Raw genomic sequence first — 57,671 nt, forward strand, 5'->3', positions numbered from 1 at the left:
AATTTTTATGACTGCCGATGTGGAAGTAAGAGCCATTAGAAGATATAAAGAGCTAAAAGAGAAAGGAGAAAATATATCTCTGGATGATATACGTGAAAATGTAAAGAAAAGAGACTATATCGATGAAAATCGAGATGAAAGTCCCTTACGAAAAGCCAAAGATGCAATTATCCTTAACAATAGCAATCTGACTCCTGCAGAACAGCTTGATTGGATTGTAGAAAGAATGAACGAGGTAAAATAATGAAGATTGAAATTGATCCAAATGCTGGGTTTTGTTTTGGCGTAGTAAATGCAATTAACAAAGCCGAAGAAACATTAAAAAAAGAAGATCAGCTATACTGCATTGGCGATATTGTTCATAATAGCACCGAAGTTGATCGGCTACAAAATTTGGGTTTACAAACAATCGATCACAACGAATATAAAGGTTTAAAAAATAAAAAAGTTCTGTTTCGTGCTCATGGAGAACCACCAGAATCATATAAATTGGCAAAAAGTAATAAAATTGAAATTATTGATGCCACTTGTCCTGTTGTTTTAAACCTCCAAAAAAGAATTAAAAAAGCTTACAAGGAAATAAAAAAATCGAAAGGTCAGATTGTTATCTATGGTAAAAAAGGCCATGCCGAAGTAAACGGATTAGTAGGACAAACCGAAGGCAATGCTATTGTTATAGAAACGCTTAAAGATTTAAAATCGGTAAAACCAAATTTGCCAGTTATTTTGTTTTCGCAAACCACCAAAACAATAGAAGGTTTTAAGTTGGTAGCCGAACAATTAAAAAAATCTGTAAAAGCAAGCTTTAAAGTTCACGATACAATATGCAGAAAGGTAGCCAACAGAGTACCTTTAATTAAAGAGTTTGCAGAAAAACACGATATTATTGTATTTGTAAGCGGGAAAAAAAGCTCGAATGGTAAGCTACTATACGACGTTTGTAAAAGTGCAAACGCAAATAGTTATTTTATTACCGATGTAAACGAACTAAAATCAGATTGGTTCGATCGGGGAAAATCAGTAGGTGTTAGTGGAGCAACCTCTACTCCTGGCTGGTTAATGAACAATGTTGTAGAAAAAATCAAACTTGAAAATATAAAAATTATTAGCATGTCAAGAATAAAAAAAATAGGGGTGCTTACATCAGGAGGTGATGCTCCGGGGATGAATGCAGCAATTCGTGCAGTTGTTCGTACAGCCATTTTCAACGAACTTGAAGTGGTTGGTATTAAGCAAGGTTACGAAGGCTTAATCAAAGGTGATTTTAAAGCAATGAAATCGCACGATGTAAGTAATATCATAGGAAAAGGAGGAACGATTCTATGTTCGGCAAGGAGTCAGGAATTTAGAGAAGTTGAAGGAAGACAAAAAGCACACGATCAAATGATTGCTAACAATATCGATGCATTAGTTGTAATCGGTGGAGATGGTACTTTCTCTGGTGCTCGTATATTTACACAAGAACACGATATTCCTGTAGTAGGAATACCAGGAACAATCGACAATGATTTGTATGGAACTGATTACACAATTGGTTACGATACTGCAATTAATACGGTAACTGAAGCTGTTGATAAAATTCGCGATACCGCAAGTGCTCACAACCGTTTATTTTTTATCGAAGTAATGGGTCGTGATGCCGGTTTTATTGCACTACGTAGTGGTATTGCAACTGGTGCCGAAGCAATTCTAATACCTGAAAAGGAAACACATACCGCAGAACTGCAATCTTACCTCGAAAAAGGGTATAAAGAACACAAATCGAGCGGAATTGTAATTGTTGCCGAAGGTGACAAATCAGGTGGAGCCTATACAATTGCTAAGAAAATTGAAAAACAACACCCTGAGTATGATATTCGCGTATCGGTACTTGGACACATGCAACGTGGTGGAGCTCCTTCTGCTTTCGACCGCGTAACAGCATCTACTTTAGGTGTTGCTGCTGTTGATGCTTTACTCGACGATCAAAAAAGTATTATGGTTGGAACAGTTAATGGTGAAGTAACACACGTACCATTTAACAAAACCATAAAAAATAAAAAGAAAGTAAACGATACATTCCTTAAGATAAACGAAATACTTTCTATCTAAATTTTACATTAGCGAAAGCTTTTGTTCAAGATATTCACTCTGATTGAGATTCCTGCTTTGGGATTTCAATCAGATCTGATAACTTTGAGGAAAATTCCTTACAATGAACAAAACTACCAATTTCGCGGATGTTATATTACCGCTTCCTTTGGCCGGACTCTTCACTTATTCTATTCCCGATGAGTTTAAAAAAGAAATAGTCATAGGAAAAAGAGTGGTTGTTCCTTTGGGAAATAAAAAACTGTACACCGGAATTGTTCGTAAATTACACAACAATAAACCGGAAAACTATACAGTAAAAGACATTCTCTCTTGTCTCGACGAAAATCCTATTATTAATAGCTTTCAATTTAAATTGTGGGACTGGATTTCACAATATTATCAGGCAGTATTAGGAGATGTTTATAAAGCAGCTATTCCTTCTGGATTAAAGCTTGAAAGTCAAACCAAGATAAGTCTGAACGAAAACTTTGTAGCCAAAACGGTTTTAAACAAAACCGAAGAACAAATTATAAACGTACTTGCTCATTCAAAAGATGTAAGCATCTCAAGTTTAAATCAAGCCACAAAAATAAAGAACACATTACCTCAGGTGAAAATTTTACTTGAAAAAGGTGCTGTTTATATCGAAGAACAGATTTTATCGGGATACAAAGAAAAAAAACAGGAATTTGTGTCTTTATTTTCTGATTTTTCAGAAAATGAAATGGGAGAAATCCTTAACAGTTTAAAAAGAGCAAAGAAACAACAGGAACTACTACACTCCTACTTAAATCTTTCGAAACATTATTTCGAAACAAATCCTCATAAAGTCAGTGTCCTCGATTTGTTAAAATCGGCAAACTGTTCCCGCTCAATTCTAAAAAGCCTGATTGAAAAAAATATTCTGAACATCTATTTTGAAAAAACCGATCGAATAGATCTGTCTAAAGTAGAAACTTCGGAATTTAAAAAATTAAACCAACATCAGGAAAAAGCCATTGAGAACATAAGAATTCTCTTTGAACAAAAAAATTGCGTACTACTGCATGGAGTAACCTCAAGTGGTAAAACTGAAATATATATTCACTTAATTAAAGAGCAGTTAAACAACAATAAGCAAGTTCTTTACCTACTTCCCGAAATTGCATTAACCACACAAATTATTACGCGTTTAAAATCTGTTTTTGGTAATAAAGTTGGAGTCTATCATTCTAAATTTAACGATTCAGAACGAGTAGAAATCTACAATAATATTCTAAAAAACGATCCTGAAAAATCCTATCAGGTAATATTGGGGGTTCGCTCCTCGATATTTCTGCCATTTAATAATTTAGGACTTATTATTGTAGATGAAGAGCACGAAAATACATACAAACAATTCGATCCGGCACCACGTTATCATGCACGCGATGCCGCCTTGTATCTGGCAAACTTACACAAAGCCAAAACTTTACTTGGCACAGCAACACCTGCCATCGAAACCTATTTTAATGCTCAAAATGGAAAATACGGGCTGGTAGAATTATTCCATAGGCATCAGGAAATTGAAATGCCACAAATAATTATATCCGATATAAAAGAGGCACGTCGAAAAAAAAGGATGAAATCAATTTTCTCTCCGGAACTTATATCGATGATGGAAAATAGCCTGGAAAATAAGGAACAAATTATACTCTTTCAAAACCGCAGAGGTTATGCTCCTTATCTGGAATGTAAATCCTGCGGATGGGTACCTAATTGTCCCAATTGCTCGGTAAGTCTTACTTATCATCGTCACAACAATCTACTTACCTGCCATTATTGCGGACACAGTTCTAATCCGCCGGTAAACTGCGAACACTGTGGCTCTAAAGACATTGAAGACCGAGGATTTGGAACCGAAAAAATAGAAGAAGAATTACTAAATCTATTTCCAACTGCTAAAGTTGGAAGAATGGATCTGGATACAACCAGAAAAAAGCAGGCTTACGAAAAATTAATCTACAAATTCGAAAATCATGAACTGGATATTCTAGTGGGAACACAAATGGTATCAAAAGGATTAGATTTCGATAATGTTGGATTAGTAGGTATTCTTAATGCCGATTCGATGATGAATTATCCTGATTTTAGAGCTTACGAACGTAGCTTCCAAATGATGGCACAAGTATCAGGTCGTGCCGGGCGAAAGAAAAAAAGAGGGAAAGTGCTCATTCAAACCTATTCGCCAGATCATCCAATAATTCGAAGCGTTGTAAGGAACGATTATTCAGGCATGTACGCTTCGCAATTATCCGAACGTCAGGAATATATTTATCCACCTTTCTACCGTTTAATTAATATCAGTATGAAGCATAAAAAACAACAGCTGGTAAACGAGGCAGCTAATTATTTTGCCAAATCTTTAAAAAAAATATTTGGCATTCGTGTTTTTGGACCGCAAGCACCTTTAATTAACCGAATTCAGAACAATTACATTGTAAATATCCTGCTTAAAATAGAGAAAAAAAGCTCGCCTTCGAAAGCAAAATGGATACTAAACCAACAGGCTAATTTTCTGAAAGAAATAGACCGGTTTAAAGCCATTCAAATTAATTTTGATGTTGATCCGATGTAAAAAAACACAAATGCAATTGTTAAAAATGCCTAAGGAAAGCCTTAAAAATTCATGAAAAGGCGAATTTGTTTATCTTTGTTGGCATAATTCAAAAATCGATTGATAGTGAACAAAATTGAATTAGAAAAAACATTTGAGAGTTTCTCGGATTTTAACGTGCTTATTATTGGCGACGTAATGGTTGATGCCTATGTTTGGGGCAAGGTAGAACGTATATCGCCCGAAGCTCCGGTGCCAATTCTTTCTTGTGTTAAAAGAGAAAACCGATTAGGAGGAGCAGCTAATGTTGCTTTAAATATAAAATCGATGGGTGCGAACCCTATTCTATGTTCGGTGATCGGAGACGACGAAAAAGGAAAAGATTTCCTACAGCTACTAAGCAAAATTCAGGAAGAACAATACGGTATTGTAAGTAGCAAACACCGACGAACAACGGTAAAAACAAGGTTTATAAGTGATAACCAGCATTTAATACGTATCGATGAAGAAGATACTCATGAACTAGCTGATAAAATTGAATTACAATTTATCGATCACATAAAAAGTTTGCTTAACAAGAACACGATTCACGCCGTTGTTTTCGAAGACTACGATAAAGGAGTAATCACGCAAAGCCTGATATCAGAAATAACAAATCTGACCAACAAAAAGAAAATTCCAATTTTAGTTGATCCTAAAAAACGACATTACAAAGATTACAAAAATGTTAGTTTGTTTAAGCCTAATTTTAAAGAGTTTGTTGAAGGCTCTAATCTTGATTTAGAAAAAGGTGATCTGGAAGGACTCTTTACCGAGGCAAAAAAATTCCAAAACGAAATGGGTATTAACAAACTGTTAATAACTTTATCGGAACTGGGTGTTTTTATAAGTAACGAAAAAACATACGAACACATACCTGCTGTTGTAAGAGAAATTGCGGATGTATCGGGAGCTGGCGACACTGTAATTAGCGTAGCAACACTTTGTTTGGCAGCAGGAATGCAAGCGAGAGAAATTGCAGCCATATCGAATTTAGCAGGTGGAATTGTATGTGAAATACCGGTGGTAGTTCCAATTGATAAAAAACAATTGTTAAACGAAAGTATAAAACTGTTTACCAGCAACTAAATAGCTTTAGGTTTATTTATCGATTATGAAAACCTTTGGTATATAGGCCCTTCTATTTTAAAGGGAATGTTATGGTATAAGTGTTAATATGTTGATAAATTGGTGCTATTTGTTACTATTTTAGAATGGCACAAAATTAAAAATGTCGCTTAAAATTGTATCTTTGGAACAACATCAAATAATTTAATTTAATCCTTGTAACACGAATTGTTTATGGCTAAAATTATTTCTCTGGCAAACCAAAAAGGAGGAGTTGGAAAAACCACTACTGCTATCAACTTGGCTTCAAGTCTTGCTGTTTTGGAAAAAAAGGTTTTGATCATTGATGCAGATCCACAGGCTAATTCTACTTCAGGAATCGGTTTTGATGTTCGCTCAATTGATAAAAGTATTTATGAGTGTATTGTAGACGGAATAGAACCTAAAGAAGCAATTCTTAATAGTGATATTGAAGGATTTGATATTATCCCATCCCATATTGATTTGGTAGGTGCGGAGATTGAAATGCTTAACCTTGCCAATAGAGAGAAAATTCTTTTACATGTACTTGAAAAATTAAGCCCCGATTACGATTATATTTTAATAGATTGTTCTCCTTCTCTTGGATTGATAACTGTGAATGCCCTTACGGCTGCCAATTCAGTGATTATTCCGGTTCAGTGCGAATATTTTGCATTGGAAGGATTAGGAAAACTCTTAAATACAATTAAAATTATTCAAAACCGTTTAAATCCTGAATTGGAAATTGAAGGATTCTTATTAACCATGTACGATAGTCGATTAAGATTATCAAATCAGGTGGTTAGCGAGGTAAGAAAACATTTTCAGGATATGGTATTTGAAACCATTATCCAGCGAAACACAAAACTTGGAGAAGCACCAAGTTACGGAAAACCTGCAATCCTTTATGATGCAGACTCGGTTGGAGCAATAAACTACCTGAATTTAGCTCGTGAATTACTACGTAATAATGAATCGAGCAAATCAGACAATAAAGAAGAATCAATAGCGAATAATAAATAATTCTGGAAAAGTAACATGGCAAAAAAAAGCGCATTAGGAAGAGGATTAGGAGCACTAATTGATGATGTTGAAGAAGTTCAGGCAAGAACTCCTGAAAGAAATTTAAGTAACGAAATAGAAATTTCAAAGATTGAGGCCAACCCCTATCAACCTAGAACAAAGTTTGCACAGGAGTCTTTAAATGAGCTTGCTCAATCCATAAAAGAATTAGGAATTGTTCAACCTCTTACTGTTCGAAAAATCAACAACAATTCCTATCAGCTAATTGCCGGAGAAAGACGTTTTAGAGCTGCTAAAATTGCAGGTTTAAGCAAAGTTCCCGTTTATATTCGCCTGGCAGAAGACGATAAGATGTTAGAACTCGCATTGGTAGAAAATATCCAACGTGAAGATCTTGATTCTATAGAAGTTGCCATTAGTTATCAAAGATTAATTGATGAGTGCAAACTTACTCAGGAAAGTTTATCGGACCGAGTAGGAAAAAAACGCTCCACCATATCCAACTATTTACGACTATTAAGATTACCCGTTGAAATCCAAAAAGGAATTCGCGAGAAAAAACTACTAATGGGACATGCAAGAGCATTGGTTAATGTTGATGACCCAAAATCGCAGCTTAATATTTTTCAATTAACCGTTGAAAATGATTACTCGGTAAGAAAAGTGGAAGAATTGGTTCGCTCTATTAATACAGGAAAAAAAGAGGACGAAAAGAAAAGCTCTAAAGTGAATCTTCCAAAAGAATATGAATCCTTAAAAGATCACTTATCAAAGCATTTTGAAACAAAAATCGATTTAAAACGAACAAATAATGGGAAAGGAAAAATTATTATTCCTTTTAAATCGGATGATGATCTTGAGCGAATTTTAGCAATTATGGATCAAATGAATTCGTAAAATAGTTGAACAATTAAATAGTATAAAATTGAATAAATTACGCCCGCTTTTATTTATTGGGGTAGTATTATTCCTAATGTTTACAGGAAACTATAACGTTTTAGCACAAAGCATTACGGGAGATACCATACAACAAGTTGAGTCGAATGTAAAAGTTCATTCTCCACATAAAGCAACCATGTATTCGGTTATATTACCCGGATTAGGACAAGCCTACAACAAAAAATACTGGAAAATCCCAATTCTATATGCTGGAATTGGCGCAACCATTTATGCAATAAATTGGAATACCAAGAACTTTAAAAAATACAAATCTGGATACCTCGATTATTCAAATTACTACGATTATAAATATCAATCGGAAGATTTGGAAACCCCAATAGAAGAACCTACTTCTAAAAGTTACGAAGGTCTTTATACCGAAGGCTACGATTTTGAAAATTCCAGTTCGAGTTTCGACAGTTGGTTCAAAACTCAACTTCAGAATAAAAAAGACTCCTACAAACACGATCGAGATCTTAGCTATATCATTTTGGCCGGAGTTTACGTACTAAATATTGTTGATGCTGCAATAGATGCGCATTTTACTAATTTTAGCGTAAACGATGATTTAAGCATTAGAGTAGAACCTGCTGTTAGTTATTCAGCATTTTCGGGCAATTCGCTTGGTTTCAGATGTCAAATTACATTTTAACGAGAGAGAGATAAGATGAGAAGAAAGACTTTTTTTATTCCCTGCATTTTATTGGGAACTGCATTTGCTTGCAGCACAATTAAGCCAGTATCAGAACAAAATAAACCAGAACAGGAAGTAGTCACAAACAATGTTTTATCAGAAATCGATACACTTGCAAGTACTGCCGAAACAACTGCACCTGCAAGCGCAACTGATACACTGGCATTTTTAAAACTTCATCAGGTTGATGTTAGATACAATTTAAACGATAGTATTAACACTACATTTTCGAACAATTTAGACAGCTTATTGCACCTTTGGTACGTTAAGCATTCGAATAAAACAAATCAGTATACTAAGAATGAAGCGACTTATGTTTCCGAAAAACTTTCCGATTCGATCTATATCGATCGTTTAAGTCAAATTCCTTCATTAATAGATTTATCGTACAATAAAATTGTAAAAAACTATATTGAACTTTACTCTAAAAAAAGAAGATCGCAAGTTGAGTATATGATGGGAATGTCGGAATATTATTTTCCTATTTTCGAAGAGATTCTGGATAAGGAAGGTCTTCCGCAAGAATTAAAATACTTACCTATTATTGAATCGGCACTAAATCCTAAAGCTCTTTCAAGAGCAGGAGCAAGCGGTTTGTGGCAATTTATGTATGGTACCGGAAAAATGTACAAACTAGATGTTAACTCCTTTGTGGATGAAAGAAGAGATCCTGTAAAAGCAAGTTACGCCGCAGTAAAATATCTAAAGGATATGTACAAAGTGTATGGCAACTGGCATTTGGTTATTGCTGCTTATAATTGCGGCCCCGGAAACGTAAACAAAGCAATTCGTCGCAGTGGAGGCAAAAGAAATTATTGGGACATTTATTATCGCTTGCCTAGAGAAACAAGAGGATATGTTCCAGCTTTTATTGCTGCTATTTATACTTTTAATTTTCACAAGGAACACAATTTATTCCCTAAACCATCGAGTTTACCAGTTGCCTGCGATACTTTAATGATTGATGAAACATTACATTTCGATCAAATTTCGAAGGTGATCAACATTCCAAAAGAACAACTCAGGGAACTTAATCCTCAATACAGAGCAGATATTATTCCAGGTGGTAAAAAAGCGTATGCTTTAAAAATTCCAATGGAATACACTTCTAACTTTATTAATATGCAAGATTCTATTTTTGCATATAAAAAAGAATACTATTTTAGTCAGAGAGATAAGGTTGTTAACCCACGAGACAGGTATCAGAAATTTGCTCATGTAACTCCTAAAGGAAAAGCCAAGGTATTTTACAAAGTTAAACCGGGTGATGCCGTAGGATTAATTGCATCATGGTTCCATGTTAGAACATCCGATTTAAGATACTGGAATAATATTAGAAGAAATTTAATTAAAGTGGGACAGAATTTAGTTGTTTACGTACCTAAATCAAAAGGAAGTTACTACAAAAGTTTTAATAGCATGACGTATACTCAAAAGCAGGCTACACGAGGTAAAACAGTTCCTTCTGCGTCTGCAAAAACAAAAAGTTCTGTTAAAAACACAACAAGATACAACGGATCGTATGTTTATTATACAGTGCGCCGAGGTGATAATTTCTGGACAATTGCAAAAAAATTCCCTGGTATCTCTAATTACGATATCATGAAAATAAATAATATTTCGAATGCCAAAAGTCTAAAAGTTGGCCAGAAATTGAAAATAAAACCGAAAAGTTAATAGTAACCTAATTAGATACAAAGAGTGAAGAAAATTCTTCACTCTTTTTTTATACTTTTTATTAATAATTGTTTAATTATTATTAACTCCTAAAACAGCGTGCTATTTAAAAACCTTTTAAATTAAATCGCTCAAATAAAACACAACCCATTTATTATCTGAATATTAAAATCCGATTACTGTTCGTTACATTTGATAATATGTAAATATTTTTGATTAGTACGTTTAATATAATTAAATTGCTTACGATAAATAAAAATCAACAATGTTGATTTTATTTGTTCCCCGATTCATTGATATGCTAATTAGCTTCCGGTATAACCTTCCCCGGTTTACCGGAAGCCGGGAAACATTTCTTTCCTATTTTACTCTTAACTCTATTTACTTTATAAAACCTGAGCGCATTCTTTTAGTTCTACGTATACTTCTTCGTTTAAAGCGAATTAAACCATAAGCAATTAATACCAACAGAGGAATTAAAAAATTGAAATACTTTATAAAAAATACTTTAGTATCCGACAAACCATTTAAGGGACGAGAACTTATTCCTTTAGTTCTAAGACTCATTAATCCTGAATCATCAGAAAGCCAATCTACTGCATTAGCAAAGAAATTAATATTATCTTTCTGAATAGATATTTTATTTTGTCCAATTCCATTTACGATAAAATCACCATCTCCTATCACACAAATTCTACCTTCCGCTGTGCCTTTACCCATAGGTCCTTTTAAAGTAGCAGCCAATGTTAAATCAGGATAAAGAAAGTCTTTTGTTCTCCAGCTTCTGCCAATATTAAAACTAATTGGCGCTCGCAATTTACCTGAAATTTTAGAGGTATATGCTAATGGTTTGTATTGTAAGGTCGTATCGCCAACAAAATTTATAGGACTTGCAAACTGTAATATTAGAGTTTCGATACCATCGGTTATACTGTGATTTTCAAAGTGTGAAACAACAGGAAGAAATGGAAAATTAACTTGCTGAGGAATGGAAAAATAACCTTGTTGTTTAACAGTTACCGTACCACATTGTTTATCTACAACAAAAGAATCTTCTACATATAAGCCTTTTTTTTCAAGCCACTTTTCAAGTCCTGTAGAAACACTAACACCTATTCCATCGTTAAGCATACCTCTTACCCGCTCCATGGCTATCATTAAACTACCACCTTTTGCCAAATAATTATCAAGACGTCCTAACTGGGTGCTCGAAATTGATGCCAAAGGAGCTATTAACATCAAGGATTTATATTGACTTAAATCAGGTTCGGATAAAAGGTGAATGGGTTTAATATCGTACAAAACAGACAACTCACTAATCACCTGTTCTATGGCCTCTAACTCGGGTTCTCCATGACCGGTTATGTAACCAATTTGGGCTTTATCTTTTATGGTAAGACGTTTAATAAGTGTAGATAAAGTATATTCCATGGCAATTCCCGGCTTAATTAAAGGAATAACCTCAGACTTATCTCCCACCTGAATTACCATTCCCAAAAATACACGCTGTACTTTTAGCTGATCTTTTTGCCTTATTTCGAGAGGAACTGCATGTATACCAGCTTCTGCAGCTTCCTGCTCTAACTCCTGATTCTTATTTGGATTAATGTATTCAAAATCGATTTTTTTACTGCTATAATGATTATACTCGGTAAGTAAATTTTTAAGATCCTGAACAGTTCTGTTTACGTCAGGAGGCAAATCATCCGAAATATATAAAGTAATAATAATCGGCTTTTTTACTTCACTTAGTATTCTTTTGGTAGACCTATCGAGCGTATACCTCTTATCTTCTGTAAAATCGGCTCTCAAAAAGAACATAGAAGACAACGAATTGAGGATAATAATAAATCCTGCTAAAATAAGAATACTGTATATTATATTTCTCTTTTTGATCATAGCAACAAACTATTAAACCTTTAGGTTTCGATTAGACAATATCTGCTTTGAACAATACAAACAAAAAAATACTATTGATAAAAAGTAGATTAAGTCTTTTGTATCTACTACCCCTCGGGTAATTGACTCGAAATGTGTTGATAAACTAATATAACTAAATAGGTTACCCATAAAACCAACAAAATTGGCTGCCAAAACATCAAAAATAATATGAAAAAATATACCTATCGATAAGGCAGATAATGAAGCGACAATAGGATTAGAAAATAAACAACTTGTTAACAAACCAATACTAATATATACCATACTCATTAGTAATAATCCCATATATCCGAGTAAAATTGCAGAATGATCGACCGGACCAATTGACCAAAGCGTAAAATAATAAATTACTGTAGGTGCCAATGCAATGATTATTAACAATAGAGTTGACAAAAACTTGCCAAGAATTAACTGCCAATCGCTAACAGGTTTAGTAAGTAGAAGCTCTAATGTTCCGGCTTTAAGTTCTCCGGCAATTGAACGCATGGTTAAGGCCGGAATAAAAATAAAAAGACTCCAGTAAGCAACTGTAAAAAATGTATTAAGATTTGCCTGTCCTAAGAAAAAAACGTCGGCACCATAAATCCAGGTAAAAAAACCGCTAAACCCTAAAAATATTACGATTAATACATAAGCTGTTAGTGAATCAAAAAAGGCATTCAATTCTCGTGTGGCAATGTGTAAAATTTGCTTCATAAGTATTTAATGAAGAGTTAATTCTCGGAAAATATCTTCCAATTTTGTTTCTGTTGGTGTTAATTCCGAAATGTAATAATTATTCTGAACACAAACATCGAATATTGCTTTTACCGAAGAGGCTTCGGGCAACGATTGAATTTCGAACAACTGTTTGTGAATATCGATAAAATCGACCGAGTCGATGCTTTCAATATTCAGTAAACTTTCGAATATTTCGTTCACATCTCCACCTTGAATTCCCAGCTTTAGAATTTCATTTCCCGCAGCCTGTTTTCTTAAAGTTTCGGCCGTACCATCAACAACAATTCGTCCATTATTAATTATTAAAATACGATCGCAGGTAGCCTCAACCTCGGCTAGTATATGTGAACTTAAAATTACCGTTTTTTCTTTTCCAATTCGTTTTATTAATTCTCTAATTTCAACGATTTGGTTAGGATCTAAACCCGTAGTTGGTTCATCTAAAATTAGTATTTCGGGATCGTGAATTAAAGCCTGAGCTAATCCAACTCTTTGCTGATATCCTTTCGATAATTCGCTAATTAATTTATGTTTTTCACCTTCTAATCCACATGTTCTAACCATATCGAGAATTCGCTCGGGAATTAAATATTTAGGAATATCATGAATTTTAGCAATAAACTCAAGAAAATCAATAATATTCATATCCTCATACAAAGGATTATTCTCGGGCAAATAACCAATATTCTTTTTAATTATTTCGGGATGTTCGTGAATAGAATATCCTCCAATCTTAATATCTCCTTCTTCAGGTCTTATGTAACAGGATATGGCTTTCATTGTGGTTGTTTTTCCAGCACCATTTGGTCCCAAAAAGCCTAAAACTTCACCCGCTTTTACACGAAAAGATACATTATCAACAGCCTTTTGTGGTCCGTATCTTTTAGTTAAATGCTCAACAACAATATCCATAATAAATAAGAATCTTTGGTTTCTAACAAATTTAAAAAAATCGATGCCCATTTAGCCGAACTGCCCTGTATTTAACAATTATTAACACAAAAAAGAGTTCTTTTAGTTTGTAGTCTACCCTTAAAAAAAGTGTATTTTTGACAAATGATAAAAGCAGTTATATTCGATATGGATGGTTTGTTAATTAATTCGGAACCATTTTGGCAGGAAAGCGAAGCTAAAGTTTTTAATTCGCTGGGAATTGAAACCAACAAAGCCATGTTCGAAAAGTTTATGGGGAAAAGAATAGATGAAGTAGTAGATGTAATGTGGGACATTCAGCAATGGCAGGAAAAATCGAAAGAACAAGTTGTTTCTGATATTGTTGATAATGTAATTAATTTGGTAAACAAAAAAGGCGAAGCTTTAAGTGGAGTTCGGGAAACATTGAATGCCTTTAAACAATCGACACTAAAAATTGGGCTCGCTTCCTCTTCTAAAATGCGCATTATAGAATCAGTTCTAGACAAATTAAATATCAGAGAATATTTCGAAGTAGTTCACTCTGCAGAATTTGAAGAATATGGAAAACCTCATCCTCAAACCTTTATTTCAACTGCAAAAATGCTCGATACTAAACCCAGCGAATGTTTGGTTTTTGAAGATTCTCTAAACGGAGTTATTTCGGCTTTAGCTGCTAATATGACTTGTATTGCAGTTCCGGAAAAAAATGCATCGAATCTAAGTAAGTTTATAATTGCCAACAAAACCTTAAACAGTTTAAAGGAGTTTAAAATTAGCGATTTGCAGTATTTATTAGAGGATTAAGTAATGTAATAAAATGATTCAATTCTAAATTTCCGGATACTATTTTATATTGGGCCTGATTGTAAAAAGGCAATCTGCTATTCAAATGTTTTTGAATGTACTGTAACAGTTCATCTGGCGTAAAATTCTTTACCAATGGGCGCTCTGTTTTCGAACTGGTAATTCTTTCTCGCAACAATTCGGGGCTTCCTTCAATATATAAAGTAATTCCCAGCTTATTCATTATTTCCATATTGTTAGCAAAACAAGGCGCACCACCACCTGTTGCCACAATAGTATTTTCGGTATCGGCAATGGAGTGTAAAGCTTCTTGTTCAAGTCTGCGAAACCCACTTTCCTTATACTTCGAAAATATCTGAGGAATACTAGCATTCTCCCGTTCCTCGATAAGTGTATCCAGATCGACAAAACGATAATTAAAATGTTCTGCGATCATTTTTCCCCATCTGGATTTGCCACATCCCATATATCCCACTAAAAATATTCGCATAACTTTTATAATTCAGAAACAGATACTCAAAGTACCTGTTTCAATTCATTTTTTTAATTATTATCAGACTGATTCTTAGAATCATCTGCTGGTGCTTCGGATTCGTTTGTCGCAGTAATTTCATTCTCACGTGCAATAGGCTCAAGCTCTTTAACTTTGTCTATTTCGTAAATACTTAAACGCTTACCTCTTGCCTTAAACGATTTTACACCAATAAATTCGGCACCTTCGATAGTTTCATTAGGTCGGTCGGCATTCTTACCTCCATATAAAATCTCGAATCTTGGGTATTTTTCCTCTGTTAAAATTAGCAATTTATTATCTGGATTGTCGCCAATAAAACTTACAGGCTTGCCATTACCCTCCATGGTGAATCGTTTCAGATAATAATATTCCTGATCAGCATCGTAAAATACAGCTGTCCAAACTTTTTCGGCCTGATATTTCTCAATAATACTAATATTATTTGAGTAATGATTACTTAAATCGAAACCAGTAAAGTGGAAAGATGCGGGTCTACTTACTACTAAAATTCTATCGTCACCTAAAAACTCCCCAATAAAATCACCTCGCTGATCGGTATTTAATCTTAACACATCAGGATCGAACCAAATTTTTCTTCCTCCCAATGTCGAAACACCTTCATGCTTTAATGTAATTTTTTGCACATCATTACGAGATAAAATATTTCCCATCGAAGCGCGTCCTTTTACCGCTAATTCGGCAAAATCAAATTCGAAATTTAATTTCTTTAATCGAGGTTTAGGTTTTAGAACCACTCTTATTACCTCTGCCTCACCATTAGGATTTGCAGTAAAATATAAAATTCTTGATCCTGAAGTTCCCTTGGTTAAATTGTATTCCTTATCGCGGGTTATGCTTGTAACCGAGAAACGCTTAACATAGCAAATTCCGCCTTTTCCATCGCGATAAGCAACATTGTAAATGGTACGTTTATCGTTCTTACGAAATACAGCTACATGCAGAATATTTTTCCCAATAAATGATTTATCAGATACTTTACTTACAAAATAAGTTCCATCTTTTCTAATCACAATAATATCATCGATATCGGAGCAATCACAAACATATTCATCCTTTTTAAGACCAGTTCCCATGAAACCTTCTTCGCGGTTAATGTATAGTTTTTGGTTTGCCACAACTACTTTTGTAGCCACAATACTTTCAAAACTTCGAATTTCGGTTTTTCTTTCTCTGCCTTTACCATATTTTTTCTTAATGGCCTGAAAATAACGAATTGTAAATGGTATAATATTGGCGATATGAACATTTATTTCAGCAATTTCGTCTTCTATTGACTGGATATAATCTTTTGCTTTATCAATGTCAAATTTCGAAATTCTCTTAATTTTAATTTCCGTTAATCGTACGATATCATCCCGAGTAACAGCACGCATTAAATGTTCAATGTGTGGTTTTAAACCCTCATCAATGGTCTCTATAATTCCTTCCCAGGTCTCACACTCTTCAATGTCTCGATATATTCTTTTTTCGATAAAAATTCTTTCGAGCGATGCATAATGCCAGGCTTCTTCTAATTCACGTTTGCGAATTTCAAGCTCCAGCTTTAATAAAGCCACAGTATTGTCTGCCGATCTTCTTAAAATTTCTGCAACTCCAATAAATTTGGGTACATCATCTTCGATAATACAAGCATTCGGAGAAATAGAAATTTCACAATCGGTAAAAGCATAAAGAGCATCTATTGTTTTATCGGATGAAATACCACTTGCCAGATGAATCAAAATCTCAACATCGGCAGCTGTATTATCATCTATCTTTTTAATTTTAATTTTTCCTTTATCGTTGGCCTTAATTATTGAATCGATAACCGAGGTTGTTGTTTTACCATAAGGAATTTGCGTTACTTTTAAAGTTTTATTATCAACCTTATCAATTTTTGCACGCACCTTAACTGCTCCACCTCTTAATCCGTCATTGTAGCGACTCACTTCAATCATTCCTGCGGTAGGAAAATCTGGATACAATTCAAACTCCTCACCTTTTAAATAAGCAATACAAGCCTGAATAAGTTCATTAAAATTATGAGGTAATATTTTTGATGCTAATCCAACTGCAATCCCTTCTACGCCCTGTGCTAATAATAATGGAAATTTCACAGGCAAGGTTATTGGTTCCCTGTTTCTGCCATCGTAAGATTGTTTCCAGTTGGTCGTTTTAGGGTTAAATAGAACCTCCAGAGCAAATTTCGATAATCGCGCTTCAATATAACGAGGAGCTGCAGACGAATCACCTGTAAGTATATTTCCCCAGTTTCCCTGAGTATCAATTAACAAATCTTTTTGCCCTAATTGCACAAGAGCATCGCCAATTGATGCATCCCCATGGGGGTGATACTGCATGGTATTACCAATAATATTGGCAACCTTATTATATCTACCATCATCAAGTTGTTTCATGGCATGTAAAATTCTACGCTGAACGGGTTTTAAGCCATCGTTAACATAGGGTACTGCACGCTCCAAAATAACATAAGATGCATAATCAAGAAACCAATCCTGATACATTCCGGAAAGATAGGTAACGTTTCGTAAGGCCTCGGACTGAGCACCATTCACATCGTTTCCCTTTTCCTCGGGTGTCTCCATATCTTGTGTCTCTTCACTCATAGAGAAGTTAGGGTTTAATAGTTAAAGGTTTTGATTTAAAGCACATTGCTTTTTTGCAATTTTTTTAAGGTATTTTTATACTTCATCCTTTTCAACATGCAAATTACTGATAATAAAATCTTGTCGTTTGGGTGTATTTTTTCCCATATAAAATTCTAACATTCCTGATACAGAATCATCTTTCTTCATCACAACAGGATCTAATCGGATATCTTTTCCAATAAAATGTTTAAACTCATCGGGAGATATTTCTCCTAAACCCTTAAATCGGGTAATTTCGGGTTTGGCTCCAAGACGTTTTATTGCTTTATCTCTTTCCTCATCGGAGTAACAATAAAAAGTTTTGCGTTTATTTCTTACTCTGAATAAAGGAGTTTGTAAAATATAAAGATGACCACTTCGTACTAAATCCGGGAAAAATTGCAGGAAGAAGGTAATTAACAACAAACGAATGTGCATCCCATCAACATCGGCATCGGTAGCAATAATCACATTATTATAACGCAAACCATCCATTCCGTCCTCAATATTTAAGGCTGCCTGCAATAAATTAAATTCTTCGTTCTCGTATACAATTTTTTTAGTTAATCCATAGGTGTTTAAAGGTTTTCCTTTCAAACTAAAAACTGCCTGGGTATTTACATTTCTCGATTTTGTAATTGATCCACTAGCCGAATCTCCCTCGGTAATAAATATTGAAGTATCCGATTTATCTTCGTGTTTGGTATTAAAATGGGTACGACAATCGCGCAATTTACGATTGTGTAAATTGGCTTTTTTCGCCCGCTCTTTTGCAATTTTTTTAATTCCGGAAATAGCTTTACGCTCTTTCTCCGATTCTAATATCTTTTTATGCAGGATATCTGCCATTTCAGGATTTTTATGCAAATAATTATCCAAATTAGAAGTAACAAAATCCATAATAAAATTCCGAACCGAAGGACCATTAGGACCAATATCTTTGGAACCCAGTTTAGTTTTGGTTTGCGATTCGAAAACAGGTTCTTCAACCTTTATACTAATTGCTGCAATAATAGAAGTTCGAATATCCGAAGTATCGAAATCTTTCTTATAAAAATCGCGAATGCTTTTTACAACCGCCTCTCTAAAAGCAGCAAGATGAGTTCCGCCTTGTGTAGTATGCTGTCCATTAACAAATGAATAATACTCTTCACCATATTGTCGGCCATGGGTTAATGCAATTTCGATATCCTCACCCTGCAGATGTACAATCTCATATAAAGGTTCCGAATTCATATTGTCATTTAACAAATCAAGTAATCCGTGCTTTGATAAAAATCGCTGGCCGTTAAAATAAATTGAAAGCCCTGCATTAAGATAAACGTAATTCTTCAGCATGCTTTCTATGTACTCAGAAATGAACCGGTAATTCAAAAACATTTCCTCATCGGGATGGAAAGTGATTTTAACCCCATTTTTTTCTTCGCTAGGTTGAATATCATCTTCCTGAACAAGAACACCTCTTTTAAATTGGGCTTTTTTAACTTCTCCCTCTCTAAAAGATTCTATCACAAAATCGTCGGACAAAGCATTAACAGCTTTAATCCCCACACCATTAAGTCCAACCGATTTCTTAAAGGCTTTGGAATCGTATTTTGCACCCGTATTCATCTTAGAGGTAACATCTATAACTTTCCCTAGTGGGATACCACGACCATAGTCGCGAACTGTTACTTTTCTATCGGCGATGCTTACTTCTATCGATTTACCAATTCCCATGGCAAATTCATCGATAGAATTATCGATTACCTCTTTTATTAGAATATAGATACCATCGTCGTGAGAAGATCCATCGCCAAGTTTACCGATATACATACCGGGACGTTTACGAATATGCTCTTTCCAATCTAATGTACGTATTGAGTCTTCTGAATATTTTGCAGTCATGAAAAATCACATTTTTACAAATATAACTAAAAGAACGATTGCTTGGAAAGTAGTTTATCAACAGGCTGTTAAATCGAAGCGAAAATTAGCAGGTAAGAGGATGATTTGTTTAACTTATTTCGTTAAAAATCAATTAAAATGATTTTCATGATCAAATTCATTCCAAATTAGAAGCTGTTCAAAATTTGATAAATCGAGACCTACTATTTAACCATAATAAGTTAAATACAACACAATCACGAATAAAAAAGGTAAAAAAACGAGATTTAAAATAATCCGTATCGAAGCAATTTTTTAACCACTAAGCAAATGGTTAATATCTCAACCGAGGCCACTCCAATAAATAAACAGGCAGTAGAATAAGAAATTCCTTTCAGTTTACGCCCTACTTTAATTTGCTTAAATCCACTCTTTAGAGTCCACCATTTAGTTATTTTATAAACTCCATAGCCTAAAATCAAACCTAAAATCATTCCTCCCAATACATCGCCAGGAAAATGAACTCCTAAATAAATACGCGTGTAGATTACCAGTAAAGACCAGGAAAATACAAAGAATGTGTATAATTTATTTTTAAATAAAAGAGAGGTAAACAAAGCAAATCCAAATGTATTTGTAGCATGAGAAGATACAAAGCCATATTTTCCTCCTGTATATCCGCTTACCAAATTTACGATACCTTTAAGCGAAGGATCGTGACTAGGTCGAAAACGTTCAAACACATTTTTAAATAATTGTGTAGAAATCTGATCGCAAAGAAAAATCAAAACAAATGCTCCTAAAATCCACCAAAGAGCTTCTTTCCCTTTAAATTTATAGATTTGATAAAGTACTAGCAGATACAATGGAATCCAGAATTCTTTACGGGTAAAGAACATCATTACAACATCCCAGAATGGGGAATTAAAGCTATTTAGCCAAATTAAAAAGTCTTTATCCAGTTGAATTAGGGTTTCCATTGGCAGGTCGTATATTTATTGATTAATTGCTTTCCAAATCATATCCTTCAGTTCCATAATGCCTTTCTGAGCAACAGAAGATATAAATACATAAGGAATTTCAGGTAAATCTTCTTTAATTTCATCCATAAGCTCCTCATCCAGCATATCTGATTTTGTGATGGCTAGTAATCGTTGCTTATCAAGCAACTCTGGATTAAACTGCTTGAGTTCGTTTAGGAGTACTTTGTATTCTTTGTGAATATCATCACTATCGGCGGCAACCATAAATAACAGCACCGAATTACGTTCTATGTGTCGTAAAAATCGCAATCCTAAACCGCGACCTTCGTGAGCTCCTTCAATAATTCCCGGAATATCGGCCATCACAAACGAACGATCGTCGCGATAAGCTACAATTCCTAAATTTGGTACTAGAGTGGTAAAGTGGTATTCTGCAATTTTTGGTTTGGCGGCAGAAACAACTGATAATAAAGTAGATTTACCAACACTTGGAAATCCAACTAATCCAACATCGGCCAATACTTTAAGTTCCAAAATAACCGATCGCTCAACTCTTTCTCCACCCGATTGTGCATATCTAGGTGTTTGGTTGGTTGATGAACGAAAATTCCAGTTTCCTAATCCACCACGTCCACCTTTTACGAGAATTTTTTCTTCGCCATCTTCGGTTACATCAAAAATTACCTCGCCAGTTTCGGCATCGCGAGCAACTGTTCCCAAAGGAACCTCAATAACCTCATCCTGTCCATCGTGTCCGGTACTTCGACTCTGACTACCAGAACCTCCATCGCCACCGAATACATGGCGACTAAACTTCAAGTGTATTAAAGTCCACAATTGAGCGTTCGCACGAATAATAATGTGTCCTCCTCGTCCACCATCACCACCATCTGGTCCTCCTTTCATCGTAAGCTTATCACGATGAAGGTGAGTAGAACCACTTCCTCCGGCTCCGGAGCGACAAAATATTTTTACGTAATCAACAAAATTAGACCCCGACATAATTTTTTCTTCTATTGCATTTCTGCGTAAACAGGTTTTACTGATAATTCGGATTCTATCAGCAACGAAATTCTTTCCAAAACTTCTTCTGTTGTGCCCATAGCATCAACAGAGTGATAAACCCCTTCTTTTTGATATTGAACTGCAATTGGTGCCGTTACATTATCATAGATTCGTAAACGCTTTTCTATTACTTCACGTCCACTGTCATCTGGTCGTCCCGAAGTTTCGCCTCTTTTCAAAAGACGTTGAATCAATTCCTCTTCCTCAACTTTCAGTTCAACCACTATATCAACACTACTATTTCGTTTGGCTAGCATATCTGCAAACACAGGTATTTGTCCTTCGTGTCGAGGCATTCCGTCATACACAAAGCCTTTGGCCTGATTGTGAAAATCTAAGAATTTCTCCACGATACGATATGCTAATTTATCTGGAAAGAAATTCCCCCCATCAATTAATCGTTTCGCCTCTAATCCTTCAGGAGTCGCTTTTTTAATCTCTTCGCGGCATACATCGCCAGTCGAAAGATGAATAAAATCAAATTTTTTCTGAAGTAATTTAGATTGGGTTCCCTTACCTGATCCCGGAGGTCCAAACAAAATAATATTCAACATTTTTATTCAATTACTGTGTATACATCTGGTAAGTTACGACCCATTCCGTCATAATCTAATCCTCTACCAACAATAAAATCGTTAGGAATATCCATTCCTACGTAATCAATTTTTATGTCGCGAATTAAAGCATCAGGTTTGAACAACATAGTAGCTACCAAAACTTCTTTTGCATTGTAATCTTTGATTTGCTCTAGAGTATTAGAAATGGTAATTCCTGTATCTACGATATCTTCCAGTAAAACCACTGTACGATCGTTTAAATCCTCAGTGAATCCCATTAATTTTTTCACTTTACCAGTTGTTTGCATTCCACCCTCGTATGAAGATAAACGCATAAAGGTAATCTGTGCATTTTCAACTGTAATTTGCTTCATCAAATCCGAAGCAAACATGAACGATCCGTTAAGGATACAAATAAACAAAGGATCTTTTCCTTTCAGATCTTCGTTCATTTTCTCAGCCATTTGTGCAATTACCGCATCAATTTTCTCAGCAGGAATTGATACTTTAAATTCTCGATCCAGAAGTTTTACTGTTTTCATTTTGGTTCTAATTTTGTCTTAGTTGTCCGATCTCCCCCATCAGTAAAATTTCCTGAAATACCGGGCCATTAAGGCAATGCCCTAAATTATCGTGTTTGTAATCTTTAATTTTTCATTCTCAGGAAATAAAAAATGTTTCAATTCCAGTGTGCAACATACATATTTTTTTTTCATTTTTACACTTCCGAAGAAGTAACTAATGTAGTTCACAAATTGGAATTAAAACTATTCCTGATTTGGCTGCAAAAGTACAATTTTTTGTCATTTTATTTATTAAATTCACGAATAAAACCACATGAAAGCAAAAGTAAGTATTATAATGGGCAGTACATCTGACCTGCCAGTAATGGAAAAGGCGGCAAAGGTACTTAATGATTTTAAGATTCCTTTTGAAATCAATGCCTTATCGGCACACAGAACTCCCGAAGCTGTTGAGGTATTTGCAAAAAATGCAAAAGCTAAGGGGATTCAGGTAATTATTGCCGGAGCTGGAATGGCAGCACATTTACCTGGTGTAATTGCTGCAATGACACCGATACCCGTAATTGGTGTACCTATTAACGCATCGCTTGATGGAATGGATGCTTTATTAAGTATCGCACAAATGCCTCCGGGAATTCCTGTGGCTACCGTAGGAATTAATGGCGCCATGAATGCCGGAATTCTTGCCAGTCAAATATTGGCTGTTGGCGATACAGAATTACAAAAAGCAGTAATTGAATTTAAAGAAAGTTTAAAAGATAAAATTGTAAAAGCTAACGAAGAACTGGCTAACGTTAAATACGATTACAAAACCAATTAATAAACAATATAAAAATACACTTAAAAAATCTGCATTTCATTATGATTTGCAGATTTTTTGTTTTAATTTAACATTCAGAACCTTCTATTCGACTTATACATTATAAAATACATGAATTGTTTTTCCACTATATCTAGCAATTCACTATAAGCAAATAGATCATAACACTCTCAAATACAATATACAATTTAAGATTGCATAAAAACTATCATTACAAAAAAGGAAGTTTTGTTAATTTGGGCACATAGAAAAACACAATATGAATAAATACTTTTTATTATTCATATTACTGATCCCTATTAATTTATTAGGTTCAAACGAAAACAGACCCGCAGGCGCAAGATCCGATGGTATTGGGAAAGCTTCGGTTGCAATTATCGACACATGGGCAAGTTTCCATAATCAGGCAAGCTTAGCACTTTTAGAAAAAAAATCATTTGGGGCATATTACGAAAATCGATTCCAAAGTAAAGAATTAAGCACAAAAGCCTTTTGTTTTAATTTCCCCTCAAAACTGGGAACTTTCTCTTTAAATTACACCCAATTCGGCTTTAATCTTTACAAAGAATCGAAAATTGGTTTTAGCTATGCACGAGCTTTGGGGCAACATTTTTGGGCTGGAATACAATTCGATCAAATAAAAAAGGAACTTAATTCCGAATATGGCTCGCAAACAATATATATGTTTGAACTGGGCTTACTTGCCGAAATATTTCCTGATTTTTTTCTGGGTTTTCATTTATTCAATCCAACACAAGAAAAATTTACTACCTGGGAGTATCAGGATGAAATACCAAGTATAGGACGATTTGGCTTTTCATGGAAATTTTCAAACGGAGCAATTCTCAGCTCAGAAATACTAAAAGATTTGGATAATGAAATTCAAATTAAAGGAGGAATAGAATACCCTCTAAACAAGCAATTCTTCCTTAGAGCTGGAGCATACAATCATCCAAATTCCATTAGCCTGGGTTTAGGATTTAACTTTTCTCTAATTAAAGCAAACATAGCCTTTTCCCGACACCCAGTATTAGGCTACACACCTTCGGCTGATTTAAGTATAAAATTTTAGTCTGATTTATGAAATTGAAACTTAAAATAGCGGCTACTTTATTTTTATTTTGCTTCAGCTTACAGATACATGCGCAAAACACAGTAAATCGGAATGATTTAATAGAAAGCTTAATTGAAAACATTGCCGAACAAAGCGAAGAGGAGCTGGACTACACAAATTTGCTGGAAGAAATATCGGAACTTATCTCTAATCCTGTAAATATCAACTCTGCAAACTCTAAGGATCTACAAAAACTTTATTTTCTAAATCAGAACCAAATAAATAGCTTAATTGAATATCGCGAAAGCAATGGTGAAATTCTTAGTATTTACGAATTGCAATTAATTCCGGGATTCACGTTCGAGCTAATAAGAAACATTGAACCCTTACTAAGCATACAAGCAAATACGCAAAAACCAACACTTAATAAAAAGGCACAAAATCTAATATTATTAAGAACCGAGAGGACAATAGAGAAAGAAAAAGGGTATCGTAGTTCGAATGAGAATTCTAGATATATGGGAAACCAATGGAAATATTACTCAAGAATTCACTCAACAATACAAAAAAAAGGTTTAGAATTAGGTATTACAGCCGAAAAAGACAAAGGAGAAGCTTTTTTCGATAAAAACAACAATCAGGGTTTCGATTACTACTCAGCTCATCTTCAACTTAAAAGAAAAGGATTTATAAAACAAATAAACATTGGTGATTATCAAGTAAAATTTGGACAGGGAGTTAGCCTTTGGTCAGGATTAGGAGGTAAAAAGTCAACACTTACAACTCAAAACTCAAGAAGGTATCAAGGCATTCGATCCTATAAATCTACCGACGAAAATAAATTTTTTCGCGGATTGGCACTCGTTTTACGAACTACTAAAAATAGCAAACTAGCATTTTTCGCTTCTTCTAAAAAAATAGATGCAAGCACCAATACCGATACAATAACAAGTTTTGTATCGAGTATTATTAACACCGGATTTCATAGAAATAAAAACGAAATAGACAAGAAAGACCAATTAAGGGAACAAGTTTTTGGAAGCTACTTTATGCTAAATCTTAAAAAAGTAGAATTGGGGCTTGCCTATTTGCAATATGAATATTCTCCTGAAATTAGTCCACGAGAAACCACCTATTCATACCATAATTTTTCTGGCAAAAACAATTACAATTTAAGTTTCACCTATCAAAGCCAATTTAATTCCATTCATTTTTTTGGTGAAGCAGCTCGAAGTAAATCCGGAGGAATGGGATTTTTACAGGGTGCCAATATTCAGGTTCATTCACAGTTAAACCTCGAAGTCATCTACCGCAAATACGATGAAAATTATCATACGCATTTCGCCAGTTCGTTTGCAGAACAAAGCAAGCCTCAAAACGAGGAAGGTTTTTACTTAGGCATTAATTTTCACCCTCTACCCCAATGGACCATTAAAGCTTATTACGATCAATTTGAATTTCCATGGCTTAAATATACTGCCAACTCTCCCGGAAATGGGCACGAATACCTTGCACAAATTGAATATACACCAAATGAAAAAGTATCGACCTATTTTCGTTTTAAGCAGGAAAATAAAGTACAAAATAACAGTTCCAATCCCATAAAATATCCGGTTGAAATTGAAAAAACTCAGTATAGATTGCATATATCAGCAAAACCAGCTGCAAATTGGGAAATTAGAAATCGTATAGAATTCTCGGATTATAAAAAAGAAAATCTGCATGAAAATGGTTTCCTGATATATCAGGATTTAATTTACAGATGTCCGAAATTCCCTATGAATATAAGCCTAAGGTATGCCCTCTTCCATACAGATTCATACAATAGCAGAATATATGCTTATGAAAACGATATATTATATGCTTTTTCGATTCCAGCATATTACTTAAAAGGGAACAGATTCTATCTTAATTTAAATTACAAACTTCATAAAAAAATAACATTATATGCCAGATATTCACAAACCAAATACAAAGATACTGAGAGCATAGGCTCTGGCAATTCAGAAATATCTGGTAATACAAAATCAGATCTGAAAATTCAGTTACGAATCAAGTTTTAAACATTAGGGTTTTCAGTTCCATTTTCCTTTTGTATTTTCGAAATCTAGAATCAATAAAAAATAATTGGCAAGAACTTTTTTTTATGAAAAAACTACTTAAACCTTATAAAACGAGTGGAACTGGAAAATGCTTTGGCTGCTCTCCTGAAAACGAACACGGACTACAAATGCAATTTTTCGAGCAAGATGAATATATTATTTCTGAATGGGAACCCAAAAGTCACCTTTCAGGATTTAAGAATATTTTGCATGGAGGTATTCAAACCACAATTTTAGACGAAATCTCCTCATGGGTAGTTTTCATAAAATGCAAAACTGCAGGAGTTACCACTGCAATAAATGCAAGGTTTAAAAGTTCAGTTTTTACCGATAAAGGCAAATTAACTATTCGTGCCAAGCTAATTTCGCAAGACAGAAGATTTGCAAATATTCATGCAGAAATACTCGATACAAATGGCAAAGTTTGCTCCGAAGCCGAAGTAAAATACATGATTTTCCCGCAGGAAATGGCTGTTAAAAAATTTGAATACCCAGGTATCGAAGCTTTCTATGAATAAAATCTAAGCAAGATCAATTTTCGATTTGTATTTCTCCCATCGTTTCTCCTCCATCTCCATAAATCGACCAAATTTATAGGGAGGATCGATGGAAAAATCCATTTCCGCCCCAGTATCAGGATGTTCAAATTTTATCCCTGCTGCACACAAAAACAAGCCTTTGCCCCGCAAAATTTCTCCTTCTACTCCATACAGCTTATCACCTAAAATAGGATTTCCCAGCCCTGCCATGTGAATTCGAAGTTGGTGAGTTCTTCCTGTTTCGGGATATAAATTAACCAGGCTCAAAAATCTATTTCTAATGGATCGAGATTTTTTCACCAATTCATAAGAACTTATCGAATCCTTTCCATCAACCTGCATATCCACAATACCTTTTTCAGATACCGCCCCAATAACAACAGCGCAATATCTTTTTCTTACCTTTCGGTTTGCAAATTGATTTCCCAGATGAACGGCTGCATCGGCAGTTTTAGCAACTAAAAGCAAACCACAAGTTGCACTATCAATACGGTGAACTGGATTAAAAACAGGCAATGCATTTTTTCGCATAGAAGGACGCAAATTAAATGGCAAAGCATTTTTAACCGTTTTAAAATGATTACCACTTACCGGAATTCCTCCAGGCTTATTAATTATAGCAATATATTCATCTTCGTAAACCACTTCGAGTCTAAGTTCGTAGACTTTCCTAACTGGCAGTTCTAAATCGCACAACTCAATCTTAAAACCACTTTTTACCCACAAGCCTGTCGAGGCCTCTAGGCCATTAACTCGAATCATTCCTCTTTTAATTGCTTTTTTTATACCCTGAAAAGATGAAATACTGGTAAAAACAGTTGGAGCATAATCTTGTAATCTAATACTATCAACTCCTTTTGGTACGATATGAGCTTCTATTACTTTCACAATTATATAACTTAAGTTTCTTTTGTAAAGGTAAGATAAGAGCAAATCATTAAAAAGTTTAATTTCCTAACTAGCATTAAAAACTACTCATAAAAAATGCACTTCACTCTATTTTAATTCATTAAAAATTAAAATTACCCCCTTATGAGATACGACAACCCCTTTAAATTAGGTGTTTTTATAGATTTTTAATTTAAATCATACAGGAAATAATTTTGTATTTTAAAAATTTTACTAATTTTGCGGCTCATTAAAAAACCATCATCTGGGAAACTGGTAATTCCCGATTCGAGAGCTTTAGTTTTCATAATCGGGCCAAAAAACGAAAGGATGAAAAAGACAAATGCAGCTCGCATTTTAGATCGGGCAAACATAGAATATGAAATTATCGACTACGACGTAGATCCAATCGAATTGGGAGCAGAACGCGTAGCTGAGAAAACTGGACAACATATTCAACACATCTATAAAACGCTTGTTCTTTCAGGAGATAAAACAGGTGTAATTGTTGCCTGCATACCTGGTTCATCCGAACTAAACCTAAAATCCATTGCACAAATTAGTAAGAATAAAAAATGTGCCATGGTTCCCATGAAAAATATTCAGGAAATTACCGGTTACATTCGCGGAGGCTGTTCTCCAATTGGAATGAAAAAAGATTTTCCTCTATTTATAGACGAAACAGCTTTTAGCTTGGAGTTTATTTTTATTAGTGCTGGCTTAAGAGGCAAACAAATAAAAATAAATCCTGCCGATCTTCAATCGGTAACAAAAGCAACAGTTTCCTTAATATCAAACCCTAAAACAGAAGCGCATGTTAAATTGTAAAGCTATAATTTGGGATTACAACGGCACTCTGTTAAACGATTTGTCGATAGGAGTGGAATGCATAAACAGAATGCTTTCGAAAAGAGAGTTACCTCTGCTATCGGTAGAAAGATATCGAGAAGTATTTACTTTTCCTGTTAAAAAATATTATGAATCTGTTGGTTTCGATTTTAATCGTGAAGATTGGGACAAAGCAGCTAAAGAATTTATTCAGCATTATACATCACTATTGCCACAATCAGAAATTTTCCCTGAAGCTCTAGAGCTATTATCGAAATTTTCGGCCAATGGGAAAAAACAATTTATTCTTTCGGCAATGGAACAAAACATGCTAAACCAATCTACCCAAAACGAAAATATCATTACTTATTTTGATGAGATTTCGGGTATTGACAATATATATGCAAGCTCAAAAATCAAAAACGGCTTACAACTGTTAAAAAAATATAAGTTACAAGCTAAAGAGGTTTGCCTTTTGGGCGATACAACTCACGATTACGAAGTAGCTAAAGAGTTGGGATGCCAATGCATTTTAATTGCAGCCGGACATCAATCTTTTAACAAATTAAAACAGACGGGTTGCCCAATTGTGGTCAATGATCTAAACGATATTATAAAAAATTAAAACAACCATTTTTATTTTTAAGTAACCAATTTTATTTACTAAACAATCATTTTTAAGATGAAAAAACTAATTGTAATTTTCGCTGTTCTTGTTTCATTTACTGCTAGCTCACAAAATTTTCAGTTACACCGTGATTTCGACAGAGATCAATTCACCTCTACTTTCGAAATGTTTAAAATGGACAAATGGGGTAACACTTTCACATTTGTAGATTTTGATTATGATGCAGAAAATGGAATTAACCAAGGTTATTTCGAGATTGCTCGTGTATTAAAAACTGAAAAAATGCCAATTGGTTTACACATTGAATACAATGGTGGTGTTGGTAATGCTGAAACCGCTTTTGGTGATTTTGGTTACACAATTAACGATGCATGGATTTTCGGTTTAAACTATGCAAAAGGTGGTGCTAAATCAGGATTCTCTACTTATGCAGGTTACAAAGCTATTAAAGATGCTGGCAAAGCAAACTTCCAAATTACAGGTACATGGTATGTGAACTTTTTCGATGGAAAAATGACTTTCTCTGGTTTTGCTGATCTTTGGTCGGAAAATTGTGACGAGGATGCCGTTGGGGTATCTGATGAATTAGTATTCTTAACTGAGCCTCAGTTATGGTACAATGCTACTAAAAACCTTTCTTTAGGTGGTGAGATTGAAATCTCAAATAATTTTGCAGGTGACGATTTCGAAGTTCGTCCTACTTTAGCTGTAAAATGGAATTTCTAATCCAAACCGAATTAAAAATAAACAACCATGTTAGATAAATTTTTTAATATCACCGGAAATAAATCCACTCTCCGTACCGAGATCATTGCAGGTATCACCACCTTTATGACCATGGCGTATATATTAGCGGTTAACCCTGGTATTTTAAGTGCTACCGGAATGGATAAAGGTGCTGTTTTTACAGCTACCGCTTTATCGGCAGTAATCGCAACTTTAGTTATGGCATTGGTAGCAAAATTACCATTTGCCCTGGCTCCAGGAATGGGACTAAATGCATTCTTTGCATTTACCGTAGTTCTAGGAATGGGCTACAGCTGGCAATTTGCTTTAACTGCAGTTTTTCTTGAAGGTATTATCTTCTTAATTCTTACTGCCTTTAATATTCGTGAGTTAATCGTAAATTCTATTCCTTTAAATCTTAAACATGCCGTATCTGTTGGTATCGGTTTATTTATTGCATTCATCGGATTAAAAGGTGCTGGTGTTATTATTGATAATCCTGCAACACTAGTTAGCCTTGGAAATATGAAAGATCCAAGTGTTATTGTTGGCTTGGTAGGTATTTTACTTACAGGAGTTCTTTTCGCTAAAAATGTTAAAGGATCTTTACTTATTGGTATACTTTTCTCAACTGTTTTAGCTCTTATTTTAGGAGTTGCACACATGCCGGATAATTATCAGTTTGTAAGCTTACCTCCATCATTATCTCCAATCTTCTTCCAGTTCGATTTCTCGCAAATTTTTACTATCGATATGGCAATTGTATTGTTTACATTCCTTTTTGTTGATATGTTCGATACAGTTGGAACTTTAGTTGGTGTAGCTTCTAAAGCTGATATGTTAGACAAAGATGGTCGTGTACCTCGTGTCAAGCAAGCCCTTTTTGCCGATGCTATTGGAACTTTCTTTGGATCTATTTTAGGAACATCAACGGTTACAACTTATGTTGAAAGTGCTGCTGGTGTATCCGAAGGTGGAAAAACAGGTATGACTGCTTTAACAACTGCAATTATGTTTGCATTGGCATTGTTATTTGCTCCTATTTTCATTATGATTCCTTCTGCAGCTACGGCTCCAGCTTTAGTTATTGTTGGATTATTCATGATGTCTCCAATTATGAAAATCGATTTAAATGATTTTACAGAATCAATTCCAGCATTCCTTTGTATTATTATGATGCCACTTACCTACAGTATTGCTGATGGTATTGTATTTGGTATGCTATCCTTCGTTGCTTTAAAATTATTTACTGGCCGCTACAAAGAAATTAGCCCAGTAATGATTGTTATTGCAATTCTATTTATAATCAAATTCTACTTTGTTTAGTCTTTCTATTCAATTAGAACAACATATATTTAGAACCCTTTTCGCTTCTTACGAAAAGGGTTTTTTCATACCCAACAACTAATTAGATTGTTCTGTTTTACATTCTCTCCAGAAAAAAAAGACACTCACAACTACACATTTATCACCAATAATTATCTATTCATGTTACTTTTAAAAGCTTTAATCTAAACTTTTAATTTTTAATCGCGTAAACATCACAAACTTAAACCCGAAAAGAGAAAGATATGAGAGCAGGAAAGGGATTATGCTATTTAGTGGTCGCAATATTTTTAATGGTGGCCTGCGACACATCAAAACACGAACAGGTAATACAAACTACCAATACGGTAAATATGGAAGAAAATGCCATGATTAATTGTATTCTAGAGAACACTTTAAACGAAGTAGAATACAATATTCTCAGTTTTAATACAACAACAAAAAACAAACAAGATTCTTTCCCCAAAGTAAAAGTAAATTACGCCAACTCTCAAAACACGAACCAATCCGTTATTATCGATTACGGATCAAATTATCAGTTAGACTATTTAGGACACGAAAAAAAAGGTAAAATTAACACCTCCTTAAACGGTGAGTATAATTCTGCAAATTGCAATCTAGCGATACATTTCGAAGAATTCTATATCAATAATTTAAAAATATCCGGCTATATTGATGTGGAAACTCTCCCTATTACAGAAAATAACAAGCTAAGTTTTTCAATCATTTACCGTGATATTGAATTCGAATCGGAATCGGGACAAACATATACTGTAAATGGCAGTAAAACCAAAGAGTGGGTAGAAGGATTTGAGACAGATAATCCGTGGGATGATCAATTCTTTATTAGCGGAACAATATATGGTGTTAATTCAGAAAAAAGAGAATACAATGCTGAGATATTAACACCATTGTTAATAAGTCGCGCCTGTGAGTTTATAACACAAGGCGAAATTAATTTCACTGTAGATAATGAACAAAGCATTTACAATTATGGCGATGGAAAATGCGACAACAAAGGCTTTTTTATTAAAAACGAAGAATCTACTAATTTTGAATTTGGAAGATACGATTTTAGATATTCGAAATAATTTCCAACAATTACATTTGATTCAATAGAAGATACATCCTGATTTATTATCACGAGTCTAAAAAAAAATAAAGCCCCAAAAAGGGGCTTTACTTATGAAATATATTATCTAAACTTAAATTTAGATTAATTTGATCTATTTTTCAACTTCGCTTCCTTTTATAGGATTCGATTTATCTGGTAAAATAAGATTTAGCACAACACCAACAACCGATGCAAGACCAATTCCTGCCAAAGAAAAATTACCATAAGTAATTTGTGCTCCACCAATACCAACAGTTAATACAACCGATACAATAACCTGATTTCTTGTTTTAGTAAAATCTGTTTTTGCATCGATTAATGTTTTAATACCAATACTGGCAATTAATCCAAATAATAGCAACATGATACCTCCTAAAACGGCTTGTGGAATTGTTTTTAGAAAAGCACTCACTTTACCTATTAAAGAAAAAACCAAAGCTGTAATGGCTGATATTCTTAACACACGAGGATCAACAACCTTTGTTAGTGCGATTGCGCCTGTTACTTCAGAATAGGTAGTATTTGGAGGTCCGCCAAAAAATCCGGCGAAAGCTGTAGCAATACCATCTCCTAATAAAGTTCTGTTTAAACCAGGATTTTTTACGAACTGCTTATTTGCAACTCCTCCAATTGCATACATATCACCTACGTGCTCTATAATTGGTGCAAAAGCTACTGGTATCATATAAATTACAGCACTCCAATTTAATTCAGGACGAATAAATTCTGGCAAAGCAAACCATGCAGCATCCTTAATTGGAGTAAAATCGACTTCGCCTAGTACAATTGACAAAACATAACCTACAACAATTGCTGCAAATACAGGTATTAATTTTAGCATTCCTTTTGTAAAAACAACAACAACGATAGCTGTTAATAAAGCAACGGTTGAAATTGCCCAATTTGTTTTTGCCATCCCTACAGCTACATCAGCAAGTGATAAACCAATAAGCATAATAACAGGACCTACCACGATTGAAGGAAAGATTTTCTCGATTACTCGCAATCCCCAAACTTTGATAATACCAGAAACAAGTCCGTATACCAATCCAACTGCAATTAAACCAGATAAAGTACCGGGTAAACCATATAACTTAGTTGCAGCAACAATGGGTGCAATAAATGCAAAACTACTGCCCAAAAAAACAGGAACCATACCTTTTGTAATTAAATGAAAAATCAAGGTTCCAATTCCTGCTGTAAATAATGCAACTGCTGGGTCAATACCAACTAATAACGGGACTAGTACTGTTGCACCAAATGCAACAAATAAAAACTGAATTCCCAAAATAATTCTTTTGGCGGGACTTTGAATTCCCTGCTCATTAGGATTTTGAAATAGATTCATAAAATGGATTTAAATTTTTTCAAATTGGCGCAAAGATAACAAGTTAGTTTGAATTGACAAACCTGAAAAGATCAATAAATCAACGCAAAGGAGTGCGTAATTAACATTTTATAAGTAGATATCTCTATTTTAAAAACATTAGTAAAATAAGGTTTAACAACTAAGATTAATCGTTAAAAAGAAGAAAATAAAGGAAGTAGTAAAGATAATAACTATCAATAAAAAATTTAAAATTTAATATCACGAACCATAAGTTGTGTTTCCACTTTCCCCATATATTCGTTTTCCTGAAGACTATAACACAAATCGAAAGGAGTTCCACTTGATATTTTAGGGTAAATTTTACCCATCGAAAAAGCAATTCCACCTTTAACATCTCCCTCGCGAATGTCATCAACGACAGAAAGTTTTAAATGCTCTTTATTTCTGCCAACAGGACGACTATAACCATAATCAACAACTCTTTCGCTAACAAAAACAGGAGTCATATTTCTAGGTCCGAAAGGTTCAAATTGCTTTAATATTCTAAAAAACTTAGGTGTAATATCCGATAATTTAATGCTAGCATCGATACTTATTTGCGGCATTAACATATCTTCACTTATATTCTCGCAAACATATTCTTCGAATCGTTTCTGAAATGCACTAACATTCTCGATTTTCATGGTTAATCCGGCAGCATATTTATGTCCTCCAAAATTTTCCAGTAAATCGCTACATGCCGAAATTGCCTGGTACAAATCAAAACCCTCGACCGATCGTGCACTTCCTGTTGCAAAACCATTGGATTCGGTAAGAATAACCGTTGGCTTATAGTACGTTTCTATCATTCTGGATGCTACAATGCCAATTACACCTTTATGCCAGTTACAATCGTATAAAACAGTACTTTTTTTGGCCAGTAAAGTTTTATTCTTTGCTACTCTATCAAGAGCCTCATCAGTAATACTATGATCTAGTTCTTTTCTATCTTCGTTCAAATCGTTAATGGTATCGCCAATAAGAGTAGCAGCCTCTTCTTTATCTGCAATTAACAATTGCACAGCACGATTACCCGATTGAATTCTGCCTGCGGCATTAATTCTTGGCCCTATTTTAAACACAATATCATTAACCCCTAAATCTTTGGTAACTCCCGCCAACTTAAGAATTGTTTTCAGTCCTAGTCTGGGATGTTCGTTCAGCTGTTTTAACCCAAAATGGGTAAGCACTCTATTTTCTCCGGTAATTGGCACAATATCTGAGGCAATACTAACTGCTAATAAATCTAACAGCGGCATTAAAGTTACAAACTTCCAGCCTTTTTTTTGAGCAAGTCCCTGCATAAACTTAAAACCTACGCCACAACCCGAAAGCGCATCGCATGGGTAATTACAGTCCTCTCTTTTAGGATCAAGAACAGCTACTGCCTGAGGTAAAACCTCGTCTGGAGTATGATGATCGCAGATAATAAAATCTACGCCTTTTTCTTTGGCATAAGCCACCTTTTCACTTGCTTTTATACCGCAGTCAAGAGCAATTACGAGAGTGTAATTTTTATCGGCGGCAAAATCTATTCCTTTAACTGAAATACCATACCCCTCAGAATAACGATCGGGTATATAATAATCAATATAATCGAAATGAGATTTTAAATAAGTATAAACTAAAGCTACAGAAGTAGTGCCATCAACATCGTAATCACCATACACCAATACGCGCTCTTGTTTATCCATGGCAATTATTAGACGCTCCACTGCCTCAGTCATATCTTTCATTAGAAAAGGATCGTGTAGATCATCTAAACTAGGGCGAAAGAAAGCCTTGGCCATTTCGAAAGTAGTGATTCCTCTCTGAACTAACAGATTAGCTATCACACGATCAACACCTAACGATTCCATTAGAGCCTCAACCGTTTCATCATCGCCCGGTTCATTTATTACCCATCTCTTTTCCATATTCAAGAATTTAGCTAGCCAAATTAGTCAATTTCCAACGTCATATCAAACAGATTGGCAATATGATTTTTAAGATTATGTTTTACCTCTTCAATATCAAGCTCTTTGCCTAATTCTTTTTTAAGAGAAGTAACTCCTTTGTCAACAAAGCCACAAGGATTAATATAATCGAAATATTTTAAGTCGGTATTTACATTAAAAGCAAGACCATGCATACTAACCCATCGGCTCACCCTTACTCCAATTGCACATATTTTTCGAACCCGAGGGCTACCTACATCCAACCACACACCGGTTGCTCCATCTAGCCTTGTTCCAGTTATACCATAGTCGCCAATACAATTTATTACCGCTTGCTCTAAATTCTCAATGTATTTTTTGATTCCCATATCGTAGGTTTCCAAATTTAATATTGGATAAGCAACAATTTGTCCCGGCCCATGATATGTAATATCACCACCTCTGTTTATTTTATGAAAAGTGGCCTCTTTTGCCTGCAGCTGCAACATATTAAGAAGCATATTTTGTTCTTTTCCACTTTTACCCAAAGTATAAACATGTGGATGTTCGCAAAAAAGCAGATAGTTATCTGATAATTTTTTCTGATCTTTTGGGAGATCTGAATTTGCCTGTTTAGAAGCTAATACCTCCTCGAATAAGGTTTCCTGATAATCCCAGGCTTTTTTATAGTCTATAGAGCCTAAATCTCTAAAAATTGTTTTGATCATTTTTTCAAAGCTCCATTAATTTTTAATGCATTCACATGGCGTTCTGCATGATAAGAAGAACGAACAAGAGGTGTACTTTCAACAAAGGAAAAACCTTTTTTCAATCCAACCTGCTCGTATTTTTTAAATGTCTCAGGTGTTATATATTCCTGTAATTCGAGATGTTGTCTTGTAGGCTGTAAATACTGACCAATAGTTATCACCTTAACACCAACTACCAGTAAATCGTCCATAACCTGATAAATTTCTTCCTCAGTTTCACCCAACCCCAGCATAATTCCCGATTTTGCAACAATACCGGAGTCTGCAATTTGTTTTAACACCTTAAGGCTAAGGTCGTATTTTGCACGACTACGAACACTTGGAGTTAACCTACGAACCGTTTCCAAATTATGAGAAATTACCTCAGGATTTTCATCAATTACCCTTTTTACATCTTCTTCTACGCCATTAAAATCGGGTATTAAAACCTCTAGTGTAGTATTCGGATTCACCTTTTTTATCTCCTTAATGGTTTCAGCCCAAATTCCGGAACCTCCATCATCTAAATCGTCACGATCTACCGAAGTAACAACTGCATGCTTCAATTTCATTAATTTAATGGAACGAGCAAGACGTATTGGCTCTTTGGTATCAACCGGAAGAGGTTTACCAGTAGGAACATTACAAAATTTACAAGCCCGGGTACAAATATTTCCTAAAATCATGAAAGTAGCAGTTCCATTTCCCCAGCATTCTCCCACATTAGGACATTTTCCACTAGAACAAATCGTGTGTAAACCATGTTCTTGAACAATACCGTTTACATAAGCGTAATCGTCACCTTTTGGCAACTGTATCTTTAACCAATCTGGCTTTCTTTTAATTTTCATTTTTAATCTCCCTAATTATCATTAACAACCAACTACACAAGCTGATTATCAACACTAAAACTTTTTAACAAATCCTTTTTTGCTTTAAAAAATCTCATTCATGCAAAGGTATTCGAAAGCATGGAATATTTATTGCAATTACTAATGTTTTTGTAATTCAGATTTATTATTTTGTTATTTTTATTCAATCTAAATTGATGTAAAACTACTGTAAAATCTATAAAATTAAAATTTATTAATAATCTTTTTTTTCTCTCCTTTTTTTGCTAAAAATGTAAATTAAAGACATACAATCATTTTAAATCAAGTACAAACAAAATAATTTATCTAAAAAAGAAAGTCTATTGTCCTGATACATTCACATATTGCACAGATTATTATATCTTTGCACCCGAATAAACTTTATTGAGATTAAGATGAATGCGTTAGAACTTAGTGAACAAGAGATCATTAGAAGAAATTCCCTTAAGGAAATGCAGAAATTGGGCATCAACCCTTTTCCTGCAGCACAGTATCATGTAAATAATTATTCTGCAGATATATTGAAAGACTTCGATCCTGAAAAGAAGAACCTTCAAGAGGTTTGTATAGCAGGTAGAATCATGAGCAGAAGAATCATGGGTAAAGCGTCTTTTATTGAACTACAAGATTCAAAAGGAAGAATTCAGGTTTACATTACAAGAGATGATATATGCCCTGATGAGGATAAAACTCTTTACAACACTGTATTTAAAAAGCTTTTAGATATAGGAGATTTTATTGGAATTAAGGGATACGTATTTGTAACCAAAGTAGGTGAAACATCTGTTCATACTACCGAAATCACAGTTCTTTCAAAATCTGTTCGCCCTCTTCCTATTGTAAAAGAGAAAGATGGAAAAGTTTACGATGCATTTAGCGATCCAGAGATGCGTTACCGTCAGCGTTATGTCGATTTGGTAGTAAATCCGGATGTAAAAGATGTATTCTTAAAAAGAACTAAAGTGATCAATTCGATGCGTGAATTGTTCAATAGTAAAGATTATTTAGAAGTTGAAACTCCAATATTACAGGCAATTCCTGGTGGAGCTTCTGCTCGACCTTTCGAAACACATCACAATGCGTTGGATATTCCTTTGTATATGCGTATTGCTAACGAATTATATCTAAAACGTTTAATTGTTGGTGGTTTTGATGGGGTTTACGAGTTTGCAAAAGACTTCCGTAACGAAGGAATGGACAGAACCCACAATCCTGAGTTTACTGTAATGGAAATTTATGTAGCCTATAAAGACTACAACTGGATGATGGACTTTACAGAGGAAATGATTGAAAAAGTAGCAAAGGACCTTCACGGACAAACCAAATTAATGGTTGGCGATAAGGAAATTGACTTTAAGCGTCCTTACAAACGAATTTCTATGATTGACTCAATTAAAGAGCATACAGGAATCGATATCAACGGCATGGATGATGTTCAGCTTCGTGAAGTTTGCAAGAAATTAGATATTGAGGTTGATGAAACATTCGGTAAAGGAAAATTAATCGACGAAATTTTCGGCGAAAAGTGTGAAGGAAATTATATCCAGCCTACTTTTATTACTGATTATCCAGTTGAGATGTCTCCTCTTTGTAAAAAACACAGAGATAATCCTGAACTAACAGAACGTTTCGAATTGATGGTAAACGGGAAAGAGGTTTGTAATGCTTACTCTGAACTGAACGATCCAATAGACCAGCTGGAAAGATTCCAGGAACAAATGAAATTGAGCGAGAAAGGTGACGACGAGGCTATGTTTATTGACATGGATTTTGTTCGCGCACTAGAATATGGTATGCCTCCAACATCAGGAATGGGAATTGGTATCGACCGATTAACAATGTTAATGACAAATTCACAGTCGATTCAAGATGTTTTATTCTTCCCGCAAATGCGACCAGAGAAGAAAGCGGTTGTTGATAGCGACGAAAAATTTGTAGAATTGGGGATTGCACCAGAATGGATGCCAATTATCCGTAAAGCAGGATTCCAAACTGTTTCTGCCTTAAAAGAAGAGAAACACACAAAACTTCATCAGGATATTTGTGGTTGGAACAAAAAATTAAAAATGGGATTAAAAAACCCTAGCCAGGACGAAGTTAAAGAATGGTTAGCTTAAAAAATTTCCTATAACATTATATACTATCGGAGGTTGGGAATTTTTCCCTTCCTCCGATATTTAGTAAATTAGAGGTCTGTAAATTAAAATTTACAGCATCGACACATAGAATATAGCTACAGATATATGAACGAATCATCAAAAATTGCGATCATTGGAGGTGGTAGTTGGGCAACAGCCATTGCAAAAATCCTTATGGAGAATGTACAGGAAATAAACTGGTATATGCGCAACCCCGATACTATTAAACAATTTAAGCAGTTAAGTCACAATCCGCGTTACATTACAGGTGCGGAATTCGACATCGGTAAAATTCACTTTACCGATAATATCGATCAGGTAGTTCTTAATTCTGATATCATAATTTTTGCAATTCCTTCGGCTTTTTTAAAAAATGCACTTAAAAAACTTACGGTTAGCTTAGAAAATAAATTTATAGTATCTGCAATTAAAGGAATTGTTCCAGATGAAAATCAGATAATTGGGGAGTTTTTCAACGAAAAATACAATGTCCCCTTAGATAATATTGGTGTAATTTCGGGTCCTTGCCATGCCGAAGAGGTTGCAATGGAACGATTATCTTACCTCACAATTTCGTGTACAGATGCAAAAAAAGCAAGATTTCTTGCTCTAAAACTTGAGTGTACCTACATAAAAACAACCGTAACCGAAGATATTTACGGAACCGAATATGCAGCAGTATTAAAAAATGTAATTGCCATAGCAGCAGGAATTTGTCATGGACTTAGATATGGCGATAATTTTCAATCCGTTTTAATATCGAATGCTATTCAGGAAATAAAACGATTTGTTGATACAGTTCATCCAATTACCCGAGACATAAAAAGTTCTGCTTATTTGGGCGATTTATTGGTTACCTGCTATTCCCAGTTTAGTAGAAACCGAACATTTGGAACCATGATTGGCAAAGGATACACCGTAAAATCGGCACAACTGGAAATGCACATGATTGCCGAAGGATACTACGCAGTTAGCTGTATCAAAGAAATTAACGATGTTTACAAAGTACACATGCCAATTACTATGGCCGTATACAACATTCTATATGAACGTATTTCGCCTGCTATTGAAATAAAATTATTAACCGAAGATTTACGCTAGAGTAATTTTTTCGCAGTACTTTTGCAGAAGACCTAAAAAGCTATTGCCTGATATAAATAATAAAAAGCAGTCTGTATATAAAACTGCTCTTAATGATATTAGATTTTTAAATACAACTATTACTTTTTATTACCAGCTGCATATTTGGAGGGATATCGGTTCTGGCGGTAATAAATTGTAAACCTTAACTAGTACAAAATGGAACACATTAAGTTTAACATTGAAAAATCTCTAAACTTTGTAAGTAAAGAAGAGATTTTTAAGCATGAAGAAAACAGTAAGAAGCACTTAATCTCCCTTCACGAAGGAACCGGGAAAGGAAATGATTATGTAGGATGGGTAGAATTGCCATCTCAAATTTCAGAAGAAGAATTGAATGATATCGAAGCTACAGCTAAATCGTTAAAAGAGAGAGTTGAAGTTTTGGTTGTGATTGGAATTGGAGGATCATATCTTGGAGCAAAAGCCGTTAACGACGCATTGGCTCATAGTTTTGACCAATTAAATGCTGGCAACGAAAATCCATTGGTTCTTTATGCCGGACAAAATATCAGCGAAGACTACCTATACGAATTAACCGATATTTTAAAAAGTGTTGAATTCGGTATTTGTGTAATTTCAAAATCGGGAACTACTACCGAGCCGGCAATTGCTTTCCGCTTGTTAAAAGAGTTGCTAGAAGAAAATGTTGGTAAAGAAGAAGCTCGCAAAAGAATCGTTGCCATTACCGATGAATCGAAAGGTGCTCTAAGAACATTAGCCGATCAGGAAAATTACAAAACTTTTGTTATTCCTGATAATGTTGGCGGACGTTATTCTGTTTTAACTCCTGTTGGGTTGCTTCCTATTGCAGTAGCAGGTCATGATATTAAAGAGCTGGTAAAAGGAGCTAAGTCTATGCAAGATTATTCTGTGACAGCTGCTTTTGAAAATAATCCGGCTTTACTTTATGCAGCAACAAGAAATGCTTTATACGAAAAAGGGAAAGGCATCGAAATTTTAGCTAACTACAATCCTAAACTTCATAATGTTGCCGAATGGTGGAAACAATTATTTGGAGAAAGCGAAGGAAAAGAAAATAAAGGTATTTTCCCCGCTAGTGTTGATTTTACAAGTGATCTTCACTCAATGGGACAGTATATTCAGGAAGGACAGCGAAATATTTTCGAAACTGTAATTTCTATTGCTAAGCCAAATCACTCTGTTTTAATTCCTGAGGATAAGGATAATCTTGACAAATTAAATTTCCTAGCAGGAAAACATGTCGACGAAGTAAATAAAATGGCTGAATTAGGAACTCAATTGGCTCACGTAGATGGTGGTGTACCAAACCTACACATTGAAATGCCAAAATTGAATGAATTCTATTTAGGAGAGTTGTTATATTTCTTCGAAGCTGCATGTGGTGTTAGTGGTTATATCTTAGATGTTAATCCATTTGATCAGCCTGGAGTTGAAGCATACAAAAGCAATATGTTTGCTTTGCTTGAGAAACCTGGTTTCGAAGAAGAAACTAAAAAAATAAAAGAAAGATTGTAATATCAATTTTATAGAATAAAAAAAGATCGGATTATTTCCGATCTTTTTTTTTATCAACTATTTCTATTTTTTCTCCTTGCAGTTTTTTCCTATCGAAATAAATTCTTGCTTTTTTACCGGCAAACTGCCCTAAGAAAAAAGCACTTACCATTATTGGGTAAGTATAAAGCTGAAAACCTAAGCCAAACAAATGCCGAAACAAAATAACAAAGGGTATTGGCGCATGAATTGCAACAAACCACATTATAGAAAACTTTCTAAACCCATGTCTAACATATCCGAAAGGTAAATTAAGTACAAAAGTAGCAAGTGCTGCAAGTAGTAAATTTATTCCCATACAAACGAATATATTAATAAAATTTGGGATGGCAGACTCATGGCCGATAAATCCTTAAAATTGGATACTTTTGTATACTCCACCGAAATTAAAATCATGACTATTTCGAATAATCTAAAAGGAATTTTATTTGCCATTGCTGCAACATTAAGTTTTTCTAATGTGTATATTTTTAGTAAAATGGCCATGAAAAACATCAATTTGGCTTCGTTTGGCTTACTGTGGTTTGGACTTGCATTAATTTATAATCTTATTTATTATTATTTTTTTACCGAACGAAAAAAATTCTTTTCCCTACCTTCAAAATCAAAACTCAATTTACTACTTATTGGTTTTTCCGAACTGATTTCCATATCAGCATTTTTCTTATCTATAAAACACACTACAAATCCTGTAATTGTATCATTCCTTGCCAATACAAGTCCGGTTTTTGTAATCTTAATAGGATTTGTTTTTTTAAGAATTAGATATAAAGCTATGGCTCTTATTGGTGTTTTTGTGAGTTTAAGCGGAGTTCTGATTATGAATTTTTCACAATCTAATTTTAATTTTAAATTACTATTGGATACGGGAAGTATATCGGCACTTATATTTGCTGTTTTTTATGCTCTAAGTCTTGTTTTAGCTAAAAACCAAATAAAAAATATTCCTACTACAATGATTACTGTATGCAGAACACTTTTTCTTTTTTTAGGATTTTTGTTTTACAATTTAATATTGTTTGAAATGCCAAACTATACTGCTAATTCATTATTTTATATTGGTGTAGGATCGATATTCGGGCCATTTTTAGGCATTCTGCTAACATTCGTTTCTCTAAAGTATGTTGATGCATCAATAACAACCTTAATAGGAACATCGAGAAGTATTTTTATTATTGGTGCAAGCTATTTATTCTTAAATATTTTACCGAATCAGAACCAATTATTAGGAGGAATATTAACAATCCTTGGTATTTTACTTATCACATTTAATGATATGCGAATAAAAAAACAATTTTAAGCTAAAACACGTCGAACTTCGGATAGTAGTTGCTCCTTGCTAAATGGCTTCCTAATGTATCCATCGCAGCCAGCCTTTAGGCACAACTCTTCTTCTCCTTTTAATACCGAAGTAGTTTGTGCAATAATTTTAATTGAAACATCAGTCTTATTAAATTCACTTAAACATTTTAAACAATTCTCTCCAGGTAAATCTGTATCTAAAATTATTAAATCTGGTGAATCTAATTTAGCTATCTGCATCATTTGCAAACTATTATCGGCATGAAAAATTTTCACATTTTCTTCTTCGAAAAGTTTCTTTACATACAAATATGAATTGTAATCACTCTCGGCTATTAAAATATTTTTATTCTTAAGATCTTCACAATAGTCTGCTTCTGAAGTGTGAACATTGTTTTTAAATTCATAATCACATGGAATGGTAAAGTAAAAAGTACTTCCCTCCCCTGGTTCTGATTCAAAACGAATATCACCTTCGAGCAATTCTACTAATCCTTTACAAATACTAAGACCCAATCCTGTACCATCGTTAAACTGTTCTTCATCACCCTGTCTAAAGTGTTCAAAAATGATATCATGTTTTTCTTTTGGAATTCCCATACCCTGATCTTTCACGTAAATTTCAACAAAAGATTTCCCTTTAATTTCTACCAGAGAAAAACCAAGCTCAATAATTCCTTTTTCTGAAAATTTAATAGAATTATTTATCAGGTTATCCAAAATTTGTCTAAAACGATTTTCATCAGTATTAACAACAAAATTGAAATATTTTTCAGGATAATTAAGCCTTAAACAAAGCTCTGTTTTTGTCTTAAGCAGCTCATTATTTTCAAAAAACGCTACACTCGTATTCATTAAATCACGAAGACTTCTATTCGTTTTCTTAATTGCCATTTGCTGCATTTCTAATTTCGAAAGATCTACAATATCATCGATAAGTTGAAGTAATCTTTTTCCTGAGTGCTGTATAATATTAACAAACTGCAACCTATCACTATCCTCTAAATCAGAATCAACCAACAACTCGGTAAATCCCATAATTGCATTCATAGGAGTCCTGATTTCATGACTCATATTCGCCAAAAAAATAGATTTAAGCTTGTCACTTTCTTCGGCTTTCTCTTTTGCTTTTACTAATTCCTCTTCTGCTTTTTTTATTTCGGTAATATCTTTACAAACTCCTAAAACGCCAATTACTTTTCCTTCGGCATCGAACATAGGATTTTTTATGGTTTCCGTTAAAATTCTTTTGCCATCCTTTGCGGAAATGGTCCAGTTAACAAACCTTACTCTTTTTAATGTGTCTAATACTTCTACATCTTTCTGGAAATATACCTTTGCCAAATCCTCAGGATACAGATCAAAATCACTTTTCCCAATTAACGAAGTACCTGTAAGATTATTAAACTCAAGAAACTTTTGATTACCCGACAAATAAACCCCTTCTGGATTTTTCACCCAAATCATATCAGGAACTGTCTCCAGAACTAACTTTAAATGTGATCTTTCGTTTTCAATTTCAAGTTGTGCCTGCTTTCTTTGGCTAATATCTCGGACCATTGCCCAAAATCCATTGGGATTTCCATTCTCATCTTTTAACTGATGAATTCGCACTTCAATTGGGAGTAGACTTCCATCTTTACGTGTACATTCTTTTTCGTAAAGTCGAGAGTTTCCGTGAGCCATTACCTCTTCACTCATGATTTGATTATCCAAATCAACCCATTTTTTTGGAGTTAAATCGTGACAGGTTAAACATAGAATTTCTTCCTTAGAATAACCTAACATTTCTCTGTATGCACTATTACTCTCAATTACTTTTCCATTATTATCGAGCACAACAAAAGCATCATTCATACTTTCATACAAGCGAGAATAATTATCTTCCCTTTTACTTAAAACACTTCTGTTTTTTAGATCTTGCATTTGTTTGCTCATGAACAAACCCAAAAGCATTGTAATAATAGGATAAACAAAAAGTATAGGAATAAAAATATTGATAAAAGAATCTAGTATATCTTTTCTTGGCAGTAACAGGATACAAAAAAGCATAATAATATGCACCAAAAAACCCATTAGCAATAGAGATTTCCATTTATAGAGCTTATTAGTTTTAGTAAAAATATATTTCCACAATATGCCTATACCCCCAGAACTGACTATTACAGCTATTCCCATAAACATGCCATCTCCGCCCATTAAGAAACGATAAAGTCCGGCAATAAAAATTGCAATAATTGTAGGAATTAAACCAAAAAATAAACCAGATATAGAAAGGACAACGGAACGAGCATCAAAAATAATTCCTGATTTTAATTCCCAGGAAGATAAAATAACTACAATTGCAATAAAACCAACTACAGTACCTGCCGTTAATTGATTCCAAATTGTAATCGTTTTTTTATTTTTCACCCATAAATACTCGTAAAGTATACTAACAGACAAAAGGATTGCGGCATTCTGAACTAAGCTCAGGAAAATAGAGTCACCCATATATAAATCAGATATTAAAGCACAACTATTTTTTATTAATACCAAATACATGGTACGTAAAAATATTTTATACTCATAATCGAAAAAAAAGTTAGTGTATGTTCCCTTTTTATCTTAAAAAATCGTGAATTACTCGTGTAAATATAAATAAAAAAGGAGTGAACTTAATCCACTCCCTTAACTTGATTACTTCTATAAAAAAAAGACTATAGAACATGTTCTTCTAAATGAAAATTCTCAACAAATTTAGTAACAATATCAGACAACTTTGGATATCCAATTTCTTCCAAATCGTAATAAACCCTAGTATTTGGTTTCTTGATATTAATAATTCTATTTAAATCGATAGGAGTACCAATGATAACGGCATCACAATCGCATGCATTAATAGTCGTTTCAAGATCTTTTAGCTGCTCATCGGAATATCCCATGGCAGGTAAAATATTACCTATATTTGGATAGATTTGGTAAGTTTCCTTTAATTTACCAACTAAATAAGGACGGGCATCAATTTCTTCTATAGCACCAAATTTACGAGCTGCAATTGTTCCGGCTCCTATTTTCATTTCGCCATGGGTTAAAGTAGGACCATCTTCCACAATCAACACTCGTTTTCCACGAATCGTTTCAGGATCATCAACACGAATTGGCGATGCTCCATCTATTACTAGTGCTTTTGAATTTGCAAATGCAATATTCTCGCGTACAGTTTGAATATCTTCAGGTGCAGCCGAATCCATTTTATTAATAACTACCACATCGGCCATACGTAAATTAACTTCGCCAGGATAATAGCTTAACTCGGCTCCGGGTCGATGTGGATCTGCTACGGTAATTGTTAAATCTGGTTTATAAAATGAGAAATCATTATTTCCTCCATCCCAGATAATCACATCACATCCATCAGGATCTTGTTCTGCAGCACGCACAATGGCTTCATAATCAACACCGGCATAAATAACATTACCACGAGATACATGAGGTTCATATTCTTCCATCTCCTCTATAGTACACTCGTGCTTTTTAAGATCCTGGACAGTTGCAAAACGCTGAACTCTTTGAGCAACTAAATCGCCATAAGGCATTGGATGACGAATGGCAATGACTTTTAATCCTTTTGCCATTAATTCTTCTATAACTTTTCTTGAAGTCTGAGATTTACCACAACCTGTACGTGTGGCGACTACTGAAATTACAGGTTTTTGACTTTTTATCATCGTATCTCCAGGCCCAAGCAATTTAAAATTAGAACCGGCAGCATTAACAATTGCACTAATGTTCATCACTCTCTTATAGGGAACATCCGAATAAGAAAAAACACAATCATCGATACAATGTTCCTTTATTAAATTAGGAAGATCCTTTTCTGCATAAATAGGAATTCCTTCGGGATATAAAGCACCGGCAAGTTCTTTTGGATACTTTCTACCGTCGATGTCTGGAATTTGAGCCGCTGTAAAAGCTACAACATTATACTCCGAATTGTCTCTGAAATAAGTGTTGAAGTTGTGAAAATCACGACCTGCAGCACCAATAATAATGACATTTTTTTTAGTCATAATCTCTCCTTCTTTAGTTTAAAAATTAATATGAGGTATGAGTATATAAAATTAAAATTTTAAAGGAATTCACCTAAAATATCAACACCTAAGTTTAAGATAGTAAGCCTGTTACTAAACAGAGCCAAAATGCTTGACATTTGTTAAAATACGTAGTAACTTATATAGCTTAAGTTTAAAAAATCTTAAGAAAGCACAAATTTTAGCCATTCTCTCTTAATTATTTCTAACTTTCGACAATTAAGATTTAGACTATGAATTTTTTAGCACACCAATATTTATCAGGAAATTCGGAGAAAATAAAAATTGGAAATTTTATTGGAGATTATGTAAAGGGAAAAAAGTATCAGAATTATCAACAAGAGATACAAGAAGGAATTATACTACATAGAAATATTGACTATTTTACCGACAGACATCCGGTAGTATTGAACAGTTCAAAAAAATTAAAAGAAGGTTATGGAAAATACTCTGGCGTAGTGCTTGACTTAATTTTTGATCATTTTTTAGCAAAAAACTGGAATACTTATCACGAATCATCCATCACAGAATTTGTTACGCGTACTCACGAAATATTAATTAAAAATTATCTGGTTTTACCCAATAAAGTAAAGCTCTTTCTACCCTTTATAATACAAAGCAGAAGACTGGAAACTTATGCAGAGATTAATGGATTAAGAACCGCTTTAGAAATAATGTCGCGAAGAACCAGTTTGCCTGATAAAACCAATTTTGCGATAGATTGTCTGTTAAACAACTATTGCGAATTTAAAGGTGAATTTGAGCTATTCATGAGGGATATACTTGTTTATGTAAGTGAGGAACGTAATATTAACGTAACAACTCCAAACGGTTGGCATCTAAACGCAAAAATATAAATAGTAAGATTGTAAACGACCACAAAGATGATCCTCCATAACTAAAGAAAGGCAATGGAATTCCGATTACCGGAGCTAAACCTACAGTCATTCCAACATTAACAGCAAGGTGAAAAAATAGAATACAAGCTACCCCATATCCGTAAACACGACTAAATGGCGTACGTTGACGTTCTGCAATAAAAAGTAAACGTAAAATTAATGCCAATAATAGAAGTAAGACAACGGTAGAACCTACAAAACCCCATTCTTCGCCAACTGTACAAAAAATAAAATCGGTACTTTGCTCGGGTACAAATTTAAATTTTGTTTGTGTGCCATTTAAAAATCCTTTTCCGCTAAATCCGCCCGAACCAATTGCAATTTTCGATTGTGCAACATTATAACCAGCACCATAAGGATCTGATTCGATACCCAAAAGTTCATTGATTCTGGTTTGCTGATGCGCTTCTAAAATATTATCGAATATATAACTAACCGAGAAGGTGTAAAAAATACTTCCAAACACAATTATAATTATCCAACCCACACTTTTTAATTTGTTTTTATAGGTATGTATTAAAAAAGGAATAAGGTTTACAAACAAGGAAATAATCAAAATTATATATAAAGAAATATCAAGCTTTAATCCTTTACAGATAAGCCAAATTAGTCCAAACGAGGAACCTATCATGACTAAGGCTTTTCCAAAAGCCATCCATTTTAAGCCAGAAAATTTTGCGAACAGTAAACTCCCTATAATAATAACAAGTAATACCACCAGTTTTGGCCAGAGAAGAGTAAATATAAAAAGTAATGCTGCTAGAAGTCCTAAAAACAATACAATTCCCGATAAACCTTCGCGATACAATACCAATAGAAAAACGGTATAAACCAATGCCGATCCGGCGTCACCCTGCAGTATAATAAGTGCAAATGGTGTAAATAATATAAGACCGGTTACTACTAAAGACTTTATTTTATGAATTTTAAAATTGAACTGGCTGACGTATCTTGAGATAGCCAGACAAGTGGCAAACTTTGCAAATTCGGCAGGCTGAAAACGTATTGGTCCTAATTCGAACCAGGATCTGGCACCCTTTACATCTCTACCAAAAACCAGAACCGCAATCAGAAGAATAATCATGAAAAGATAAGTAGGATAGGCAAATGCGGAATAAAACTTACTCTCTATAATTAGAATAATAAATGCCAGAATTGCAGCTGCTCCAATCCACATTAGTTGCTTTCCATATCTTTGACTGATATCAAAAATACTCTGATGCTCCTCATTATAAACAGCAGCATAAATATTGATCCAACCAAGAAAAACCAACAAAGCATACAAAGCTATTGTCCACCAATCTAAATTTTTTATTAAGCTTACTCTTCTAGTCATTTCTTAATGCTTATTAGCTTCCTTTTTCTTTTGTTCACCAATTAAATCTGCTTCGAACATTCTTTTCTCAATTCTTTTTTTGCTTTTAGAAATTTCTCCTCTTAAATATTTTTCGATCATTAAACCGGCAATGGGAGCTCCATATCTCGACCCCCATACTCCATTTTCTACATAAACAACCAATGCTATTTTAGGATTCTCTCGTGGCGCAAATGCAACAAATACCGAGTGATCGTCGCCATGAGGATTTTGTACAGTTCCTGTTTTACCACAAACTCTTATTCCTGGAATAGCGGCTAATCCACCAGTACTTCCGGCGCCTCCTGAAATTACCATTTCCATACCATCAATAACAGGTTTAAAATAAGAAGAATCAATACTTGTATAATTCTTCTCTAAAAATCGTTTATCTATTGGTTCATTATCTCCAAATGATTTTACAATATGAGGAGGATAATAATATCCTTTATTTGCTATTGCGGCTGTCATATTAGCCATTTGTAAAGGAGTAATTAAAAGCTCTCCCTGACCAATAGCGAGTGAAATCATATTCAGAGATTTCAAATTTGTTCTTTTATATACTTTCTGATAATATTTTAATGTTGGAATAGATCCTGATAACTCGTGAGGTAAATCACTATTTAGTCTACTTCCCATTCCAAAGGAGGTAACATGATCTCTCCAGGTTTGATACCCTTCATTAACGCCGCTAAATTTTGGTGATTCTAAAATATAACGAAAAACATTTGCATAATACGCATTACAGGAATGCATAATTGATTCCCGCAAATCTAATGGAGAAACATGATCGTGACACCCCATTTTTCGATTTCCGTAATAATATCCCCTGTGGCATTCAAACCGTGTAGTTGGCTTTATTACTTTTTCTTGTAAACCAATTAAAGCATTTACCAATTTAAAAATCGAACCTGGAGGATACTGTGCCATCATCGAACGGTCGAAAAGTGGCTTCAGTGAATCATTTTGAACCAAAGAACGATAATTTTTACTCATAACACGCCCAACCAACATTTCAGGATCGTAACCCGGACTGGATATTTTTGTAAGAATCTCTCCTGTACTTGGCTCTATTGCAACAATTCCACCTTTTTTATTTTGCATTAAAAGCTCACCATATTCTTGTAACTCAATATCCAGACTTGAATAAATATCTTTACCTGAAACCGGTTTTTTATCATGTTTTCCATCTCTATAGGAACCTTTTATTCTGTTATAAACATCTACCCAGAATATTTTTTTCCCTTTTTCTCCACGCAATTCTTTTTCATAGGTCAGTTCAATGCCACTTTTCCCAATATAATCACCCGAAGTATAATATTCATCAGTACGTATTTCCTTATTATTTACTTCATTAAGATATCCTAAAGCATGAGCTGCACTCTGACGCGGATATTTTCGTAAAGTTCTGGGCTGCACAAAAAAACCAGGAAATTTATACAGCTTTTCTTGTAAAACTGCATAACGCTTCGATGATAATTGTTTTAAAAAAATAGATGCTTTACGCCAGGAATATTTTTTTGCTTTTGCAATATTTTTATCAACATCCAACTTGTCTACTTGCAGTAAATTACAAAAATCTAAAGTATCAAAAGCCTTTACCTGACGAGGAATTATCATTAAATCGTAAACTGCCTGATTGTAAACAAGTAATTCTCCATTTCTATCATAAATTAATCCACGTGCAGGAAATTGAGTAACCTGCCGCTGAGAATTGTTCTCTGCCGACAATTTATATGAATCATCAACAATTTGAAGATTAAAAAGTTTGATAATAAATATTAGAACAACAAGAATAAAAATTCCACCAATTACATATATACGATTCGAGAAATTATTCATATAATTTGGCTGATCTATTTTTTAAACATTAAAAACTGAGAAGTTACAATAAGAATTAAAGAGAAAAAACCACTAAATATGATCCTTACTAGTGTTTCACTAAAGTTAGCAAATGAAAATACTTCAATAATAAACAAGAATGAATGGTGTGCAATAATTAAAGTAAGTGAATATTTGAAAAACCATGCAAAACCGTAGGAAGAAATTCCAGGATAACTTCCTATTTCATATCCATCGCGAAGAGACAGATAATTTAAAACATAAGGGCGCAAATATCCCATGAAAACGCAGGCTGATGCGTGCATTCCAACTGTTCCTGAAAAAATATCAACACTAATTCCCACTAAAAAAGAAAGTAGCAAAAGTAGCCAATTCGGTATTTCAAATGGCAACAAAAGTATAAAAAGTACATACATGTATGGATTCAAAAACCCACTAAACTGAATGTTATTTAAAATTGCCACCTGAATGAGAACAAGCACAACAAACCTTATTATATTTTTGAGTACAATGTTCATTCTTTCGCTCCTTCCTCAAGTTCGAGTCTTTCATTTTTCATTAAATACCCAATTACTTTTACGTAAGATAGACTCTTAAAATCGTTGGAAAGTAAAACCTCAACTTCCTGAAAATTACTACCTGAAGAAGTAATCACTTTATCAATAACTCCCAACAACAAACCTTCGGGAAAAGTTGATGAAAAACCACTGGTCACAATTGTATCTCCTTTTCGCACCTTTACATGAAAAGGAATATCAAGCAGGCGAGCTTTTCGATAGTCTTTCCCATTCCAGCTTAATGATCCAAAGTAATTGTTTTTCTTAATCATTGCCGATACTTTTAACCGACTGTTTAATAAAGAAATAACCGAAGAATAATTTTCCGATACACTTTTTACCACTCCTACAACTCCATTAGCCGTTACAACTCCCATGTCAGGTTCAATTCCGTTAACACGCCCTTTATTAAGGGTTATGTAATTAAGCTGCTTATTTACAGAGTTATTTATAATTTTTGCCGAACGATAAATATATTGCTGTTGATATAAAGTATCCTTATACAAAAAAGAAGAATCGGCAGAAAAAAGATACGATGAAGGAAGTAAATTACTCAAACGCACATTTTCTTTACTTAATTCTTCGTTTGTTTTTACCAAAGAAAGGTAATCTGTAATTGAAGATACTTTTTCGTAAACATCACCACTAATGGCATTACTGGAGTTTAGAAATTGAGATTTTTGATAGTTGTTATAGTTCACCAACATTAGCATGCAAACCAACTCGAATGCAACAAATAAAATCGTAAAATGAAATCGTACAATAAAGTGTAACAGGTTCTTCATTCGAAAATCAACTTCTTTAAACTTATAAAAGCCTCACTCCCGATTATCTTCTCAGGAATGAAAACTTATCTACATTTTTAAGCGCAATACCAGTTCCACGAGCTACTGCTCTTAAAGGATCTTCGGCAATATGAAATGGAATATTTATTTTATCCGTTAACCGCTTATCCAATCCACGAAGCAAGGCTCCACCTCCGGCAAGGTAAATCCCTCTGTTCACAATATCAGCATACAGTTCGGGAGGTGTTTGCTCCAAAGCGCTAAGAATCGCTATTTCAATTTTTGAAATCGACTTTTCAAGACAGTGAGCAATCTCCTGATAAGAAACCGGTACCTCAATAGGTAGCGCAGTCATTTGATTTGGTCCCTGAACACGAAAATCTGTTGGAGGTTCTTCTAACTCAGACAAAGCTGACCCAACATGAATTTTAATTTCTTCGGCAGTTCGCTCACCAATTTTGATGTTATGCTGATGACGCATATACTCCTGTATATCAACAGTTAAATCATCACCCGCAATACGAATAGATTTATTGGTAACAATACCCCCAAGAGAGATAACAGCAATTTCGGTAGTACCTCCTCCTATATCTACAACCATATTTCCTTCTGGTGCTTCTACATCAATACCAATACCAATTGCCGCAGCCATCGGTTCATATATCATGTACACATCTCTACCTCCAGCATGCTCCGAAGAGTCACGTACCGCACGCATTTCAACCTCAGTACTACCCGATGGTATACACACTACAATTCTTAGGGAAGGAGGAAACAGGCGAGGCTTTTTATTGATCATCTTGATCATTCCACGAATCATTTGCTCTGCCGCGTTAAAGTCGGCAATCACTCCATCCCTAAGGGGACGAATGGTTCGCAAATCTTCGTGAGTTTTACCTTGCATTTGACGAGCCTTCTCGCCTATCGCAACCATTTTTTCGGTGCGGCGATCAAGAGCAACAATCGATGGTTCATCCACAACAATTTTATCATTACTGATAATAATTGTATTGGCAGTACCCAAATCGATGGCAATCTCCTGAGTTAAAAATGAAAAAAATCCCATATGGTAGCTGTATCTCTGTTATCTTATTAAAATGTTCTTTCGGATATAAAAATTACGTTTCATATCCGAAAAGAACAACTATTTTTAGTGTTTAAAATGTCTCATTCCTGTAAATACCATAGCAATTCCAAATTTATTAGCCGCTTCAATTGAATCCTTGTCTCTTATCGAGCCTCCTGGCTGAATAATAGCAGTGATTCCTGCTGCATGAGCTGCTTCAACACAATCTGAGAATGGAAAGAATGCATCAGAAGCCAAAACACTTCCTTTAATTCTTTCTCCACCCTGACGGATTGCATTTTCCAATGCCCAAATACGACTAACTTGTCCTGGCCCAACACCTGTTGATGTTTTATCTTTTGCTAAGGCAATTCCATTCGATTTTGCATGTTTTACTGTTTTCCATGCAAACATCAAATCTTCCATTTCCTTTTCTGAAGGTTTTCTTTCTGTTACAACTTCAAGTTCACCTCCAATTAATTGTTTATCCATCTCCTGAATTAAGAATCCACCTAAAACGGTTTTTCCTTTAAATGATGAATAATCCGATTTTAAGATCTCTGATAATTCCAGTAATCTTAAATTCTTTTTCTTAGTTAGTACTTCTAAAGCCTCCTTACTAAACGAAGGAGCCACAATAACTTCTAAGAAAATACCGCTCATAATTTCGGCAGTAGCCTTATCTATTTCACGATTAGCAGCAACAATTCCACCAAAGATAGAAACCGGATCGGCATCATAAGCTCTTTGAAAAGCTTCGGCAATTGTATCTCCACTACCAATTCCGCAAGGATTAGCATGTTTCGATGCTACAATTGTTGGCTCTTCAAATTCTTTTAATGCTTCTAAGGCTCCATCAGCATCGCCAATATTATTGTACGATAACTCTTTACCATGAATTTTATTAGCTGCAGTTAATGTTCCCTCTGTTTCCTGTATTTGACTGTAAAAAGTCGCATTCTGATGAGGGTTTTCACCGTAACGTAAATCTTGTTTCTTTTCGTATGTAAGCGTTAATGTTTTTGGCGAGGTAACATTTAATTTTTTATTAAAATATCCCGAAATCAGCGCATCATAATGTGCTGTATGCTCAAAAACTTTAGCTGCTAAATATTCTTTTGTCTCTAAACTTGTATCTCCACTTGTCTTAATCTCCTCTACAACTTTTGTGTAATCTTCAGGATCGGTAACAACAGATACAAATTTATAATTCTTTGCAGCGGCTCTCAACATTGTTGGTCCACCTATATCAATATTTTCTATAATTTCTTCATGTCCTGCATCGGGCTTAAGAATTGTTTCCTTAAACGGATACAAATTACAAACCACGATATCGATTGGCTCGATTCCCAGCTCTGCCATTTGTTTTTGATGCATTTCGTTATCGCGAATAGCCAAAATTCCACCTTCAACATTTGGATGCAATGTTTTTACTCGTCCGTCGAAACATTCTGGAAATTTAGTTAAATCTGAAATATCCATTACAGGAATTCCTTCAGCTTTAAACTTGGCAGATGTTCCGCCGGTAGAAATAATCTCCCAGCCTAAACTTGTTAATTCTCTAGCAAATTCAACTACGTTTGTTTTATCAAACACACTGATAAGCGCTCTCTTCATGATTCTTTTTTTTGGAGGTATTTTATAAAATGGTATCAATTAGTTTTTCCTTCGAAAAACAATTTCGGCTCTATCGATTTACAAAATACTCACATTCAGTATTTTACACGAACCTCAAAAACCTCATGCAAAGTTAAGAAAAACCTAAAAAAAATCGACCTGAGAGAATACTTTTTGTTGAACTTTTTCTCAGAAACATAAAATTATAAAATATTTCCTATAAAAAGCTCAATTTATACAATTTATAAATTGCCTAAAAAGATAAAATTTTAAAATTAGAAAGTCCCGTAAAAATAAGCTCCTATTGAAAGATAGATGAATAATCCTACAATATCATTTAAAGTTGTTATAAAAGGCCCCGTTGCTACTGCCGGATCAATTTTTGCTCTGTTAAGCATTAAAGGTATAATAGTGCCTGCTATTGCTGCAAATATTATAACTGCAAATAATGCTACAGAAATAGAAACTGTTAAGGCCACCGAATTATCGGTAAAAAAATGAGTGCATAAAAACAAAAGTGTAGAACAGGTGAGTCCATTAATAAAAGCTCCTCCAAACTCTCTCATTAAACGACTAAATGTACTTTCAAATCCTAATGAATTATTTGCTATACCCTGAACTATAATTGCTGATGATTGTACTCCTACATTACCTCCCATTGCTGTAATTAAAGGAATGAAAAAGGCTAACGCTGGTGTCAGTTTAAGTCCATCTTCGTGAGTAGAAATAACCATTGCTGCCAAAATACCTCCCATCAAACCAATTAAAAGCCAGGGTAAACGAGCACGGGTTTGCATCCATACAGAATCACTAGCCTCGATATCTTCTGTAAGTCCAGATGCCATCTGATAGTCCTTTTCGGCTTCTTCTCGAATTACATCCAGAATATCATCAATGGTAATTCGTCCCATTAACCTACCGATACTATCAACAACAGGCAGTGCCACGAGATCGTACTTCTCCATAATTAAAGCAACCTCTTCGTCCTTTGTGTCGGTATGAACGGCCATTGCATCGGGCAAATAGATATTAATAATTTTTGCCGATGTGGAACTCAAAATCATCTTTTTAAGAGAGAGTGTTCCTTTCAGAACATTATCATCATCAACAACATATACGTAATAAATTTCATCGATATCTTCGGCCTGACGACTTAACTCGCGTAAACAAGTTAAAACAGTCCAGTTCTCATTCACAATAACAAGTTCTTTTGCCATTAAACCACCGGCAGTATCTTCGTCGTAATGCAAAAGATCTACAATATCTCCGGCTTGCTCAATATCCTGGATGTGCGATAAAATCTCCTCCTGCTCTTCATCAGACAAACCTCCGATTACATCGGCAGCATCATCTGAATCCATCTTATCAATAAATTTCTTAGCAACTACCTCGGCAGGTAATGCTTTTACAAATCTATCTCTATCATCATCCTCTAATTCTGCCAAAACATCGGCAGCTATATCACCATCAAGTAAAAGGTATAGGAATTTTGCTTCTTCTATGCTTAATTCATCATAGATTTCAGCTATATCTGCGGGATGCAATTCTTCCAATAAACCGATTGCCTCCGCTTCATTTTTTTCTTCGATAAGCATTTTTAGATTATCGATATACTCGCGAGTCAATTCAAATTGCATAACAATATTTTTAAGTGTAAACTATTCTCTTAACTGTACATTCAGTAATTCCTGAATTTTTAAAGTTAGGTAAACAAATTCCTGAACGCTTAATTGTTCTGGTCTTTGCGACATAATCGGATCATCCAGTTTATGTTCTCCTAAA

49 protein-coding genes (2 of these 49 cut by a window edge) are annotated in these 57,671 nt (G+C 34.4%); 23 read left to right on the plus strand and 26 right to left on the minus strand.

Going from position 1 to position 57,671, the window contains the following annotated elements:
- From cmk to ACT3CE_RS02980, 8 genes are all read left to right on the plus strand, one after another.
- Positions 1-244, plus strand: the 3' portion of a protein-coding gene (gene cmk / locus ACT3CE_RS02945; RefSeq protein WP_444708265.1) for a (d)CMP kinase. It extends 452 nt beyond the left edge of the window; only the last 244 of its 696 coding nucleotides appear in the window; the start codon falls outside the window, past its left edge; its stop codon occupies positions 242-244.
- Positions 244-2,091 (plus strand): 6-phosphofructokinase, encoded by a 1,848-nt coding sequence (gene pfkA / locus ACT3CE_RS02950; protein WP_444708266.1) that lies wholly within the window; start codon positions 244-246, stop codon positions 2,089-2,091. The genes cmk and pfkA overlap by 1 nt, the downstream gene beginning before the upstream one ends.
- Positions 2,092-2,194: 103 nt before the next feature.
- Positions 2,195-4,669: a replication restart helicase PriA gene (gene priA, locus ACT3CE_RS02955; RefSeq protein ID WP_444708267.1), complete on the plus strand. Its 2,475-nt coding sequence runs from the start codon at positions 2,195-2,197 to the stop codon at positions 4,667-4,669.
- Between the two features lie 105 nt (positions 4,670-4,774).
- Positions 4,775-5,776, plus strand: a complete 1,002-nt coding sequence (locus ACT3CE_RS02960) for a bifunctional heptose 7-phosphate kinase/heptose 1-phosphate adenyltransferase (RefSeq protein WP_444708268.1) — start codon at positions 4,775-4,777, stop codon at positions 5,774-5,776.
- A 213-nt stretch (positions 5,777-5,989) separates the two neighbouring features.
- Positions 5,990-6,799, plus strand: a complete 810-nt coding sequence (locus ACT3CE_RS02965) for a ParA family protein (protein ID WP_444708269.1) — start codon at positions 5,990-5,992, stop codon at positions 6,797-6,799.
- Positions 6,800-6,814: 15 nt separating this feature from the next.
- Positions 6,815-7,696, plus strand: coding sequence for a ParB/RepB/Spo0J family partition protein (locus tag ACT3CE_RS02970; RefSeq protein ID WP_444708270.1), 882 nt, complete (start codon positions 6,815-6,817; stop codon positions 7,694-7,696).
- 28 nt (positions 7,697-7,724) lie between these two features.
- On the plus strand, positions 7,725-8,390 hold the full coding sequence (locus ACT3CE_RS02975; RefSeq protein ID WP_444708271.1) for a DUF5683 domain-containing protein: 666 nt from the start codon (positions 7,725-7,727) through the stop codon (positions 8,388-8,390).
- A gap of 15 nt (positions 8,391-8,405) precedes the next feature.
- Positions 8,406-10,109, plus strand: coding sequence for a transglycosylase SLT domain-containing protein (locus ACT3CE_RS02980; protein WP_444708272.1), 1,704 nt, complete (start codon positions 8,406-8,408; stop codon positions 10,107-10,109).
- Positions 10,110-10,490: 381 nt separating this feature from the next.
- Here ACT3CE_RS02980 and ACT3CE_RS02985 read toward each other — a convergent pair whose 3' ends face one another.
- Genes ACT3CE_RS02985 through ACT3CE_RS02995 form a run of 3 tightly spaced genes read right to left on the minus strand, consistent with a single transcriptional unit; the run spans position 10,491 to position 13,682 of the window.
- Entirely contained in the window at positions 10,491-12,008 is a 1,518-nt protein-coding gene (locus ACT3CE_RS02985; protein WP_444708273.1) for a GldG family protein, read from the minus strand.
- A 12-nt stretch (positions 12,009-12,020) separates the two neighbouring features.
- Entirely contained in the window at positions 12,021-12,746 is a 726-nt protein-coding gene (locus ACT3CE_RS02990; RefSeq protein WP_444708274.1) for an ABC transporter permease subunit, read from the minus strand.
- Positions 12,747-12,752: 6 nt separating this feature from the next.
- Positions 12,753-13,682, minus strand: a complete 930-nt coding sequence (locus ACT3CE_RS02995; RefSeq protein WP_444708275.1) for an ATP-binding cassette domain-containing protein — start codon at positions 13,680-13,682, stop codon at positions 12,753-12,755.
- A gap of 144 nt (positions 13,683-13,826) precedes the next feature.
- On the opposite strand from ACT3CE_RS02995, the gene hxpB reads away from it, so the two are divergent.
- The gene (gene hxpB / locus ACT3CE_RS03000) at positions 13,827-14,489 is read left to right on the plus strand and encodes a hexitol phosphatase HxpB (RefSeq protein WP_444708276.1); all 663 of its coding nucleotides are present in this window, start codon (positions 13,827-13,829) and stop codon (positions 14,487-14,489) included.
- Here the strand turns inward: hxpB and ACT3CE_RS03005 are convergent.
- From ACT3CE_RS03005 to hpt, 7 genes are all read right to left on the minus strand, one after another.
- The gene (locus ACT3CE_RS03005; RefSeq protein WP_444708277.1) at positions 14,458-14,979 is read right to left on the minus strand and encodes a shikimate kinase; all 522 of its coding nucleotides are present in this window, start codon (positions 14,977-14,979) and stop codon (positions 14,458-14,460) included. The genes hxpB and ACT3CE_RS03005 overlap by 32 nt on opposite strands.
- Before the next feature lie 53 nt (positions 14,980-15,032).
- The gene (locus ACT3CE_RS03010) at positions 15,033-17,630 is read right to left on the minus strand and encodes a DNA gyrase/topoisomerase IV subunit A (RefSeq protein WP_444708278.1); all 2,598 of its coding nucleotides are present in this window, start codon (positions 17,628-17,630) and stop codon (positions 15,033-15,035) included.
- 75 nt (positions 17,631-17,705) lie between these two features.
- Complete coding sequence (locus ACT3CE_RS03015; RefSeq protein WP_444708279.1) at positions 17,706-19,538, minus strand: DNA topoisomerase IV subunit B; 1,833 nt, start codon at positions 19,536-19,538, stop codon at positions 17,706-17,708.
- 266 nt (positions 19,539-19,804) lie between these two features.
- Positions 19,805-20,497 (minus strand): phosphatase PAP2 family protein, encoded by a 693-nt coding sequence (locus ACT3CE_RS03020; RefSeq protein ID WP_444708280.1) that lies wholly within the window; start codon positions 20,495-20,497, stop codon positions 19,805-19,807.
- A 15-nt stretch (positions 20,498-20,512) separates the two neighbouring features.
- Positions 20,513-21,502: a GTPase ObgE gene (gene obgE / locus ACT3CE_RS03025; protein ID WP_320118178.1), complete on the minus strand. Its 990-nt coding sequence runs from the start codon at positions 21,500-21,502 to the stop codon at positions 20,513-20,515.
- An 11-nt stretch (positions 21,503-21,513) separates the two neighbouring features.
- Positions 21,514-22,119 (minus strand): adenylate kinase, encoded by a 606-nt coding sequence (locus tag ACT3CE_RS03030; protein ID WP_444708281.1) that lies wholly within the window; start codon positions 22,117-22,119, stop codon positions 21,514-21,516.
- A gap of 2 nt (positions 22,120-22,121) precedes the next feature.
- Positions 22,122-22,664, minus strand: a complete 543-nt coding sequence (gene hpt / locus ACT3CE_RS03035) for a hypoxanthine phosphoribosyltransferase (RefSeq protein ID WP_444708282.1) — start codon at positions 22,662-22,664, stop codon at positions 22,122-22,124.
- A 295-nt stretch (positions 22,665-22,959) separates the two neighbouring features.
- Here hpt and purE point away from each other — a divergent pair, with 295 nt between their 5' ends.
- The 4 genes from purE to ACT3CE_RS03055 all read left to right on the plus strand — a co-directional run bounded on the left by purE (position 22,960) and on the right by ACT3CE_RS03055 (position 27,140).
- Positions 22,960-23,466 (plus strand): 5-(carboxyamino)imidazole ribonucleotide mutase, encoded by a 507-nt coding sequence (purE, locus tag ACT3CE_RS03040; protein WP_444708283.1) that lies wholly within the window; start codon positions 22,960-22,962, stop codon positions 23,464-23,466.
- Between the two features lie 259 nt (positions 23,467-23,725).
- Positions 23,726-24,538: a hypothetical protein gene (locus ACT3CE_RS03045; protein WP_444708284.1), complete on the plus strand. Its 813-nt coding sequence runs from the start codon at positions 23,726-23,728 to the stop codon at positions 24,536-24,538.
- A gap of 8 nt (positions 24,539-24,546) precedes the next feature.
- Positions 24,547-26,583, plus strand: coding sequence for a helix-hairpin-helix domain-containing protein (locus ACT3CE_RS03050; protein ID WP_444708285.1), 2,037 nt, complete (start codon positions 24,547-24,549; stop codon positions 26,581-26,583).
- Positions 26,584-26,666: 83 nt separating this feature from the next.
- Positions 26,667-27,140 (plus strand): PaaI family thioesterase, encoded by a 474-nt coding sequence (locus ACT3CE_RS03055; RefSeq protein ID WP_444708286.1) that lies wholly within the window; start codon positions 26,667-26,669, stop codon positions 27,138-27,140.
- 3 nt (positions 27,141-27,143) lie between these two features.
- Here ACT3CE_RS03055 and ACT3CE_RS03060 read toward each other — a convergent pair whose 3' ends face one another.
- Positions 27,144-28,049 carry an RluA family pseudouridine synthase gene (locus ACT3CE_RS03060; RefSeq protein WP_444708287.1) on the minus strand — a complete coding sequence of 302 codons (906 nt, stop codon included), beginning with the start codon at positions 28,047-28,049 and terminating at the stop codon, positions 27,144-27,146.
- A gap of 330 nt (positions 28,050-28,379) precedes the next feature.
- Here ACT3CE_RS03060 and ybaK point away from each other — a divergent pair, with 330 nt between their 5' ends.
- The 5 genes from ybaK (at position 28,380) to ACT3CE_RS03085 (ending at position 32,648) form a co-directional block, all read left to right on the plus strand.
- Entirely contained in the window at positions 28,380-28,877 is a 498-nt protein-coding gene (gene ybaK, locus ACT3CE_RS03065) for a Cys-tRNA(Pro) deacylase (protein WP_444708288.1), read from the plus strand.
- Positions 28,864-29,502, plus strand: a complete 639-nt coding sequence (locus ACT3CE_RS03070; RefSeq protein ID WP_444708289.1) for an HAD family hydrolase — start codon at positions 28,864-28,866, stop codon at positions 29,500-29,502. Before ybaK ends, ACT3CE_RS03070 begins: the two co-directional genes overlap by 14 nt.
- A 57-nt stretch (positions 29,503-29,559) precedes the next feature.
- Positions 29,560-30,231: a DUF5020 family protein gene (locus tag ACT3CE_RS03075; RefSeq protein WP_444708290.1), complete on the plus strand. Its 672-nt coding sequence runs from the start codon at positions 29,560-29,562 to the stop codon at positions 30,229-30,231.
- A 27-nt stretch (positions 30,232-30,258) separates the two neighbouring features.
- Positions 30,259-31,557 (plus strand): NCS2 family permease, encoded by a 1,299-nt coding sequence (locus ACT3CE_RS03080; protein ID WP_444708291.1) that lies wholly within the window; start codon positions 30,259-30,261, stop codon positions 31,555-31,557.
- Between the two features lie 245 nt (positions 31,558-31,802).
- Positions 31,803-32,648, plus strand: a complete 846-nt coding sequence (locus ACT3CE_RS03085; RefSeq protein WP_444708292.1) for a hypothetical protein — start codon at positions 31,803-31,805, stop codon at positions 32,646-32,648.
- Positions 32,649-32,783: 135 nt separating this feature from the next.
- On the opposite strand, the gene ACT3CE_RS03090 is transcribed toward ACT3CE_RS03085, so the two are convergent.
- From ACT3CE_RS03090 to lipA, 4 genes are all read right to left on the minus strand, one after another.
- Entirely contained in the window at positions 32,784-34,019 is a 1,236-nt protein-coding gene (locus tag ACT3CE_RS03090; RefSeq protein ID WP_444708293.1) for a uracil-xanthine permease family protein, read from the minus strand.
- Between the two features lie 227 nt (positions 34,020-34,246).
- On the minus strand, positions 34,247-35,956 hold the full coding sequence (gene recJ / locus ACT3CE_RS03095) for a single-stranded-DNA-specific exonuclease RecJ (protein WP_444708294.1): 1,710 nt from the start codon (positions 35,954-35,956) through the stop codon (positions 34,247-34,249).
- A 23-nt stretch (positions 35,957-35,979) separates the two neighbouring features.
- Positions 35,980-36,684: a lipoyl(octanoyl) transferase LipB gene (lipB, locus tag ACT3CE_RS03100; RefSeq protein WP_444708295.1), complete on the minus strand. Its 705-nt coding sequence runs from the start codon at positions 36,682-36,684 to the stop codon at positions 35,980-35,982.
- Entirely contained in the window at positions 36,681-37,556 is an 876-nt protein-coding gene (lipA, locus tag ACT3CE_RS03105) for a lipoyl synthase (protein WP_444708296.1), read from the minus strand. Before lipA ends, lipB begins: the two co-directional genes overlap by 4 nt.
- A gap of 416 nt (positions 37,557-37,972) precedes the next feature.
- On the opposite strand from lipA, the gene lysS reads away from it, so the two are divergent.
- From lysS to ACT3CE_RS03120, 3 genes are all read left to right on the plus strand, one after another.
- A complete protein-coding gene (gene lysS, locus ACT3CE_RS03110; RefSeq protein WP_444708297.1) occupies positions 37,973-39,694 on the plus strand; it encodes a lysine--tRNA ligase in 1,722 nt (573 codons plus the stop codon).
- A gap of 126 nt (positions 39,695-39,820) precedes the next feature.
- Positions 39,821-40,816 (plus strand): NAD(P)H-dependent glycerol-3-phosphate dehydrogenase, encoded by a 996-nt coding sequence (locus ACT3CE_RS03115; protein ID WP_444708298.1) that lies wholly within the window; start codon positions 39,821-39,823, stop codon positions 40,814-40,816.
- Positions 40,817-41,014: 198 nt separating this feature from the next.
- Positions 41,015-42,355: a glucose-6-phosphate isomerase gene (locus ACT3CE_RS03120; protein ID WP_444708299.1), complete on the plus strand. Its 1,341-nt coding sequence runs from the start codon at positions 41,015-41,017 to the stop codon at positions 42,353-42,355.
- A 31-nt stretch (positions 42,356-42,386) separates the two neighbouring features.
- On the opposite strand, the gene ACT3CE_RS03125 is transcribed toward ACT3CE_RS03120, so the two are convergent.
- Positions 42,387-42,692 (minus strand): hypothetical protein, encoded by a 306-nt coding sequence (locus ACT3CE_RS03125; protein ID WP_444708300.1) that lies wholly within the window; start codon positions 42,690-42,692, stop codon positions 42,387-42,389.
- A 60-nt stretch (positions 42,693-42,752) separates the two neighbouring features.
- Here ACT3CE_RS03125 and ACT3CE_RS03130 point away from each other — a divergent pair, with 60 nt between their 5' ends.
- Positions 42,753-43,694, plus strand: coding sequence for a DMT family transporter (locus tag ACT3CE_RS03130; protein WP_444708301.1), 942 nt, complete (start codon positions 42,753-42,755; stop codon positions 43,692-43,694).
- Here the strand turns inward: ACT3CE_RS03130 and ACT3CE_RS03135 are convergent.
- Entirely contained in the window at positions 43,691-46,240 is a 2,550-nt protein-coding gene (locus ACT3CE_RS03135; protein WP_444708302.1) for a PAS domain S-box protein, read from the minus strand. The genes ACT3CE_RS03130 and ACT3CE_RS03135 overlap by 4 nt on opposite strands.
- A gap of 155 nt (positions 46,241-46,395) precedes the next feature.
- On the minus strand, positions 46,396-47,748 hold the full coding sequence (locus ACT3CE_RS03140; RefSeq protein WP_444708303.1) for a cyclic 2,3-diphosphoglycerate synthase: 1,353 nt from the start codon (positions 47,746-47,748) through the stop codon (positions 46,396-46,398).
- Positions 47,749-48,002: 254 nt separating this feature from the next.
- Here ACT3CE_RS03140 and ACT3CE_RS03145 point away from each other — a divergent pair, with 254 nt between their 5' ends.
- The gene (locus ACT3CE_RS03145) at positions 48,003-48,626 is read left to right on the plus strand and encodes an acyl carrier protein phosphodiesterase (protein WP_444708304.1); all 624 of its coding nucleotides are present in this window, start codon (positions 48,003-48,005) and stop codon (positions 48,624-48,626) included.
- Here the strand turns inward: ACT3CE_RS03145 and rodA are convergent.
- The 8 genes from rodA to rsmA form a co-directional block, all read right to left on the minus strand.
- On the minus strand, positions 48,580-50,004 hold the full coding sequence (gene rodA / locus ACT3CE_RS03150; protein WP_444708305.1) for a rod shape-determining protein RodA: 1,425 nt from the start codon (positions 50,002-50,004) through the stop codon (positions 48,580-48,582). The genes ACT3CE_RS03145 and rodA overlap by 47 nt on opposite strands.
- Positions 50,005-50,007: 3 nt before the next feature.
- Positions 50,008-51,864: a penicillin-binding protein 2 gene (gene mrdA, locus ACT3CE_RS03155; protein ID WP_444708306.1), complete on the minus strand. Its 1,857-nt coding sequence runs from the start codon at positions 51,862-51,864 to the stop codon at positions 50,008-50,010.
- Positions 51,865-51,878: 14 nt separating this feature from the next.
- Positions 51,879-52,382, minus strand: coding sequence for a rod shape-determining protein MreD (locus tag ACT3CE_RS03160; protein WP_444708307.1), 504 nt, complete (start codon positions 52,380-52,382; stop codon positions 51,879-51,881).
- Positions 52,379-53,206, minus strand: a complete 828-nt coding sequence (gene mreC, locus ACT3CE_RS03165; RefSeq protein ID WP_444708308.1) for a rod shape-determining protein MreC — start codon at positions 53,204-53,206, stop codon at positions 52,379-52,381. Before mreC ends, ACT3CE_RS03160 begins: the two co-directional genes overlap by 4 nt.
- A 43-nt stretch (positions 53,207-53,249) precedes the next feature.
- Positions 53,250-54,272 carry a rod shape-determining protein gene (locus ACT3CE_RS03170; RefSeq protein ID WP_444708309.1) on the minus strand — a complete coding sequence of 341 codons (1,023 nt, stop codon included), beginning with the start codon at positions 54,270-54,272 and terminating at the stop codon, positions 53,250-53,252.
- Positions 54,273-54,356: 84 nt separating this feature from the next.
- Positions 54,357-55,889, minus strand: a complete 1,533-nt coding sequence (purH, locus tag ACT3CE_RS03175; RefSeq protein WP_444708310.1) for a bifunctional phosphoribosylaminoimidazolecarboxamide formyltransferase/IMP cyclohydrolase — start codon at positions 55,887-55,889, stop codon at positions 54,357-54,359.
- A gap of 275 nt (positions 55,890-56,164) precedes the next feature.
- Positions 56,165-57,526: a magnesium transporter gene (mgtE, locus tag ACT3CE_RS03180; RefSeq protein ID WP_444708311.1), complete on the minus strand. Its 1,362-nt coding sequence runs from the start codon at positions 57,524-57,526 to the stop codon at positions 56,165-56,167.
- A gap of 21 nt (positions 57,527-57,547) precedes the next feature.
- Positions 57,548-57,671: the 3' portion of a 16S rRNA (adenine(1518)-N(6)/adenine(1519)-N(6))-dimethyltransferase RsmA gene (gene rsmA, locus ACT3CE_RS03185; protein ID WP_444708312.1), read on the minus strand. The gene runs 668 nt beyond the window's last position; the window shows 124 of its 792 coding nt (coding positions 669-792); its start codon lies beyond the right edge, outside the window — the gene reads right to left on this strand; it ends in the stop codon at positions 57,548-57,550.

Source organism: Marinifilum sp. RC60d5, assembly GCF_052400665.1.
In the GTDB taxonomy this organism is placed as follows: domain Bacteria; phylum Bacteroidota; class Bacteroidia; order Bacteroidales; family Marinifilaceae; genus JBQTGK01.

What these genes read in the sequence shown, in the direction of transcription:
- ACT3CE_RS03140 (WP_444708303.1), bottom strand. Translation starts at nt 47,748, where the DNA reads ATGACTAAAAAAAATGTCATTATTATTGGTGCTGCAGGTCGTGATTTT.
- pfkA (WP_444708266.1), top strand. Translation starts at nt 244, where the DNA reads ATGAAGATTGAAATTGATCCAAATGCTGGGTTTTGTTTTGGCGTAGTA.
- ACT3CE_RS03160 (WP_444708307.1), bottom strand. Translation starts at nt 52,382, where the DNA reads ATGAACATTGTACTCAAAAATATAATAAGGTTTGTTGTGCTTGTTCTC.
- mgtE (WP_444708311.1), bottom strand. Translation starts at nt 57,526, where the DNA reads ATGCAATTTGAATTGACTCGCGAGTATATCGATAATCTAAAAATGCTT.
- mreC (WP_444708308.1), bottom strand. Translation starts at nt 53,206, where the DNA reads ATGAAGAACCTGTTACACTTTATTGTACGATTTCATTTTACGATTTTA.
- ACT3CE_RS03030 (WP_444708281.1), bottom strand. Translation starts at nt 22,119, where the DNA reads ATGTTGAATATTATTTTGTTTGGACCTCCGGGATCAGGTAAGGGAACC.
- ACT3CE_RS03170 (WP_444708309.1), bottom strand. Translation starts at nt 54,272, where the DNA reads ATGGGATTTTTTTCATTTTTAACTCAGGAGATTGCCATCGATTTGGGT.
- ACT3CE_RS03075 (WP_444708290.1), top strand. Translation starts at nt 29,560, where the DNA reads ATGAAAAAACTAATTGTAATTTTCGCTGTTCTTGTTTCATTTACTGCT.
- hxpB (WP_444708276.1), top strand. Translation starts at nt 13,827, where the DNA reads ATGATAAAAGCAGTTATATTCGATATGGATGGTTTGTTAATTAATTCG.
- ACT3CE_RS03050 (WP_444708285.1), top strand. Translation starts at nt 24,547, where the DNA reads ATGAAATTGAAACTTAAAATAGCGGCTACTTTATTTTTATTTTGCTTC.
- hpt (WP_444708282.1), bottom strand. Translation starts at nt 22,664, where the DNA reads ATGAAAACAGTAAAACTTCTGGATCGAGAATTTAAAGTATCAATTCCT.
- ACT3CE_RS02985 (WP_444708273.1), bottom strand. Translation starts at nt 12,008, where the DNA reads ATGATCAAAAAGAGAAATATAATATACAGTATTCTTATTTTAGCAGGA.
- ACT3CE_RS03080 (WP_444708291.1), top strand. Translation starts at nt 30,259, where the DNA reads ATGTTAGATAAATTTTTTAATATCACCGGAAATAAATCCACTCTCCGT.
- ACT3CE_RS02970 (WP_444708270.1), top strand. Translation starts at nt 6,815, where the DNA reads ATGGCAAAAAAAAGCGCATTAGGAAGAGGATTAGGAGCACTAATTGAT.
- ACT3CE_RS03090 (WP_444708293.1), bottom strand. Translation starts at nt 34,019, where the DNA reads ATGAATCTATTTCAAAATCCTAATGAGCAGGGAATTCAAAGTCCCGCC.
- recJ (WP_444708294.1), bottom strand. Translation starts at nt 35,956, where the DNA reads ATGGAAAAGAGATGGGTAATAAATGAACCGGGCGATGATGAAACGGTT.
- rodA (WP_444708305.1), bottom strand. Translation starts at nt 50,004, where the DNA reads ATGACTAGAAGAGTAAGCTTAATAAAAAATTTAGATTGGTGGACAATA.
- ACT3CE_RS03045 (WP_444708284.1), top strand. Translation starts at nt 23,726, where the DNA reads ATGAATAAATACTTTTTATTATTCATATTACTGATCCCTATTAATTTA.
- ybaK (WP_444708288.1), top strand. Translation starts at nt 28,380, where the DNA reads ATGAAAAAGACAAATGCAGCTCGCATTTTAGATCGGGCAAACATAGAA.
- ACT3CE_RS03145 (WP_444708304.1), top strand. Translation starts at nt 48,003, where the DNA reads ATGAATTTTTTAGCACACCAATATTTATCAGGAAATTCGGAGAAAATA.
- ACT3CE_RS03015 (WP_444708279.1), bottom strand. Translation starts at nt 19,538, where the DNA reads ATGACTGCAAAATATTCAGAAGACTCAATACGTACATTAGATTGGAAA.
- purH (WP_444708310.1), bottom strand. Translation starts at nt 55,889, where the DNA reads ATGAAGAGAGCGCTTATCAGTGTGTTTGATAAAACAAACGTAGTTGAA.
- obgE (WP_320118178.1), bottom strand. Translation starts at nt 21,502, where the DNA reads ATGTCGGGGTCTAATTTTGTTGATTACGTAAAAATATTTTGTCGCTCC.
- ACT3CE_RS02980 (WP_444708272.1), top strand. Translation starts at nt 8,406, where the DNA reads ATGAGAAGAAAGACTTTTTTTATTCCCTGCATTTTATTGGGAACTGCA.
- ACT3CE_RS03125 (WP_444708300.1), bottom strand. Translation starts at nt 42,692, where the DNA reads ATGGGAATAAATTTACTACTTGCAGCACTTGCTACTTTTGTACTTAAT.
- lipA (WP_444708296.1), bottom strand. Translation starts at nt 37,556, where the DNA reads ATGAAAATTAAAAGAAAGCCAGATTGGTTAAAGATACAGTTGCCAAAA.
- ACT3CE_RS03020 (WP_444708280.1), bottom strand. Translation starts at nt 20,497, where the DNA reads ATGGAAACCCTAATTCAACTGGATAAAGACTTTTTAATTTGGCTAAAT.
- ACT3CE_RS03005 (WP_444708277.1), bottom strand. Translation starts at nt 14,979, where the DNA reads ATGCGAATATTTTTAGTGGGATATATGGGATGTGGCAAATCCAGATGG.
- ACT3CE_RS02995 (WP_444708275.1), bottom strand. Translation starts at nt 13,682, where the DNA reads ATGGATATTGTTGTTGAGCATTTAACTAAAAGATACGGACCACAAAAG.
- ACT3CE_RS03070 (WP_444708289.1), top strand. Translation starts at nt 28,864, where the DNA reads ATGTTAAATTGTAAAGCTATAATTTGGGATTACAACGGCACTCTGTTA.
- lysS (WP_444708297.1), top strand. Translation starts at nt 37,973, where the DNA reads ATGAATGCGTTAGAACTTAGTGAACAAGAGATCATTAGAAGAAATTCC.
- lipB (WP_444708295.1), bottom strand. Translation starts at nt 36,684, where the DNA reads ATGATCAAAACAATTTTTAGAGATTTAGGCTCTATAGACTATAAAAAA.
- purE (WP_444708283.1), top strand. Translation starts at nt 22,960, where the DNA reads ATGAAAGCAAAAGTAAGTATTATAATGGGCAGTACATCTGACCTGCCA.
- priA (WP_444708267.1), top strand. Translation starts at nt 2,195, where the DNA reads ATGAACAAAACTACCAATTTCGCGGATGTTATATTACCGCTTCCTTTG.
- ACT3CE_RS03120 (WP_444708299.1), top strand. Translation starts at nt 41,015, where the DNA reads ATGGAACACATTAAGTTTAACATTGAAAAATCTCTAAACTTTGTAAGT.
- mrdA (WP_444708306.1), bottom strand. Translation starts at nt 51,864, where the DNA reads ATGAATAATTTCTCGAATCGTATATATGTAATTGGTGGAATTTTTATT.
- ACT3CE_RS03115 (WP_444708298.1), top strand. Translation starts at nt 39,821, where the DNA reads ATGAACGAATCATCAAAAATTGCGATCATTGGAGGTGGTAGTTGGGCA.
- ACT3CE_RS02990 (WP_444708274.1), bottom strand. Translation starts at nt 12,746, where the DNA reads ATGAAGCAAATTTTACACATTGCCACACGAGAATTGAATGCCTTTTTT.
- ACT3CE_RS03055 (WP_444708286.1), top strand. Translation starts at nt 26,667, where the DNA reads ATGAAAAAACTACTTAAACCTTATAAAACGAGTGGAACTGGAAAATGC.
- ACT3CE_RS03135 (WP_444708302.1), bottom strand. Translation starts at nt 46,240, where the DNA reads ATGTATTTGGTATTAATAAAAAATAGTTGTGCTTTAATATCTGATTTA.
- ACT3CE_RS03010 (WP_444708278.1), bottom strand. Translation starts at nt 17,630, where the DNA reads ATGAGTGAAGAGACACAAGATATGGAGACACCCGAGGAAAAGGGAAAC.
- ACT3CE_RS03085 (WP_444708292.1), top strand. Translation starts at nt 31,803, where the DNA reads ATGAGAGCAGGAAAGGGATTATGCTATTTAGTGGTCGCAATATTTTTA.
- ACT3CE_RS02965 (WP_444708269.1), top strand. Translation starts at nt 5,990, where the DNA reads ATGGCTAAAATTATTTCTCTGGCAAACCAAAAAGGAGGAGTTGGAAAA.